The sequence below is a fragment of the Saccharicrinis sp. 156 genome (assembly GCF_050589685.1).
Taxonomy (GTDB): Bacteria; Bacteroidota; Bacteroidia; order Bacteroidales; family Marinilabiliaceae; genus Saccharicrinis.
On sequence record NZ_JBNGOS010000002.1, the window covers coordinates 173015 to 230557 of the forward strand.

Genomic DNA, 57543 nt, shown 5'->3' on the forward strand with positions numbered 1-57543 from the left:
TTATGATCGATACCATCCACTAACTTAACCTGAGGACAATCGCTATGGCAGGCATCGCCAATTTTTTTGGCATCCACAAAATCCATAGCCGTACCTTTAACTTCAGCGATTTCTCCGGTAACGGTACCGATTTCCGCCGAAATAGGAGTGTATTTGTCCGCATTTAGCTCCAGTATGTGATTTTCAACCGTTCCTGTTCCAGCTCCCTTTAAATTAAAATAAGCATGGCTTGTAAGGTTGATAATAGTAGGTTTTGTCGTATCGGCTGTGTAATCAATTACAAGCTCATTATCGTCGGTTAACCCGTAAATAACACTTACGGTAAGCTCTCCGGGGTATTTCTGGTCGCCGTCGGGGCTTACCAATGATAATTTATAGGCCTGGGCATATTTGCTGTCGGCATATGGTTCAACATCCCAAACACGACTATTAAAACCATCATTACCACCATGCAAATGGTTAGGTCCGTTGTTAACGTCTAATTGATATTGTGTTCCGTCTAGTTCGAACTTGCCACCCACAATACGGTTTGCATAACGTCCGCATAACGCACCGAAATATCCGTCTCCGGCCAAAGCGGCATCCACGTTTTCGTAACCGATAACCACATCAGCTATTTCGCCCTTAGCATCCGGTACTTTAATTCCGATTAATTGTCCGCCTCTACCAATAAAGGTAACCTCAATATTATTTCCGTTTTTTAGCGTAAAAACATCTGAAGCTTTTGTCATATCTTTATATTATTAATTTGAAAACCTAATCAAAGATAGGCCCTCTAAAAAAAATTAAGCTAATTTTTTTCTGATTTTCGCTCCCCTTAAAGCAAAAAAGATAATGTATGCGTAAAAGAAGAAGAAAAACAAATAAGCAGAACCATTGTCTCCTTTAGGATACTCTGCAGTTACTGATGATTCAACAAATTTACCCATAATCCACATCCAGAAACCAACAAATACTACACCTGTACAAATAATGCCAGATCCTAATTTTGCAGCGCTGGCAGGGATGTCTTTCATGGAAAGGTCAAATAATACCGACCACATGATTGAAAGGAATAAACCCTGTGCGATAAGCGGCCAAATGGAGAATGCCGAACCTTTAGTTAAAAAGAAGGCTGCCAAAAGTGTAACACAGATTAACGAGTTAACCAACAATACTTTTGATGCCTCATATTTCTTTAGGATCCCGGCTCCCAACAATCTTCCAATAAAGAAACCTGCCGGGTAAAAACCAAGAATCATTGAAGCATAAGCTACATCTTTACCAGCAACGTTAAACTCTACATATTTTAGAAAATAATTGCCGACACCTACTTCGAGCCCCATATACATACCTATGGCAACAAAGCCTAAAATCAGATGGGGGAAACTCCAGGCACTTCTGCCTGCTCCTTCTGTGCCTTCTTCTGCTTCGTCTTCGATAGTTGGTAGGTGCATAAATACCAGTATCACCGCAGTCGCAATAGAAATAACGGCTAAGGCAATAAACATTGTTTTTGCCATGTTTTCATGAACGATCATGGTGCCATCATTTGATTCGATAATGAATTGACCTACAATTGGTGCCAGCACGGCTGCACATGAATTAATTGCCATGGCTAAAGTTAAACGTGACGCAGAAGTTTCCGGCGTACCTAAAGCAATTACGTACGGATTGGCTGCTACCTGAAGAACAACAACGCCAATGGCAGTAACAAATAAACCCGCTAACACCATGTTATAACCGACACTCAAGGCTGGAATAAAAATGGCGCACCCAATACCGGTGATGATAGACCCGATGATTACACTCATTTTGTAACCGATTTTTTTAACTACCCCGCCCACAGGAATAGAGATGATATACGCACTGAAAAATGCAGCACTGACCAGTTGAGACTGACTTGGCGTGATACTGAACTTGGTTTCCATAAACGGAACCAGGATGTTATTGATCCATGTCACAAATCCTAATAGGAAAAGTAAAAAGGACATTATCGCAAAAGGTACCGTGTAGTTTTGTTTTGAACTCCCCATAAGTTTCAAATAATTTAAATAATTAGTTAATAAAAAATGGGTATGAAATTGATACCCATTCCGATGATTTTATGTTTAAAGTTCTACTGCAACAGCACCCTTGGAGCGAATAAACAACTTGTGACAGTTACCTTCTCCAAATACTGACTCCAGCGTAGATATGTACGAATCTAATAAATCGTTAGGAACAAATGCCTGGATAGTGCCGGCAAAACCGCCCCCGTGGACACGCCATGCACCTTTTCCTTTAAGAACAAGATCACTCAATGCTAAGGCAAGTGCGACATTTTGATATTTAGTTTCTCCACCTACAAAAATATTTTGGTTGTAGGTGTATGAGCTAAGTCCTGACTCAATGACCAGTTCAAGGAATTTGTCAAAATGATTGCCTTCAAGTGCTTCAACCTGATCTACTACGCGGGCATTATCTGCCTGGAAGTGGATTGAACGTAATAATGCACGGTCACCCACTTTTTCACGAATGGTAGGAATTCCCTTCACCACATCTTCCATCGAAAGTGGGCGCAGTACTTCTTGCCCAAGCTCTTTAGCCACAGATTTCATTTCACCCGGAAGTGCATTGTACTCTTCGTCAAGCCCGCCGTGACTGCCACCTGTGTTCGTAATCACCAAAGAATATCCTGTTTTGGCGAAATCGAAATCTATAGCTTTTACAATAGGGTTTGCTTTGTCCTCAAAGTCAATAGTGATGAAACCACCCACTGCACAAGCTGTTTGATCCATCAAACCACAGAACTTCTTGCAAGCGTGTTCTGCCTTTTGTCCAATTTTGGCGTTGTCAACCGGATCAAGTTTTCCGTCGTTAAATAAGTTACTGAAAATAGCACCTATTAATACCTCGATAGAAGCGGATGAGCTTAAGCCGGAACCCTCTGGCACGCAACCATGAATAACCGCATCAAAACCTCCGATTTTTAAACCTAACTCTTTTATTCCGGCCGCAATAGCCTTTACCAAGTTTCCCGGAGTAATTTGAAATTCAGTTATTTCCAGATTATCTAAATCAACTTCGAAAGGATCAAAACCAACAGAAGTTATACGCACCTTGTTCGTTCCGTTAGGTGCAACAATGGCAATGTTGTCCAAGTTTACTGCACCGGCTAACACACGGCCTAACTGGTGATCGGTGTGGTTACCGCCAACCTCAGTACGTCCAGGAGAACTTAATAAAGTTACATCATCCGTTCCATAAATGTTTTTAAACTCATTCATGTATTTGATGTAGCGATCTACTTGTTCTTTAAGTACAACTGAATCTGTTCCATATAATTCTTTAAAAAAAGGATTGTCTCCCCCGTTCATTTTCTCGATTAACGAACTTATTTGTGCCATAGCTATAATGTTATATTAGAAAAAATTAATAGTTTATTCGTGTCCATCTCTAACCTTATTAAAGGGTAAAGAAATTGTTAATTTTTATTTGTTTCGTTGCAATTATAATAAAAAAAACCAATAAAATACCTACCAGTCCCTACTAGTTTAGTTTTTTAACATTTCCTGCCTGCCATATGTCTGTATTAAGGTGCGGGGAAAATGGCTAATAGCGATTTAGAATTAATTCACAAAGAATGTAGATAGGTTAAGGGAAAAATGTTTCAAGGTCAATAAATTTGGTCTAAAGAAAACTCATATTGGCATAAGTAAGCACTGATTTAATCAACATCTGAAATCCTTTCTATAAATAAATCGTTAACTTCCCATATATCAAATTAAAATAATTATTAGAAATGAAGAAAGTTTTAATTGTTGATGATGCACAGGATAGCAGAGCAGTGCTAAAAGGAATGCTGAAGAATTATAATATACATATTCTAGAAGCCAACGATGGTTTGGAAGGATGGAAGAAAATCATAAAGGAAAGACCCGATTTGGTATTGCTTGATATACATATGCCGCTAAAGGATGGTTTCGAAATACTTAGAGATCTGGAAGAGGAGTGGATGGGTATACCTGTTGTTGTGGTGTCTGGTGATACCGGGCAAAGTACCATTGATTCATGTTTAACTAATGGGGCTAGTGCTTTTTTAAAGAAACCTGTAGAACTTAATGAATTTAAAGATGCTATTCGGGTTATTTGTGCATAACTCTTCCATATGCATAGATAAAATAAAAAATATTTTTCATAATTCAACCATGTGTCAATAGCTCACTTGAATTTAATTGTGATTTACATATGTGTTAGTTGACTTTATAGATAGTACAGTTCAACTTTCAAGGCACCGGCGGGCTGGTTTGTTGTGATAGGCAGAAAAAAAAGTGAATGAATTTCAAATATTCATGGTCATTCAGTAACTATTTTTGACCAATGGCGTTAAAAGGCCTATAAAATGTTTGAAATTATAAGTCAATGGGAAGAACGAAGGTGATAAAAACGCTAGTAGTACTTGTTTTAGTGTTTGTAGCCAACTCTATGAGTGCTCAGGTACAATTGCAAAAAATCGAGGCTTCTTTTATAGCCAATTTTATGAGGTATATTCAATGGCCCGAACAAGAATCGTTAAAAAGTTTTACAATTGGGGTGTACGGTAAAAATCATGCGATTTTTAGTGCGTTAAATAACACCGTTAATGGCAAAAACGTTGGATTGGCAAGAATATCGGTTGTGGAAGTTGAAACAGCAGATGATATGAAAGGGTGCCAAATAGTATTTATTCCAAGCGGAAGATCGTTAAGGGCTAAAAAGCTGGTTGGAGCATTGGATACTCATTCGGTTATGACAATAACAGAAGAACAGGATTATATGCCAAAGTATGCCATGGTTAATTTTAAAGTTAGAAATAACAAGTTAACGTTTCAGCTAAACCAGGAAATAGCTAGCCAAAAGCAAATACAAGTTAGCTCTAAACTGGCTCAGATGGCTTCCAATTAAAGGATATGGTTTGCGAAATTTAAGTGATAAGTGTTATGTAATTAGCGGTACAATTAAATGTATCGCTTTTTTTGTGGAAAAACGATAACTTCAACATCCCATATGTAAAATAAAATACAGCGTTATGAGAAAAGCAATAATGATATTAATCGTTGGGTTTCACTTTGTGATGATAGGCGCTCAGGGAACCAAAAACTTTATCGATCAACCTTTTGTTGAAGTTACCGGAACCGCGGAAATAGAGGTTGTGCCGGATGAAATTTATATTTCAATTGTTATTAAGGAAGATGATAGTAAAGGAAAACAACAGGTGGAGGAACAGGAAAAGAAAATGTTAAAAACGCTTACCGACATTGGAATTGATGTTAATAAGGATTTGAGTATTCTGGATTTTTCCTCTGATTTTAAGGAATATTGGTATAAAAAGTCGGGCATACGAACCGCGAAAAAATACCAGCTTATTGTTAACAGTGGGGCCACCCTGGGTAAAGTGTTTTTGGAAATGGAAGAAATTGGTATTTCTAATTTGTCCATCATTAAAACAGATCATTCTAAAATAGAGGAGTTGAAACAAGAAGTAAAGGTGGATGCTATTAAAGCGGCAAAAGACAAGGCAACAAAATTGGTGGAGGCAATCCATCAAAAGGTTGGTAAAGCCATTTATATTCAAGAACGTAATGTTAGGCCTTACGGTAACCAGGTTGTTAATTATGCCTTTAGAGCCGAGACGGGCGCTGCACAGATGGAAACTCCTAATTTAGATTTCGGGAAGATAATGCTTGAGTATGAGATATTTGTCAGGTTTATATTAGAATGACTCAATTTAAGGATGAAAAACGGGTTCTTAAAATGAAATAGCGGCCGCGTGGTTATTTGGTGGAGATTGTATTATCTTAAAAAGATTATCTTTGGCACAAAATTGTAGAATAAACTAAAAAGCGTATATGGCTCAAAAGATTATTAAAAGCTTTGAAGAATTAGAAGCGTTAAAAGGACAGGAAATAGGAAAGTCGGAGTATCACACTATTACACAGGAGCAGATAAACCTGTTTGCTGAGGCGACTATTGATCATCAATGGATACATACCGATCCGGAAAAGGCAAAAGCGGAGTCTCCTTTCGGAAATACAATTGCGCATGGATATTTAACGGTTTCGTTATTGGCATATTTATGGGAGCAAATTGTAGAAGTGCAAAATATTAAAATGCAGGTGAACTATGGTATAGAGAGTCTTAAGTTTAATCAGGCCGTACTGGTTAATTCAAAAGTAAGGTTGGTGGCCAAAGTGGTGGATGTTAAAAATCTGAGAGGAACTACAAAAGCCAATATTGGAGTTGTAATGGAAATTGAAGGAAGCAGAAAGCCTGCCTTCGAAGGGGAGATTGTTTTCTTGTACCACTTTAATTAAATAATAAAAAATAAAGCAATTCGAGGCTGTCCTTTTATAACGGACGGCCTTTTTTATGATGTTTTGCACGATAATTGCTGAATAGACTTTATAAGTACTCGGGCCTTATATTAAATATGATTATTGTAATAGAGATTTTTCCGTTTATTTTTTAAATTGCAACATAATTATTAATCATTAAAAATAACCCTATGCGAATTTCTGGATATTCAGTAAAAAATATTCTCCTATTATTGGCTTTTTTATTCGTGATTGTAGCTTGTGAGGATGATGAAAATGAAATAGAAATAGAAGAGGAGGAAACTATAGATCCTGGAGTTTTGAAGATAAACAGCTTTGTATATGAAAACATGTCATTGTATTATCTTTGGGAGGATAAAATGCCTACTTTAAACATTAGCGAGGAACCTGATACCTGGGAGTATTTTGACAAGCTATTGTACGATGAAATTGACAGATGGTCGTTTATTACCGACGATGTGGATGAATTGAACAATTATTTTGCAGGAGTACGTAAAGAAGTTGGATATTCATTGCGAGGATATTATTTTGAAGAGGGAAGTGATAGGGTAGTAGCCTTTATCGAATATGTAGAGCCCGGTGGCCCCGCAGACAAAGCCGGATTAAAACGCGGAGACTTAATTGTAGAAATGAATGGAGCCTGGATTACACCGGACAATTATTCAGATTTATTTTATTCTGACCAGTTGAATGTCGGGTTGGGAACGGTTTCGGATGGGGAAATTTATGATTTAACACCGTCTGTTGACGTTACCGCCGAAGAAATACAGATAGATCCGATTTTACGAAATGAGGTTTTTACAATAAGTGGTATAAAAATAGGGTATTTGGCTTATACCAGTTTTATTGATGAATATAATGATGATCTTGAGGCCGTATTTAGCAACTTTAAGGCTGAGGGTGTTTCGGAGTTAATATTAGACTTAAGATATAATGGAGGCGGTGCCGTATCTACAGCCAGGTTGATGGCAAGTATGATTTGTCCTGCCTCAAGTGCGGGTGAGCTTTTTTTAAGAAGTGCCTATAATGACGGTTTGGAAGAAGCAATCAGAAATGAAAACCCAGGTACATACACGGAATGGTTTGAAGATTATTTTGAAACAAATTCGAATAACCTCGATTTAAGTAATCTCTATGTATTAACTACCGGTGGCACAGCTTCTGCCAGTGAGATGGTTATTTATAGCCTCTCTCCGTATATGAATGTTTTTCAAATAGGTGAACAAACGCACGGTAAATATTATGGCTCTATAACAATTGAAGATGAAGATGGAACGCATAATTGGGCCATACAACCTATTATCATGAGGGCCGAAAATGTAGATAATTCTATAGATTATAGTATTGGGCTGATTCCCGATTATGAAATGTACGATGATTTTAGATATGAATTGGGAGATCCTGATGAAGTACTCACGGCTTTTGCGATTAGTAAAATTACAGGATCAAGCACGAAAGCTCAAGAATTATTGAAATCTGCGAAAACCATTGACTTTATACCTTCTAAGGAATTTTTAATGAAGGAAAATCCACTTCGATACGAAATGTATATTGATAAATAAAAAAAACAATAATATAATTAATTAATCCTATTATCGTGCTTTTTATGGTAATAGGATTTTTTTTTACGTTAAAATTATAGTAACCTTTATTATGTAGTGTCGTATATTAATTGTAGACATCCTGGATATTAAATTTTTAAGCTTGGTAACCTTACTTTTTATTGTTTAACTTAAAAAAAAAAGAGAATGAAAAATTATGGGTATTTATTTTTGATTGTGATACTATTCGTGAATTGTTGTACGGCAGAGAACGAGGTCGATGATTATGTAGAAGAGGAGTTGATTGCTCCCGGCACCACTGAAATTAAACTAGCAATTGACTTAACAGAGAAGGAAAATTTAGTGCTTAGTGATAACAATGGTTTGAAATCTGCAGCTATTTCTTTTATTTCTTCTGTTAATTCCGGAGATACCGTAAAGTGGTATGTGGATGAAGAAAGTAACATTAATACAATCGAGGAAATTATTATCGTTGATAAAGAGTGCGATGAGCTCTTTGAAAATGGAGTAGTGTTCAATCCAGATAAAACAGAATGTTTTGCTGTGTTAGCCCAAGAAGCAAACGGTGAAGTTAAGTATGATATCAGATATGTTTGTGCTGATGGCACAGAAGTAATCGTTGATCCTTATTTGAAGGTCAAGAAAGTAACTCCTCCACCTAGAGAATAAAAAAAATCCCCGTACAATAGTTTGAACGGGGATTTTTTTATGAAGAGTTTCTTACATTCTTCTTTCTTTGATTCTGGCTTTCTTACCAGTAAGACCGCGCAAGTAGTAAATACGCTTTCTGCGAACTTTACCGTAACGGTTAACCGCAATCGATTCGATGAAAGGTGAATTTAGCGGAAAAATTCTTTCAACCCCCTGGTTTCCTGAAATTTTTCTAATGGTTACCATTTTGGCAGAACCTGCACCTTTGATCTGAATTACTACACCTTTGAAAATCTGGATACGTTCCTTGTTTCCCTCTTTAATCTTATAAGATACAGAGATGGTGTCACCTGCTCCAAAAGAAGGCATTTCTTTTGAATCAGTTTTAAATGCGTCTTCGGCAATTTTAATTAAATCCATTTTTTAAGATATGATTGCATTTAACAAATACATGCAATATTACGTGAACCACCTGTTCAATAAGAGATTACATGCAGATTATTATAATCGGGCGCAAATATAGAGTTTTTATTTTACTTATAAAACAAATTTACCCTTCTTTTTTGTAACCTCAAATCGATTTTTGACGTATAAATACTAAAACGTTACTGCTATGGAGCAAAGTGCTGAAACACCTGTCGGCATCGAAGCTTCTCCATCGTTGTTGCGATGAAATAACTCCGAGACCGCAGGTTTAAAAAAAATATTTTTTAACCGTTTTAAAATTTGGAGTTATGTTACCTCGAAAAACAACACATGCTGATTTAGAGCATAAACGATCCATCTTTTTTGAAATTGGTTTTGTGATTAGCCTGGCCATCGTGTTACTGATGATGGAGTTAAACTTTACGTCGAACAATACAAAGGAATTTCAAGAAGGTTCAGTTTTGGACCAGGAACAAGAAATGGTGCCCATCACGCGGCAGGAACAGAAATTGCCGCCGCCACCACCAAAGATTATAAAAGCAACAGACATTATTAATATTGTTGACAATGATGTAATTATTGAAGAGGAATTGGAATTCTTTGATAGTGAAACAAATGAAGATCAAGTGGTAGAGCTAATGCAGATGCCTGTGTTGGAGCAAGAAGAAGAGGAGGGGGATGCGCCCATATTTATGGTTGTTGAAGAGATGCCTATATTTCGTCCTGATATTTGCAAAACCACTAAGGAAGGTAATGCGGAATTAATGCGATACATCTCAAAAGCAATTCGATACCCCGTAATCGCTGCCGAAAACGGAATTATGGGCAGGGTATATGTGACTTTTGTGGTTTCGCCAGCAGGTGAAGTTACCAATGTTCAAGTGAGTAGGGGAGTTCATCCCGAATTGGATAAAGAAGCCATAAGGGTTGTTCAGGATATGCCAGCCTTTTCACCAGGTAAACAAAGAGGAAAGCCGGTGCGGGTTCAGTATTCGGTGCCTATAAACTTTGTTCTACAGTAAAACGGTCAGCAATTAATGCTATGTAGTTGTTGGTTATTAGCTGTTTGCGGTTGTTAAATAATTCTGATATCAAAAAATAATAAACCAATGTCCGCTAAACTATTGACCAATGACTACTGTAGTAATACCTTTTTATCTAACCTATTGTATTTGGTGTGATTGTGATATTATAATTAGAACCTTCAGTAAGTTGAATATTTCATTGCTATTATGCAGTCTCTTATCTTTATATCTAATATCTATGCTACCACTGATCAATAACAGGTCTTTTTGTGACTGTTTATTTGCGAAAGTCTGTGCTTTCGAAAATTTTGTCGGCCGATCCTGTAATAAAACCTTGAAATAGTTTTCCGTCTGGCAGAGGGAATCGTTCGGCAAATTCGTAATAGCAAGCAGGTATTTCAAAGCTACCTTCAACAAAGTTAACCTGAACTTTATCAGCCAAAGTACTCGATTGTTTTAGGTATTGCTCTTTACTACCCTTAATTATCCCTCCCGCTCTGTTTAGCTCAAAGCCGTGGGATATCAGAAATTCGTTCAGTTTCTCTAATGTAGCAAAGTTCTTAAGTAAGTTCACAAATACAGTAAAGTGATTGGCCCTAAAACCGAATACATACATCCAGGCAGCATATTCCGATTCTTCCCTTAGTTTTTGAAAATTTCCGTAACTTAATTTTAACATTGGGTTTTTGGCAAATATTATATCCTCTTCACCGGGTAGGTTTTGTAATATGCACTGATAGTGTTCGTTAATTATTTTTTGACTTGAAAAACTAAGCTTCTCTACTTCCAGTTGACTGATAAAAATTTTAGGAGCATTTGGAATTTTATCATTTTCATAGTGTTTTGCTGTCAGTTTTTTTTCTTTAAATCGATAATTTCCCTTTTCTTTGTATCCTCTAACTTCAAAAGCTTTGGCAAGCACATCAATATTGATTTGTGGTAAATTGTATGTTCTAAATGCAATATGATCGTTTAGAATTTCTTCATCTTCATTTTTTAACAGCGAATGAATTTTACCAACAGAAGGGTTTAATGACGAATAGTCGGTAAACAACTTTGAAAATACGGCTTGCAGATCCATTTTTTTAAATTTTTATCATAAGTTACGGAATTTCTTTTTGGATTTCAAGCAAACATAACGAACACTTGTGTGATCACCTAGGTAAACAACGATTAAATATTTATCTTGCGTTGTGTGATAAAAAGCATAGTGATTCAGATGATTAATAGATAGTTTTGTATTAATAATTTATATATTATAACTTACCTGAAATGGAATTCATTAACAAACTTAAGGCTAAGGCCAAAGAAGACAAAAAGCGAATTGTGCTTCCTGAAGGGCTGGAAGAAAGAACCCTAAAAGCAGCCGACACTATTATTAGTGAAGGATTTGCGGATATTATTTTAATTGGTAATCCCGACGCTATTGCGAAGGAAGCTGCCAAATTTAATTTAAGTAATATTGAAAAGGCTAAAATAGTTGATCCTCAAAATCATGAAAAAAAGGAGGAGTACACCAATTTGTTGATAGAGTTACGCAAGAGCAAGGGGCTTACGCGCGAGCAAGCAGAGGAATTGGTGTTAAACCCACTTTATCTTTCAACGCTAATGATCAAAAGCGGTGATGCGGACGGTGAGGTTGCCGGAGCCGAAAACTCAACAGGAGATGTACTTCGCCCTGCATTTCAAATTGTAAAAACTTTACCGGGCATTAAAGTCGTTTCAGGTGCTTTTATTATGATTTTACCTGATGATGAATTCGGTGAAAAAGGCATGTTAGTGTTTGCTGATGGGGCTGTGCATCCGAATCCGACAGCCAGCGAATTGGCAGAGATTGCAGTAGTAACCGGAAAAACTACCAAGTCCATCGTTGGTATTGAGCCTCGCGTGGCCATGTTAAGTTTCTCTACAAAAGGCAGTGCTAAACACGAGATGGTTGATAAAGTTGTTGAGGCTACTCGTTTGGCCAAAGAGATGGATCCTGATTTAAAGATTGATGGCGAATTACAGGCGGATGCAGCTATTGTTGAAGCTATTGGCGCTAAGAAAGCCCCGGGCAGCGAAATTGCAGGTAAAGCGAACGTATTGGTATTTCCTAATTTGGAAACCGGTAATATTTGTTATAAACTGGTGCAAAGAATGGCACATGCCGAGGCTATTGGTCCGGTATTGCAAGGTATGGCTGCCCCTATTAACGATTTGTCCAGAGGCTGTTCAGTTAGCGACATCGTAAACCTGGTGGCAATAACCGCAAATCAAGCTGCAGGAAAAGTTTAATATAGGGAGTGATATGTTATCGGAATTAATATCCGACAGTATTTTAACTGTAAAAACTAAAACAATATAAATGGCTGAAATTTTAGTAGAACCTATTGAAGGTTATGCATTAAGCAAAGACAAGAAAAAAGGCACTACCCTTTTCTCTAAAATTGGTGTTATTGGTTGTGGTAAGGAAGGGCAGAGTATTGCCCGTATTGCAAGCTGGCACGGTATGGAAGTGGTCTTTTTGGAGCTAACCGAAGACAAAATTGACCAAGCAATCTACAATATTGGTAAAGAACTGGACAACAGAATAGAAAACTGGGGACTGACCTCCAGCGAAAAGAAAGCTATTATGAGTCGCATTAAGGGAACGATGGATTATAAAGATCTGGCGGACTGCGATTTCGTGATTGAAGCAATACGTTCCGATTCAAATACCGGTTTTAGAAGCATAGACGAACGCAAAGAGGTGTTCCGAAAGGTAGAAGAAATTGTTCGGGAAGACACCATCATCGCAACAAATTCGACCACGATTATTATTACCGAACTGGCTTCGGAAATGAAAAAGCCGGATAGATGTATCAGTCTTCATTTTTTTGTAGCATCGCCAGAGGCTAAAATTATTGAGGTAGTGAAAGGTTTATATACCTCCGAAGAGGTGTACAATAGGGTATATACTTTTGTAAAGTTAATTAATCGCGACGTTATACCGGTAGAAGAGTCGGCTGGTTTAGTAAGTGTTCGTTTGTACATTACCTTATTAAACGAAGCCTGTCAGGTGTTGATGGAAGGGATTGCAACCAAGTCTGATATCGACAAAACCATGAATGTAGGCCTGGGCATGAGATTCGGACCTTTTAGAACAGCTGATATCATTGGTTTAAATAAAATTTCAAAGTGGATGGATAACTTATATGAAGAGTTTGGAAACTCAAAGTATAAGCCTAGCCCGTTGATTAAAAGGTTGGTGCGAGCCAAACACTTGGGAAAACAAACCGGAGAAGGTTTTTATAAGTACAATGAAAATGGTGATATTATTTTGGAATAAGTAAGCCAGTTTATCAAATCAGTAAGAAAATAACCAATGAAGATATTAGTTTTAAATTGTGGAAGTTCCTCCATTAAATACCAGTTATTCAACATGGATGATGAAGGTCATAATGTGCTGGCCAAAGGTGTTGTTGAAAAAATTGGACTTAAAGGTTCTTTTTTAAAGCACGAAAAAGAAAATGGAGAAAAAGTTCTGTTGGAAGGTGAAATTTTAGATCACCAAACAGGAATCGATTATATTTTAGGTGTATTATCCAGCAAAAAACATGGCTGTATCAAAAACCTCGAAGAGATTGATGCAGTTGGTCATCGTGTGGTTCATGGCGGTGAAACATTTAACTCCAGTGTGTTTATCACCAATGAGGTAATTGATAAAATGAAAGAGTGCATCGATTTGGCACCACTGCATAATCCGCCCAACTTAAGCGGTATATCGGCCATTGAGCAATTATTGCCAAGTGTTCCTCAGGTTGGGGTATTTGATACTGCATTCCATCAAACTATGCCAAAGCATGCATACATGTACGCTATCCCGTATTCTTTATATCAAAAATATGGGATTCGTCGTTATGGATTTCATGGTACCAGCCATAAATATGTGGCGGCAAGGGCTTGTGAAATCCTTGGTGTAGACTATTCTAAAACCAAAGTAATTTCCTGCCACCTTGGTAATGGGGCTTCTGTCGCGGCTGTAAAAAACGGGCAGTCGGTAGATACTTCAATGGGATTTACACCTATCGAAGGGCTTATCATGGGAACACGTGCAGGTGATCTGGATATAGGAGCAGCTACCTATATCATGGACAAGGAAATGATTGGAACCAAGTCGGCCAGCGTACTTTTCAACAAGCAAAGCGGTATGTTGGGAGTTACTGGCGTTTCATCTGATATGCGCGAGATTAGATCGGCAGCTATGGAAGGAAACAAAATGGCTCAGTTAGGACTGGAAATGTACGCATATAGGATTAAAAAATACATTGGCTCATACGCAGCGGCGATGGGTGGCGTTGATGTTATATTGTTTACTGGCGGTATTGGAGAAAACGCAACTTATATCCGTCAAGAAATATGTTCAGAACTTGAGTATATGGGTATTGAAATGGACAATAAGAAAAACGAGGCAATTTTCGGAGAAGAGGCGGTTTTAAGCAAAGAAAACGGTAAAGTTAAGGTAATGGTTGTGCCAACAGATGAAGAGTTGGTTATAGCAAAGGACACAAAACAGATCGTAGAGGACTTGGCTAACAGATAATGCTTTGTTTTTAAGATGGTAAAAAGGTGCGTTATGGTTTCCGTATGAAATTGTAGTTGCACCTTTTTTGCTTATAAAAGTCATATTTATAATGATGTTTCAGCCGTATTTTTAAATCTGAAAAAACGAGAAATTAAAAGGTAACAAAACTAAAAAGTAGGATATGTTTAAAAAGTTGTCGGATCTGGAACGTCTTATTAATAAGAACCATATAATAAAAACATTGGTATTGGCTGTTTCGCAAGATGCCCAATCGTTAAACGCAATTCATAAAGCTTTTCAGGCAGGAATAATTAAACCTGTTTTGATTGGTGACAAAGCTTTAACGAAGGAAATTATAAAAGAAAAAGGCTATGATTTTGAGGGTGCACAATTTATCGATGAACCGGATCATGAAAAATGTGTGGAAATAGCGGTCAGGATGGTTCACGACAACAAGGCTGATATTCTAATGAAAGGAAAAGTGGCCACACCCTACCTTTTAAAAGGTGTACTGAATAAAGAATGGGGTTTGCGAACAGGCAGCTTACTATCACATTTTGCGTTGTTCGAAGTAGATACCTATCATAAATTAATTGCAATTACCGATGTGGCGATGAATATTGCACCTAACCTGAAAGATAAAATAGCTATTTTAAACAACTCGGTAGGGTATTTAAACAAGATGGGTATCGCCAAACCGAAAGTGGCTGTGCTTGGCGCCATAGAAATGGTTAACGAAAGCATGCAGGCAACTCTCGACGCTGCTCTATTGTCGAAGATGAACCAGCGCGACCAAATCAAAAACTGTATTATTGACGGTCCTTTGGCCTTTGACAACGCGGTAAGTTTTGAAAGCGCTAAGGAAAAGAATATAAAAAGTGCAGTGGCCGGAGATACCGATTTGCTTTTGATGCCCGATATTGAGGTGGGTAATGTGCTCTATAAAACGTTGGTTTTTTTCGCCAAAGCCAAGGTCGCTTCTGTTATTTTAGGGGCAAAAACGCCTATCGTATTAACCTCCAGAAGCGACTCCGAAGAATCGAAATATCACAGCATATTATTAGCTGCATTAGCATAGTGCGTCATGGAGAAGAATATCAGTAAACTGGAACAAATTCCCGAATATGTGATTGGCCTTAAACGAAAGTTTAGGGTGGCGGTCGTAGTTGCTGAAGACAGCAATACATTGGATGCGGTTCTGAAAGCTGCCGAAGAAAAATTCGTATTTCCGATATTAATGGGGAACAGTCGCAAAATATCGCAACTTTTGCCCTATGATTTTCTGGAGGAGAAAGAAAAATATGATATCATCGAATGCGTTAACGAAGAAAAAACTTCGGAGCTGGCCGTGGCTATGGTAAAAAGGGGTGAGGCAGATATTTTGATGAAAGGACTGATCAATACCGATTTGTTTTTAAAGGCCGTATTGAACAAGGAAAATGGATTGTTAATGCCGGAAAGTGTTCTTAGCTATGTTTGTGCAATTGAGTTACCTGCCTATAATAAGTTATTGTTTCTAACAGATCCGGCTGTTTTGCCCTTCCCAAATCTTCAACAGAAAGTAACTATGGCCAATTATGCCATAGAAATGGCCCACAATATGGGTATCAAAAAACCAAGGGTAGCTTTAATAGGGGCAACTGAAAAAGTTTCTCCCCATTTCCCGAACTCATTAGAATACCAAACCATGTGCGAGATGGCGGAAAAAGGCCAAATAAAAGGGTGTATCATGGATGGACCATTGGATGTGTTTTTGGCCTGCGATCCGGGAAGTGTCAAAATTAAAGGTATAGATACACCGGTGGAAGGGAATGCGGATATACTGTTGTTCCCTTCACTTGAGGCTTGCAATCCTTTTTACAAGGGATTAATGCTGTTTGGTGGGGGAGAGCTTGCCGGACTTATACGGGGTACAACTCATCCAGTCGTAGTTATGTCGCGAAGTGAGAGTTTTAAATCTAAATACTATTGTTTAGCTTTAGCCTGCTTAATGGCTGAAAATAATTGTTAATCATTGAAAATTATTTTATGGAAATCTTTAGAGTTTTAGTAATCAATCCAGGATCTACCTCAACCAAAATTGCGGTTTACGACAACGAAAAATCTATTTTCTTAAAAAACATCAAGCACTCAACCGATGATTTGGCGCCTTTTAAAACAATAGCCGACCAATATGAGTTTAGGAAAGAGGTCATTCTGAATGAGCTGATTCAGGCCGATATTGACATAGAACGTATCGATGGTGTTGTGGGACGTGGAGGGTTGGTAAAACCGATTCAATCGGGGGTTTATGAAGTTAATGAAGCCCTTAAGCGCGATTTGAAAATTGGGGTATTAGGTGAGCACGCCAGTAACCTGGGAGGTCTGATTGCCGATGATATTGCCAAATCGCTGCCTGATGCAAAAGCGTATATTGCCGACCCTGTAGTAGTTGATGAGCTGGAAGATGTAGCGCGTATAACGGGTTGTCCGAGTATGCCTCGCCGTTCTATTTTTCATGCGTTAAATCAAAAGGCAGTTGGGCGCTTGTTTGCGCGTACCCGTGGATTTGTGTACGAAGAGCTTAACCTAATCGTGGCTCATATGGGGGGAGGGATTTCTATCGGTGCCCATAAGCAAGGGAAAGTTATTGATGTTAATAATGCTATTGATGGATATGGCCCTTTTTCTCCGGAAAGAGCAGGGACGTTACCAACCGGAGCTCTTATAAAAGCATGTTATAGTGGGGAGTACACTTTTGAGGATATGAAAAAGATTGTTAATGGTAAAGGTGGATTAGTGGCTCATTTAGGGACGAATCAAGCCTTTGAGGTTGAAAAAAGAGTTAAAGCCGGTGATAAACATGCCGAACTGGTATTAAGCGCGATGTGCTATCAAATTGCCAAGGCCATAGGTGGATGTGCTACTGTATTAAAAGGTAAGGTTAATGGAATTATTTTAACAGGTGGTATCGCTCACGATAAATTTGTGGTGAAATATATTAGGGATATGGTTGACTTTATTGCCCCCGTGGCGGTTTATCCGGGCGAAGATGAAATGACTGCTTTGATGCAGAACGGTTTAATGGCTTTGAGGAAACAGGTGGAGTGTAAAGTATACGAATAGACAAGAACAATATAATCTTAATAACGTTTAACAAGAGTTGTCGATGTATTTATCATTGGCAACTTTTTTTTTAAATTAATTTTCTAATACACGCAACAAAAAAAATGGAGATATTCTCATTACATAACTTAATTACCGCAAATAACGTTGCCTATTTGTCAATTATTGGTGCAACATTAATAATTGTTTTTTCTTATTTATTTTCGTTGATATCTGATAAAACGGCAGTTCCCAGTGTTATAATGTTAATTCTGTTAGGTTTTTTTAGTAAGAGTTTCTTTAATATAGGGGTAGACGATGTGGATTGGATATTCCCCCTTGAAATATTAGGGATAGTTGGACTTATGCTCATCGTGCTGGAAGGTGCCTTGGATTTAAAACTATCAAGAGAGCGATGGCCCATGATATGGAAATCGGGTCTTATTGCATTGGTTTCACTATTTGTTAATGTATTTATTTTTGCCTATGGAATTCAGATTTTAATAGCTAACCTCGACTTCCTTACGGCTTTTATTTATGCAATCCCATTGTCAATTATTAGCAGTGCCATTGTTATACCCAGTGTAAATCAGTTAGAGGAAGAGAAAAAAGAGTTTTTGATTTACGAAAGTACCTTGTCCGATATTTTTGGGCTTATTTTGTTTTATATGGTTATTAACAACGTACATACAAACGAGTTTTCCAGTATAGGTCTGAATGTGATAACTAACATTGGAGGTACTCTTGTATTATCTGTGGTACTTTCTTATGCTATGATTATCTTTTTTCAAAGAATAAACACACAAATAAAACTATTTCTGTTTATCTCCGTATTACTTTTACTGTATGCGGTAGGCAAGGTGTTTCATCTATCGTCGTTACTTATTATTTTGGTTTTTGGCCTGATTCTCGAAAATAGACATATCTTTTTTACGGGTATCATGAAAAAATTCCTTAAGGAAAACGAAGTGAAACAGGTATTATTGGATTTTAAGTTGTTAACGGCCGAAAGTGCCTTTGTGGTGCGTACATTTTTCTTTTTTGTTTTTGGGTTGAGCATTACCATTGCCGGAATATTTAAAACAAAGGTGGTTCTGGGTTCTTTAATATTTATGGCCATCATGTTTTTGGTAAGATGGTTGCTTTTTAAACTCATTGTTAAGAAAAACTTTTTACCGCAAGTGTTTATTGCGCCGCGCGGATTAATATCGGTATTGTTGTATTTTGCTATACCCGATGATTTTTTAATAAACGATTTTGAAACAGGTATACTTTTATTTATAATTTTGGGTACAAGTATATTAATGGCTTGGGCATTGGTACATTATAAGTTAGGTAAGACCGGGCGTTTAAGACGCGTTGCAAAAGTTAAATCTACAATTAAACTAAAAGATAAAAGCCATGATATCGATACTGATTAATAAGAGAATGTAAGCCAAAGCCGGGAAATATAGGCGAAGACCATATTGAAGAATGATTATTATGAATGCGAAAAGAAGTGAAATATTGGGGATATTAATGCTCTTGGTGGCTAGCTTCGCTCTAAACGTTGACGCACAGGTTAGTTATGGGGGGAGTCCAATATTTATGTATACTATCAGTGAAGAAGTTGAGCAAAATTTAAAAGCGCATCGCTTTGTGCCGAGTCAATTACAACTTAAATCGGTTGACAATTATGGCAAAGGGCAACCTTTGACCTTTGCCCACCAGTATACCGTTAATTATACACCTGATAATTCAGGTATATGGTCGATACTGGAGGATGGTACAAAAGTTTGGCGTTTATCGGTTAGCTCACCGGGTGCTTTTTCAATCAATTTAATCTTCGACAGGTATAAACTTCCGGTAGGAGGAAAGCTGTTTATTTATAATACCGATTTTTCGCATATTATCGGATCATTCACCCATAAAAATAATAAACCCACCGGTATATTGGCAACTGCTCCCGTTAGAGGTGACCAGGTAATTGTTGAATACCAGGAACCTAAAAATGCTGAATTTAACGCGGATTTATTGATTGGTGCGGTAAATCATGATTTTTTAGGATTTTATGACCTTATTACATTGAAAACCGGGTATTTCGGTGATGCGGGTTATTGTAATGAAGATATTGCCTGTTACGATACCGATAATCAATTGGATATACGTCGTTCTGTTGTGAAAATGATTGTTGGGGGAAGCGAACTGTGCACGGGAACCATGATTAACAATACCAGTAATGATGGAACACCATATATGATAACCGCTGCACACTGCATGCGCTTGGATAACGAGGGAAGCACTACTCTATTGTTTTTTAACTACGAATCGCCTCATTGCGCAACGATTGAAGGCTCAAAGTCGCAAACCTTGGGTACGGATTCCTGGAGTATTACCGGAGGAGAAACAAAAGTACTTGTGAATAGCCTTGATATAGCCTTATTGGAAATGGTGGAAAACCCACCTGCATATTATAGGCCTTATTATTCAGGCTGGAGCCTGAGTTCGGACCCGGCTTCACCATTTAAATCCATTCACCACCCCCAAGGTGATGTAAAGAAAATTGCGACTTATGATGGAAATCTTCAACCGTGGACATTTAACGAATCCGGAAATGATCCCTATGCCCAGGTCGATAACTTTCACTGGAGGGTTACGGAATGGACTACAGGCACAACAGAAGTTGGTTCCTCGGGCTGTCCTATATTTGATGGTAGCAATTTGCTGGTAGGAACACTTTCGGGTGGAGAAGCTTATTGCGGTAATCCGGTAAACGATTATTTTACGCAGTTTTATAAAGCCTGGGACAGAAATACTGAATTAGACGAGCATTTTAAGCCCTGGCTCGACCCTGAGAATATCGGCGTTCAAAGTTTGGAGGGATTGGACCCTTATGCGGAAAATCCTTTTATAAGGCTAAGCAATGTTGAAACGGGCGATGATCCTTTGGCGACAAGGATTTCCGAAGGTGGTTATTTGGGCGGGCACAATGCCAAACAAACCACGGTATTTGCTGAAGAATTTGCAGGCATTAAGTCAGCCTCCATAAAAGGAGTATACATTATGCCTTGTGAATACAAATATGGTTCCGATCAAACCGTTGATATAATGGTTTGGGAAGGGAGTCAGATGCCTCAATCAATTATTCTTAAAAAAGAAGGTGTTGGCATTGATACTTTAAGGGAAAAAAGAGAAATATTTTTGGAATTTGATAGTCCGCTGGAGGTGAATGGTAGTTTTTTTGTTGGGTACGAAATTAATTATAACGGTTCGCCGGTGGACACCATGGCCGTTTATCACTCTGCAAACAGCACAAAAGTAAATAACACAATGTGGGTATACCATAGTTCCACAGGATGGGAAAAAGCTTCCGATGTATACGATTATGGTATTAACTATTCGCTTTGGTTGGATGTATTGGCCGAATCGGTTGTTTATGGAGATACACAGGTAGTTCCGGTTGATAATTCGGATGTGGTTTTATTTCCGATACCAAGTATTGGTGATTATGTTTATGTAAATAGTAACCAACAATTTGTTGATTACGTGGAGATAATAGATATGAGTGGCCGTATTGCTAATACCCAGCTTATAAATACTACCGGGGATAAAATTCCCGTGTCATTAAATAACCTACCAACAGGAGTTTATATATTAAAACTCTATCTTGGTAACAGGCAAATCAATAAGAAATTTATAGTGGAGTAGGGACGTACAGGACAGTTAAGTTTTTAGTCGATTCTTCTCCAAGGAAGCTGCGGATTGTTAAATAGAAACGATCATAAATTATCCAAAATCCGCAAAGGATTTTCCGGTATTTAGCTGTCTTGTTGGTGGATTCGATTCGATTGGGGAAAAGCGTCATGACAAAGATTCCATGGAACACAAGAGTTTTATTTACTCTATTATCTTTATTTCATCAAAGCACACAAAAGGCGGGGTGTTTAATTTGCCACTTTCGGTATCGGAAGAGGACAATACAAATTCCAGTCGCGATACTTTGCCTATATCTTCCAGATCGTAATCGGTCCATGTACTTAAAATAGTATTGTTGCGGTTGCTACCAGTGGTGTAATCGGCAAGCATAATCTCAACGTTTCCCCGAGTGGTTCCACTTTTGTTGATTCCTGTAATTGTTAATTTTAACCAGTCGATTTCGGTGCCGGTTTCACCACCAAACTTCTTCGAACCATTGTTGCCGTTACTAATGGCATCGTAAACGTAATACGAATTGTTGATGGAGATGCTTTTGAACAGATGATCTTCCCCATCCTTAGTGGTTAATGCAATAGGCTGTTGATAGGCGTCTAGTAACATTATCCCAAACACATCCGAATCAAATTCAGTTGGCGTTTTATAGCAGCTGTATTTTTCATAGTCATCAACCGAGTTGCTCCCGCTTAGGTTGGAGTACGTAAAACCGGTCCAAGTATCAGAAGCATAGTTTCCTGATGATTCAAACTGAATCTGGTCAGATAAAAATGAGATGTAATTTTCATTGTTGGTCCAAAAGGTATCTTCTTCAAATTCTATTTCTTCAAAGTCGGTTTTGTACATGGATTGAACGGGAATATCAATAAGGGCAATTCCCCGGCTGTTGTTAACCGAAAAAGTATATTCGTACTTATTTAATTCAGTTGGAATCAGGCGCAAGTCTTTTTCCTGGCTCACGAGTTGTCCGTCAAGCACCCAGGAATACGCAGAATTAATATCATAGGTGATCTTTGGCGATATATCGATGGTGTCGTTTACTTTTACCTCGTAACCATCATCGGGCATATCTATATATATTTCCGAGTTGGGTATTTCCTTGGTGTGGTCCTCACATGCCATCAATCCAATTATAGAAACTATTGATATGACGAAATAGGTAAAAAAACTATTCATATTTTACGTGTATGTTACATTTATATTTTAACCGCCCTTGATTTTAACATAATCTGTGGGTTACTTTCTTGTATATGTGGCGTTTGTGTTTTTACGCATGTGCTCGTGTTTCAGTTCATCGCTAAAGGCTTACCGTATTGTGCGCTTTGCCACCGGGCTACTGTTGACGGCTTATGTTTGAATGCCCACTGAGTCCCAGGTGGTGATCTATGAATCCTGGAACTTGTTCCGCCCCAATTCTTTTGCCAATAATCTTTTTGTTTTCGTCTAAAATATAAATGGCAGGCGTACTATAAATATCGTACAGGTTACGGAAATTACTTTGATGGTATGGATCGTAAACATTGATCCATTCCTCCAGTTGGTGTTCAGCAATAAACTCGCTCCACTTTTCTGTTTCGTGCTGGGTAAAAACCGCAAATATCTTAACGCCTATGTCCTGGTATTTATCCCATACTACCTCTTTAAGTTTGGGTATTTCCTTTTTACAATGTCCACAGTCCGGTTCCCAAAAAACCAATACGGTTAGCGGGGCGTATACCTCACTTAAGCGAAAATATTGATTGTTGAGCGACACCATTTTCAAATCAGGAGCTTGATTTCCAATTAAGTTTGGTTTTAGCTTAGTTATCCTGTCTTCCAGTTTTTCAATAAATTCCTCGTCTACCCAATCAGCAATGCCCGAGAGGTAATATTTTTCGCCCAGTTGTACCATGGCGGCATCCATTCCCATCAGTTTGCTATCGTTGGCATAGTTAAAGGTAAATTGGATAAGATATTTTTCCATTTCCTTGTTACCTTCAGCCATTTCAATAATCCTTACCGACTCTTTTACCAAACTGTCGGGTATTTGCAACACGGTTTTGGAGAAGAAGTTTTCTAACTTACCGGTGAAAAACGGGGTACGCATCAAGCGGTCGTCCTTCATATCAAAGTTGTCGAAATAATGATGCTTGTAATATTGATACCTTTTTACCTGTATAATCGAATCAGGTTCGTTTAGTTCTTTAAAATCGGGCACTTCAATTTCGCGCATGGCTTTAATAAACGAGGCCAAGAATGTACCTTTATGTTTGTCCAGAATCTTGTCCCAATACGAGTTTACTTCAGTTGACAGCACCCCCAATTTCTTCTTCCATGCGTCAACCTGTTCTTTTGAATATTGATCTTTGTTCTTAAGCTTTTCCTGTATTTCGTTTGCTTTTTCTTGTTTGTTGAAAATGAACTTTTGGTAATCGTTAAATGCCCTTTCCTGTTTATTTCCGTTTACTTCCAACGACTGAACCGGGTTTTCTTTATCCGCTATGATAGAAAAGTGTTGCTCATCATCTACAATTATATCAAAGTACTTTTGATCGGGCATATAAATAATATAAACACCACCGGGTAATCTATCTTTGCCCGAAAATGTTCCGGATCCCTTGCTGTCAATATATATCGTATCGTTGACCAACATTTTTTTATTGAAATAATGCCCCAATATCAATGTGGTATCTTGCCATCCTTTTACCGAAACATCGATTTTGTATCCCTGTGCCATGCTGTTGACGGTACAGCACAGTATAATAAAGGTGAAAAAAGTGTGTAATATTGATCTGGTATTCATGAATATGTTGTTTAATTTACTAATCTTAAATAAGCACTTTGTTTTAATAAACTGAAACCAAGTAACCTATCTTATAAAAATCAAATAGCTTTAAATTAGGCTTTGTACTTAATAAGTTTTTGATGATAAGTGGTCGAAATAGCTTAAAGATAAACTTAACAAATACATTCATTCTTGTTTTGCTGATCCAATTAAAATACTTTAAAAGTGTTATCCTTTTTGATAAAGCCATCCGATATTCGGATTCTTTCAATAGTTGTACCAAGTTTTCAATAGCATGTTCTGTTTTTTTTATGTAATCTTCACTTAAATCAATGCCAATGTGTACTGCTGGATTATCGATATGTTCTATTTTAATTTTCTTTTGCTCTAGTTCTATTCCAAACAAGGTATCCTCATGACCATATTTTCTAATCTTTTCATTAAAAGAAACTTTATTAAGAACATTCTTTTGAACAATGAAATTATTTGAAGTAAAACTTTTATATTGACTTTTTCTTCTAGTATCTACTGAATGATCTTCCCTGAATTTTCCGGATTTCCATCGAAGCGTCCGACTGGGGGCCGGGCACTCTTTGGGGTGTAATGTACCTCCGCAAATTACCTGAGTATTATTGTCAATCGCTTTCAGGTAAGTTTCAAGAAAATCAGGTTTTAAATTTGAGTCACAATCTAAAAAAAGAATATAGTTGTATTTCACTTTACTTGCCAATAAATTTCTAATTGATGATCTGCCAATATTTTTAGCTAATTTTATAAAAGTAACATTGTTATGTTTTTCAATTCTGTTATTAATATTAATATATTCTGTTTTGGAGGCATCATCTACAACAACAATCTCAATTGCTTTACTACATTTCCTCGATTGTTTTACCAAATTGTCAACTAACTCTGATACATCGTAATTATAAACAGGAATACAAACTGATAACATAAGTAATAGAAGCGTAAATTATTTAATTTCTTTTGTTTGTTCCTTTAACCAAACCTGCAACTCTTCGTCCAGGTACGGCGAAATCTTATCGTAAACATTTTTGTGATAACTGTTTATCCATAGTTTTTCTTCGTGTGTTAGGAGCGATGACGCAATCGATTTTAAATCGATGGGGCAGAGGGTCAAAGTTTCGAACTTTAAAAACTCACCAAACTCGGAATGGTCCGATTCTAGTGTTAACAACAGGTTTTCGATACGGATGCCATATTGGCCCGTACGGTACAAACCAGGTTCATTAGAAGTAATCATTCCCTTTTCGAATGCTACCCCATTGTCATTTGGACGAATGCTTTGCGGTCCCTCATGCACGTTTAAAAAGCAGCCAACACCATGCCCGGTTCCGTGACCGTAATTCAATCCTTTTGACCATAGTGGTTTGCGGGCAAGTATATCCAGATGGACACCTCTGGTTCCTGCCGGGAAACAAGTAGTACCTAGCGCAATATTGCCTTTTAAAACCATCGTGAAATCCGATTTTTGTTGTTCGTTAGGCGCACCAAGATGAACTGTTCTGGTGATATCCGTAGTTCCTTCCTGATACTGGCCACCGGAATCAATCAGGTAAAAATTGTCGGGGGTCAATTTAATATCCGTCTCCTCGGAAACACTATAATGAACAATGGCACCATGTGCGCCAAAACCTGAGATTGCCCCAAACGATTCACCCACGAAATTCTCGTTTTCCGCCCTGAACTTTTTTAGTTGTTTTGAGGCCGAAAGCTCAGTGACTGATCCGTTAGGTACATTTTTTTCGAGCCAGTATAAGAATTTAACCATGGCCACACCATCTTTTACCATTGCATTTCTAAATCCGTCCTGTTCCGTCTTGTTTTTAAGTCCTTTAAGATCTTTTACGATACTTGGTTTCTCAATTTTTATAACCTCCTTTGGAATCAGCGAGAATATCCTGGCATTTGTTGTTGCGGGGTCGAACAATAGGCCAGATTCCAACGGCATTTCTTTTACCCATTCAAAAATGTCGGAGTACAGTTGCACAGAAATGTCATCTTCCGCCAACTCCTTGCCAATGGGAGCCGTAATTTTATGTGTGTCAATAAACAAGTAAACTGCATCCAGCGAAATAATTAAGTAGGCATGAAACACAGGATTAAAAGGTACATCGTTTCCCCGAAGGTTTAAAGTCCAGGCTATCTCGTCCAAGGCCGTGATTAAATAATGGGATCCATCTTGTTGGCGCATCTTTTTACGTATGTTCTCGATTTTTTCCCTTCTACTCAGTCCGGCATACTTTGTTTCGTGCACAAAGATGGTGTTTTCCGGGATGGGAGGCCTACCCTCCCAAATATCATCCAGTAAGGTTTGGTGTGGATCCAGCGTTATTCCATAGTGCTTATATTTCTTCGAGAGCTTTCTGGCATCATCAATCGAGAATACCTCTCCTTCAAAAGCAATTTTGCTGCCCGGGTTAAGTCTTTCTGCAATCCAATCCACATAATCCGGTGTATCGGCTTCGCCTGCTTTAAATAAATCTATTCCACTATCTGTTAATTCCTTCTCAGCTTGTAAATAATACCTGCTGTCCGTCCATAATCCTGCTTCATCAATCAATACTACCACAGTACCTGCTGATCCCGTAAAACCAGATATAAACTCTCTTTTTTTCCAATGGGCAGCTGTGTATTCGCTCATATGCGGATCGCTACTCGGAACAATAAAGGCATCTATACCTAGGTTGAGCATTTTAGTGCGTAGAAGAAAAATTTTTTCAGCGGTAGTTGACATATAAACAGTTTTTGGGATTAATTAAACTTAACTTTTTGGTTTTTGTTAAAAATAATGATTTTGGTGTTCGGATTAGGATTATTGCCTACAACACCGTTAAATGAAATTTTGTCCTGATCTTTTATAATTTTTAGTTGGTCCCTATGTTTGTGTATAAATTTTCCATTGGACACATCTCCATTTATAATGTAGTTTGCATCACTATTTAAAACCACAGTTGTAGGTGTCCCATCGTTGTTAATGGTTAACTCCCGAAAGTTGAGTTCTGGATTGGATATATTCAATATACCTTTCGAACATTCAAACAATGCTTTGTGCTTAAATTTATTAATTTGAATAACACTGTTTTCGCTAAACATAGAAACATTATCGCAAGCTCCAATTTTTATATTATCTACGGTGGAATTCGCCTGGTAATTTTTTACATGATCAATGTTTAGCAAACAATATGATGTTGACGCATGAATTTCCGTTGCATCCTGGATATTGACGGTGGAATTTTTAAATTCTATATTGGCTGAACCCAGATGATTCATTTTGCCTTTGCAATGCAGTAAATTGATATGGTTAATTATGGCTCCCGTATCCTGTGAAAAATTTTTAAAGTTGATATCACAGTAAGAAATGTCTGCCAACACACCGCCTTCCACATGATCAATATCTACCCTGCCATGATTGTTTTCGATCCTAAGTTCCAGCTTTTTGGGATAAAAGATGGTGTACTCGATTTGATAGGGAATGGTGCGGTTGAAATCATCAACTAAGCTGGTTTTTATAAGCAGAACATTGCTGTATTCAACCGTTTCGATTTTTATTTCTTCCAGCATTTCCTTTGAAATATTTGGTTTGTTGGAAAGGATTTCGATGCTTGTTTCAACGCTAATGGAATCTTTATCCCAGTTAAGCAGGTTAACTTGCGCATGTTTTGCCCTTACATCCAGCTTTTTAATATCGTGTAATGGGAACACTTCCAAGGAGTATGATTTAAAATCGCTTTCCAGTTTGGTTTGCGATGATATTGATATCCATGAGGTAAGTATGGCTATTGATATGGTTTTTATTTTTAGCATTTTCTTCATGTTATAAGAGCTGTAAAAGTAGCTAAAAAGAAAGGTTTGGGAAAATATAATCTTTTATTAGCTCGTAAATTACATAATTACTCGTCGGACGTTTGCTTCACGGCTTTTTCTTCAACATTTATTGACTGACCTGCCGCATCCGAGCTTGTTTTAATCGGACTTAGACCAAATTTGCTGATAAAATGATTTAACCTGCTGGCAGGTGACTTGATAAAAGTAAAACCTCCCGATTTGGCTTTTCGTTCATCTGGTTTTAATGTGCTTACTATATTGTTAAACGCTTCGTTGGACGAAAGCGTATACATCATTTTAGCTTTGTATGCAAAATAAAACCAGGTGTCTTTATCGAAACTTAAGAAAAGGTCGATGGAATTTCCGCTTCGTTTCTTCACTATTTCCGCTTTAATGTCTACCTTTTTATTAATGATATTATTTTTTATCATTGCTAAATCAGCTTTGCCATCAGCGATGTAGGCATGTGTCTTGCCATCAAATTTAAAGTCGATGTTGCCCAAAAGAAACATGTTGTTAATTGACTCGTGCAACTCTTCAATTGGTTTTCCTGCCTTTTTGAGTCGTGTTATTTTGTCAGCCTCTTTTACACCAACCAGTTCGGCCAAGCGCTTTTTAAAACCTTGATCCGACTGTTTACTGTCGGGGGCAGTTGAACCCATGATTTCGGTCACCATTTGTTGTGTGGCTGTTTCATTAAAGAAGAAATCAATACCCAACATGGTTGATATTAGCACTTTGTCTTTATTAGGGTCATCGATAATGGTACCAGAACTGTTCAGCGTAATGTGACCCAGATCAATTCCCATGTCCATTTTACCCTCTGCCAGCAGTTGACAGTTCGAGTTTGAGTACCGAAACAAAACGCCTGTGGTATCAGGATTTTGAATTTTACTAAGGTTAGCAATTTCAAAAGCATTTTGATTATCGTTAAAATAAAGATAGTCCCCAGCCGTAATAATAGGAATATCGCTATAGTCATTCCTGCTGGCAAGGAAAGTAGAATAAATATGTGCGGAATCCTTTGTTAGATAAAAGTCGCGGTATATCTTCTTTCTATCAAAATTAACGGGTTGCTCTCCAATGGGAATCAGTATATTATGTGGGTCTATGGCAGCATCGAAGTAGATATAGGTTTGCGGCCCGCTTGAGCATTGGTGCAACATCTGAACCCCACCATCAAAACTAAGGTGCTGTGCGGTAGAAGTCAGTCTTGTCTTCCCTTTAAAAGTGAAATTTTTGTCGAAGGTAAATAATTCGTCTTCTTGTATTGTTCCTTCGGCGATAGTTTTTAAATCCTCGTTCAATTCAATAGTATTAAACTGAAAAGTGAATTTTTTACCTTCACCATTATAATAATCGTATTCTCCATAGCCAGAATAATCGAATTTACCATCTATTTTAAGATGTGAGTTGTAAATGGTGTGCGTAAAGGCTGAATCATTGGTTAAAATGATTGAAACACTGTCGATTGGGGCTATATCCGCATTTTCGCGAATGGTTATTAAACCATCGTTAAGTATAATATTCGCATCAGCTACGTTAATGTTTTTTACCTCCTCGGCATAAATAATTTTGTTCTCCACATCGTAACGTGCAAGTGGCACCCGGAAATCAAGTGAATCTTGTTTCTTGTGTGTGGAAACGAAGCGGTTTCCTTCAGAGCCACTCGCTCCCATATAAATATGGTTGTTTTGCATATCCCATGAAAATTCGCTGATATAGGATACATATCGGTTGTCGGTAAAATTAACCGGGTTAGCACCCGATCTAGACGTAAACTTACCTTGTCTTTCTTTAAAATCGATATTGGAAACAAGGTTGGTTGTGTTAAACGAAACACCTTCGTCAATTTCGGAGCTATTTGCCAGGTTAAAGTCGGATGAGTCAGCCATCATGGTATACCCGCCAAATGTCATGTCCCTGGATGCAATATTGGCTTTGTCCATATAAAATGTACCCTTACCACTTGCGCCTTCAGGGGCAACTACTATTTCACCATCAAGCGAAGCCTCATTGTTATACATAGTAAAGGCTTCTTCCTGCGATTTTGAAATTAATTGCTCCTGATAAGGTAGGTAATTGATATGGTTATATCTTCCTTGTGCATCCGGGTATTGTACACCTTCTTCACTTTTTTCCAGCGTAAATTCGTAGGCCTGGCCGGTGGCTCTGTCAGGAAGGAATATTAAGTTTTCAGATTTGGAGGTAGAGGTTAGGTATTTTAACGTACCTTTTCCTTTTAAACCTTTATTACTCAGGTCGATGTCAGCAATGTATTTGGCCCTGTCTCCATACACACTATATCCTTCTTTTGGTGTTTTTCTTGTAAACCCAAGGGAGTAATCTTCTCTAACGGTTAAACGTTCATCAAAAGTCGGAAAAATATTAGAAACGAAGGTTCCGGAAAAGTCAAAATTGATGGCACTCAATTTACTAATACTATCCATTGTAAACGTATCCAGCTTAAAGTAAAATTTATCCCGGGAATATTGTCCGTTCTGAATTTCAGGTTTGTCGTAATAAACGTAGGACTCTTTGTTGCTATTTAACATTGGGTATTCACTGTGAAAATCTTTGCCTGACTTATTGCTGGCTTCATCAATCTTCAAGCTTCCCGACAGATTTTCGATAGCGTTTTTTACGTAGGTCATTTGCGGTTGGCCAAAATAATCCAGCTCCCCGGTTTGAACTTTCATTCTTACGGAGTCTATGTTTTTCATGTCGATCTGAAAATTATCATAGTCAAATTTAAATCCATCTCCATACAAGTTTAACATCCCCGCGTTAATTGCTCCGTCAAAAACAAAGTTTCGGTTTCTTTTTAACAGGATATGTTCGTTTTTAGGGAAGAAAACCACGTTTTGATTGTCGGATATGGAAATGGATTTTACGCCGTTTACATTGATATCGTAGTTTAGCAGGTCAATTTGCGCGTTGGCTATTTTTCCTGGCGTAAGGGAGATAAACCTAATAACATCATAGTCCTTTTTGCCCAAACGAAACTGCAAATAATCGTGTAGCCGTTGACGCAGCTCTATCATATCGGTGTTTACATTGTATCCAATAAATCCGAAGAATGAAAGCTGTATTACCTGCTGACGGATCTGGCTCTCCGGTAAGTGTACCATTCGTGCATATTCCGAAGCCGTGAATGATTTTCCCTGATGCATTTCTGAGCAGTTTTTTAAGCCTTGCAGCGGGTGTATGGCATCCATGCCTTGCAAACTGTTATAAAAACTCTCCCTAAAATAACTTAGCGACTCAAACTCCCCATGGTTTTCGGCTGCTCCCGAAACCATTTTTAAATCCATCATATCGCTGTCCAGTTTCCAGGTTAGTAACTCGATGTCCATACTCACATTGTGGAAGGTGTTGAAGTAAGGGCTAAGTGCAAGTCCTTCTCCATTCCTGATCAGGTGCAACTCGTTTTCCTTTACCATCAGTTTAAAAATTAATCCCGGATGGTAGATGTAATTTGAATCTATTCTGAACTTAACTTCGGTATCGTTACTCAATATCTGATCTTTACGCAAAGCAAAGTAGAGTGACTTGGCGGTCAGGAAAACAGTATCATTGCGGAAAATAGTAATTGTGGCAGGATTGTCGTGAGTCCCGGATCCCAGAAACTTAGATCCGTTTTGAGAGAATCCGCCTTCGTAATTAATGTCGGGGTGAATATTGTCGAGTTTAAACCGTTGCTCAACCGATGTAAATTGCGGGTATGAAGAATTGGCTGCCGATTTAATATCCATTACTTTATGGCGCAACCTGCCGGTTAAAGGATGGTCGAAATAAATGGTGTTGTAAAATTGTGCCGAATCTATTTGGAAATAAGATTGTTTTAACGGGAAAGAATATGCTCCGAACGAAGCGTTCACCTGAGTGGCATCAAAACCGGAACGTTCCCAGGTAACCTTTCCTTTATCGCCTTTCCATATTTTAGTCGAAAAGTTAAACGTTCCTTTCGTGTCGAATATTTTTATACTGTCGTTTTTAGAATAACAGGTGAGATTCAGGCGGGGGAAAGTGGCAATCAACTCGTTGTTTTGATATGAAAATGTCCAGTTGTTATTGTTGGTTTTCCATTGGTTGGAAGGCGTAGAATAGATGATGCTGTCCGTTAATAACTGTGATGTGGTTTGTAAATAATTATTAACGGTTCGTAGATGTAAACGTGGTTTTTTTATTAAATCGGAAACCGCATTGTTCCATGCCCAAAATGTACTTTGCGGAATATCCGCTTGAAGATAAACCCGTACCGTCTTTAGGTAGTTTTCGTAGTCGGGGATGGGCTTTGCCCTCTTTTTTGCAAGGGCATTACAGTTGTCAATAATTAGTTTTTTTTGTTCCTCATCGGTTTCAGGGGAGAACCAGAAAACCGACAGTTCTTCGATGTATGCTTTTGCGTATTTTTTGTCGGCTATGGTTTTAAAGAGTTCTTCCATTTTGGGAACGAACTCTTCGGTGTTACTACTAAAAGTTTGTGGTTTGCTTTGAGAAAAAGCTAAGTTGCAGATTAAAAGGATAATAAATAAGGTAAATATAGTTCTCATTGCTTATGTCTTATATTTTGAAACATGGAAATTCCATGTTTCAAAATTTTTCTCAAAAAGATTAATCAGACAACGTATACGCAACGGCTACCCATTGGTTATCTTCCTTTACCGATTTTTTTATCAACTTATTAACATTACATTCTTTTTCTATAGTTTCCAGATCGCTCAAGTAAAATCCGCTTAACAATAAAGTACCACCATTTCTCAGAACTTTGGTGTACTTGTTGATGTCCTCCAACAATATGTTTCTGTTGATGTTAGCCAAAACAATATCGAAAGTTTCGCTTCCCAATATTGAAGCATCACCACATTGTACTTCCATATTGTGGATGTTGTTCATATTAATATTATCGTTGGCATTGTTAAAAGCCCATTCTTCAATGTCGATACCTAATACCTTTTCGGCACCTTTTTTAGCGGCTAGAATACCCAGAATCCCTGTACCGCAGCCCATGTCTAAAACCGATTTTCCCTCAAAATCCATTTCCAGGATATGTTTCATCATTAATCCTGTAGTTTCGTGATGTCCTGTGCCAAAAGCCATTTTCGGCTCAATTAATACCTCATATTCCGCTTTGGGTACATTCGTATGGAAAGGACTTTTAACCACGCATCTGTCATCAATAATAATGGGGTTAAAAAAGTGTTGCTCCCAAGTTTCGTTCCAATTTTGGTCGGGGATGTTCTCTGTTTCAAAGGTGATTTTATATTCATCGCTGCTTAATAACTGAATACCTTTAACGTCTTCTGTTTGGTATTCCTGAGTTGGGATATAGGCATTTAGGCCGTCTTCCGTTTCTTCAAAGCTATCAAAGGCAAACTGCGCCAATTCGGCCATTAGTATTTCTTGAGCAACCTCCGAGTTGGGCGATATTCTAAAACTTACTTTGGTATATTCCATGTTGGATATTTATTTTTTGCAAAAGTATGGAAAATTGATGGGGATGAAATGGAATGAAGGAAATTATAATTTAAATAAAAGCAAACGATACTTATTTAAAATGATATTATATTTGAGCGATTAAAATAATTGTAACAGATAATAATCAAGTCTTTTCACTTTTATTTGTCAGTCAAAAATCTAACTTAATTGTTTTGAAAATAACATTTCTCGGAACGGGAACTTCACAAGGCATACCTGTAATAGCCTGCCAATGCAAAGTCTGTCAATCAAATGACGTACATGACAAGCGGCTACGCTCTTCTGTTTTGGTTGAAGTTGACGGACATAACATTGTTATTGATTCGGGTCCCGATTTCCGTCAGCAAATGCTGACACATGATGTCCGTTCACTGGATGGTATACTTTTTACACACGAACATAAAGATCACATTGCAGGGTTAGATGATGTAAGGGCCTTTAACTGGGTCACAAAAAAACATGTTGACGTGTTTGCCGAGCATCGTGTTTTAAAGGCCATTAAAAACGAGTTTTCCTATGCCTTTGTCCCAGAACCTTATCCAGGTGTTCCAAAAATAAATTTAAATGTCATTAACGAACAACCGTTTAAAATAGGTGAGATAGATGTTGTTCCGATAAGGGGCATGCATATGCACCTGCCTGTGCTGGGATATCGGATCGGGGATTTTTCATACTTGACTGATTTTAATTATATCTCGGAAGAATCGATGGAGAAGGTGCGAGGTTCGAGAATCGTAGCCCTAAATGCGGTCAGGAAAGAACCCCATATTTCACATTATAGTTTGAGCGAAGCAGTAGAGGTGTTGCAACTTGCCAACCCCAATACGGGTTTTGTCACTCACATTTCGCATCAAATGGGATTGTATGAGGAAGTAAATCAGGAGTTACCTGCCAATATTCAACTTGCCTATGATAATTTGGTGATCAATCTTTAGGGGTGTTGTGTTCTATCGATCTTAGAAACAGGAAAATAGAGGAACCCACTAACAAGGTAAACACGATTCCTATCATCTTCAGGGAGAATGAGCGGGTGTAACTATCCGATAAAAAACCGATTAAAGGTGCTATCAGTGCAAAAAAGCCCCTGATAATTAAGCTGCGGATAGATAACACGGTGGCACGCATATCGTCGGAAGTAATTCGATTGATATAATCCTTAAGGACTGGTGTTGCAATTCCCCTGCTAAAATAAAATACCCCCAGTACAATCAAAATCCACGCCGATTCTATAAATCCGGAGATTATATAACTACCCGTAATGATAATCGAAGTGAGCCAAATGGTCATTTTAGGCTTAAGCCTGGCTTCGATTTTATAGGCAAAAAGGGTGGTGGTGCCCACAATCAGGTTTAAAACCGTATGTGTGCTTCCAATGGCGTATTCCGAAAAACCAATATCGTTTAAATATAACTGATAAATCCAGGCCATGGTCAACGTAGCAGTGCCCAGTATACTTGAGAAAAGCAGGTTATACCTTAATTTCGAATTTTTAACCGTGGCAAACCACACCACACTTAAAATATCCCTAAAACCAGGCTTTTTGCGTTTTCCAATTCTGGTGGGCTCCACCAACATAATGGAAGCTGGAACTGCCATAAATGCAATAGCGGTCTGAAAAATAAAGGGGTAACGCATATTGATAGCCGCCAAGGCACCACCGATGATTCCCGCTAAAGCTTCGGAATAATTACCCACAGTAAAATTTCGTCCTTCGAATTTCACGTACTCCCTTTCTCGCCCTGCGGATTTTAGGGAATCGTACATAATGGCCGAATCAGCTCCGGAAACGAAGCTTTGCCCGATACCCAGAATAATTTCGGCGATCAGGAACCAATAATAACCCGAAGTAGTGGCATAAACCAAAAAACCCAATGTTCCCAGAATGGAACCGAATATCAGCGTTTTTCTGCGGCCAATTACATCTGCCAAATATCCCGATGGAATCTCGAATATGACAATAGCAATAGAATAAAAGGCTTTAAGCTGAAAGGATTCCCGGTCGGAGAATCCCATGTCCTTATAAAAAAGCATTAAAATAGGCATGGTTAACATAAACCATTTAGCTATTTTAATAATGTAAAGTTTGCCGATGTTCGACTCAATCCCCGTTCTCACCAATCCTTATCGTATTGTATTTGAAGCTTTTTATATTTTAATAGTGACCCAACTCTTTGGCCATTTTATCAATATGTTTGTTTTTGTTAGGATCAATGACTTTATTACTTGATTTAGCCGAAAGCATTTCCTTTCTTAATTCAATCAAAGAGGTAGAAATCGTTTCCATCTTTTGCTTGTTTCTCACCAATTGCTGCTCAAAAGAAATTAGTTTCTGTTTGTTAACTTCCATTTCCTTGGTCAATTGTCGATTGGAATTGCTCACGCTGTTATACTTGTTTTTATGTGCGGTAAGATCACTTTCAAGTTTGGCAAATCTTTCTTTCGAGAGTTTTAAAGCATATCTAATACTTGCAGTATCTCTTTTGAGCTTCATGTTGTCTTTTCGCAGCTTTTTAAGCTCATCGGCAACAGACATGGAAGTTTGTTGTTGTGACTTGTATAATGTTACAGTTTGCGACAGTTTATTTTCCAGTTCGTTGTTGGCATCCGTAAGCTGGGTCACTTTAACCAATAAATCACTTATTTCGTCCGATTTGACCGCATTACTTAAGTGCATCTCGTTTTTCATCGATTCAAAATCTGAGATGTTGGTTTTAATCCGGGTTTGCAACGATTTGTTTTCTTTTTGGGTTGTGCTTAACTCTTTGCTCAATCTTGATTTTGCGGCCATGCAAGCTTCATATTTCTTTTTGGAAACTACACAACTATTTAATATTATGGCACTTAAAGTGAGTAACAAAACGATTCTCATAAGTATCTTGTTTTTATAATTAAATTCAAAAGTAACAAAGTTTTTATTCATTATGCGAATAATTAATTCTAAACATCTTTCAATATCAGTTTTGCTCATGTATGCAAAAAATTCAATATGTAAAAAAGCACTTCGGAATACTTTATTTATAAAAAAAACGGAACTTATACTACAATTTACTTCGGAATTAGCACTTGGGATCCTCGCAAAGCCAAATGTAAACAAATGCCTGCCAGAAGCTGTGGCGTCATGATTTATGTTGATTCTTGTTGTCCCGATCTTTACGCCGGCAGATTGATGATAGCGCTACATGATGGAATAAATTTAACGTTAACATCATGAACAAATCGGTATTATTCTTACTTTTAACCGATAAAACTGTTCGAAATGAAACGAAGTATAGCTATATCATTTATTTTATTTTTTGTATTGAATTCCTTATTAATGGCTCAAAACTTTACGGCTACCGGTACCGTTATAAACGCGGAAACGGGAGTTGCGGTTGAGTTTGCAAATATTGGGGTTGAGAGTACCTATTTGGGTACGGCATCGGATAGTGATGGAAATTTTGAAATAATACTATCGCAAGCATTAATTGACAAACAAATTAGCGTTTCTGCAGTGGGGTATAAGGCTAAAACTTACAAAGTGGGCGAATGGTCGGGAAAGGATGGGTTAATGATTCAATTAACTCCTGTAAAATATGGTATATCAGAGGTTAATGTATCTGCTAAATCTAAAATTGGGTATGGTATCATAAGAGCGGCATCTAATTTAATAGTAGAGAATTATCTGACAGAACCTTATTCGTACAATTGCTACTTGCGTACCGTGTCCATCAATGAAGGGAGAAAAACAGAGGACGAAGCCATATTTGTATTGACGGATAGCAAGGGCTACGGAACACGTTCGTTTACTGAAGCATTTCAAAATATTCATTACCGTATTACAGAAAGCAATCCGCACAAAGAAATAGGTTTGTTAAAAGAAGGGTTAACGTTTATCGATAATTTGATCAGTCAGGATATTGTGAGGAACCCGGGTAATATTTTGTCGGTAGAGTCTATCAACGACTTTGATGTGTATGTGGAAGGAGAGGAAGTGCTGGAAGAGGATTCCGTTTGGGTAATTTCGTATGAATGTAAAAATCCGACCATCCAAAACACAGGCGATCCTCAATTAGTGCAGTATAAAGGAAAAATCTGGATATCGCATCAAAATAATCAAGTGTTAAAAAATAGTTTTGAAGCAGTTAGAACAGCTAAGTTCCGACATGGAAACAGTTTTTATGCCAATAAAGAAAACAGCAAATTAAAATACAAGGTAGAAACGGCTTATAAAGCTCATGGAAATAAAATGGTCTTGAACTCCGTTAACTATATACAGAATGAAGCAAACGGAACAAAGACATCTGTTTACCTAAAAGTGGTTAAGGTGGACGAATATACCGATAAGATAACCAATCGCCAATATTTTAACGGAAGCGCTAAAGAAGAAAAATTCTGGGATAACTTTAAACTTCCTGAATAAAACTACATAAAAATATTTTTATGGATCTTACAACGATAATTGTTAGACATTCTCCGAATATTTTATTAAATTAAAACGCAGGGAACAGTCTAAACAATTTTTGGTCATGGAAGATAAAATAATCACCTTAGCAACATTGTCATTCGAGAAAGCACAAGTAGTAAAAACTTTGCTGGCAAATGAGGGAGTAGAGTGCTTTCTGGAGCATATAAACCTTATTCAGGGAGCTGTATCGGCTGGAGTTAAAGTAAATATAAAAGAAGTTGATTTTGAGCAAGCCCTTATCGTGTTTGATTCCATCCGGGAATCGGATTATGATTCATCTCCTTCTAAGGCGAAAAAGAAAGATAGAATAAAATTCCTGGTTCCGGTCGATTTTTCGCAATACTCTCAGAAAGCTGTTGATATTGCTTTTGACTGGGTTTCGCGAAGCAAGGGCGAACTGACTTTGTTCAATGCGTACTACTCACCAATGAATGCAGGCCTGCCGTTCAGTGATTCTTTCGTATACGATATTAATTCAGACGAGGTTAGTTTTGAGTTGAAAGAGGAGAGTGAAAAAAAATTGCAAGAATTAAAGGAAGGACTGGAAAAACGAGTTGTTGAAAATAGGATTGAAGGTGTAAAGATCCATACCGAACTAAGCCGAGGGATTGCAGAACATGAAATTCTTACCTACAGTGAGATTTACAAACCCTCTTTGATAGTAATGGGAACACGGGGCGCCGATAAGAAAGCAGTGGATTTGATCGGAAGTGTTACCGCGGAGATAATCGAAGGTGCCAAAGTGCCTGTTTTGGCTGTGCCAGAGGGTTTTAAATACGAAGGGATGGATAAAATAATTAACATTGGCTATTTGTCCGTGTTTGGGGACAGTGACTTTGTATCTATCGAAAAATTGTCTGGAATTATCAAAGCCCTTGATGTGAGTGTTAAATGTGCGCATATTACCGCCGGTAATAATATCGAAAAAGATAGAGTTAGAATGGACGGGCTGATAGAACATTTTAGACGCAACGACATTGGTAAGGAGCTTGATTTTAAATTATTAGAAAACGAGGATTTTTGGGTGGGGGTGGAGCGTTTTGTCCTGTCTGATAACATCAATATTCTGGCATTTACCACCTTTAAGCGCAGCCTTATTTCCAGGTTATTGAATCCATCTATAGCGAAGAAAATGTTATTCCATTCAACAACCCCGTTATTGGTATTTCATTCTTAATTGTCTATTTTAGCCCCATATAAAGTCATTACCTATATGGGGAAAATACTCTTATTTGGTTTTATCATTCTCGAACTTGGATGCCTCACTATCCAGGCACAGGGATTGTACCCTGTAAGGGGGACAGTTTATATCAGGGATGGTAAAGCGTCAAAAGTTAGCTTGTCGGTGATTAATGGATACCATGAAAAAAGGGTGCCCGTGGATGTTAACGGGGATTTTATTACGTATCTTTCATGGAACACTAATTTTCACTTCTGTTTTTCTAAACCTGGCTACATAGGTAAAAAAGTCAGTTTCTCAACACAAGTACCAGGTTTTGTGGATAAAAAAAATATCTACCCGTATGAGATTTTGGTGGAACTTTTTCCCACGTTTCCAAATGTGGATACTGCTTTTTTTAAAAAACCTGTGGCTAAAATCCAATATTCTAATGTTAAACATGATTTTGATTACGATTTAGATTATCAGTTGGTGGTTAACAAAAGACTGGAAAAAATTAAAAGAGATTATCAATCATGGCAAAGGAGTGTCGCTACAAAAGCTGAGCCCCCAAAAAATGTCTTGCTAAAAGAACAGGAAAAAACGGCTATACAATATCAAAAGCATGTTGAGATTAAGCAACAAGAAACTGTATCGACTGGATCCTCCCCTGTACCGTCAAAATCCAAAAAAACGATAGTGAAAGAAAAAAGCCCTTTCGGGTTACCACCATTAAGGGAATCTTATCCCGAAGGAAAATCGATTGAAATACATGATCTCAAGGGGAAGGTGATAACCCGCGTAATCATTAAGAATGGGGAGTATCAAAAAGTATTTTATCAAGTGAAGCACAATTGGGGAGGGTTGTATTATTTTGTGCAAGAATCCCCATCGAATTATAGAAGTATATCAAAATATAATTTCAAAAAAGCGACAAATATTTAAGTAAAATATATACAACGCCTGGTTAAGTAAATGATTAAGTCCCGAATCATAAAAGATTGCATGGTTGAAATTTATGAATGGACTTGCACAAGCCAAGGAGAATCATAATGCGTTTAATGATTGATTGAGGTGTTCTGGTTTGGGTTCGAACAAGTTGGATAATTTCTCCCAATGTTATCAAACCTTAAAATCATGGCAAAAGTCATGTTTTAATTTTGGGGATTGAATTAAATGTCTATTTTTGCAGTATAATAGAAAAGCAAAACGCATTTACAGCTATGGTTTATAATTTTTCCCATATTATCACCACTATTTCTACGTCAACCATTACCCCTTGGGGGGTCTAGCTGTTATTCTCCTGCCGTCAGGTAGTTTATTTAATATAAACATCCACCTGAGATTGTTTTCAAAAGCATTATTTTTAGTATTTTACTTTTGATTAACATTGAAATAGTTCATTGAGCAATTGCAATATTCTCTTAATAGCTTGTGTTAAACATAATACCATATATTATTTTCTATATGGCTCATCATTAATAAATTTGTATGAAGGTCTTAAAATTTGGAGGAACGTCCGTAGGTTCTTCGGATAGCATATTAAAAGTTAAAAACATTGTTGAATCCCAACAGGAGCAAATTATTGTGGTGGTTTCCGCGGTAGGTGGGGTCACCGATCAGTTGATTAAAGCTGCCCACCTGGCGGAAGAAGGAAACCAGGAATGTTTTGACGTATCCAGTGAAGTTAAAGAAAAGCATTATAAAATAATTAGTGAGCTATTTCCTCTGGATAAGGCTCAAACTATTAAATTTAGAGTAGATCAGCTTTTTGAAGAGGTCAGTACCATTATCAAAGGAGTGTTCCTGTTAAAAGAGGTTACTTCAAAAAGTAAGGCTATTATTTCAAGTTTCGGAGAAAGAATTTCTTCTTTTATAATTTCCGAACTGATAGAAGGGGCTGCTTTATTTGAATCCCACAAATATATCATTACAGACAATGTGTTCGGTAAAGATTCTGTAGATTTTAAATCGACAGAATCTCAGTTGATGAAGGTGAAAGATGAGATTGGTAAGGTGGCTGTTTTTCCTGGCTTTATTGCAACCAATAAAAAAAACGAAATAACCACTTTAGGCAGGGGAGGATCCGATTATACTGCCGCTATTTTGGCAGCGACATTTGATGCTTCCATCCTGGAAATTTGGACAGATGTAAACGGCTTTATGACTGCCGATCCAAGAATTATTAGCCGCGCCTATTGTATCGACAAATTAAGTTATTCCGAAGCGATGGAGCTATCGCATTTTGGTGCCAAAGTGATTTTTCCGCCTACTATTTTGCCTGTATACAAAAAGAACATACCTATACTGATTAAAAACACCTTTAATCCTGAAGCTAAAGGGACTTTGATCAACGATCAAAAAGAACCTATGCAGGGGAAAAAGATCAAGGGAATTTCTTCTATCAAAAATGTTTCATTACTTACGGTGCAAGGCCTAGGGATGATTGGCGTTACAGGTATTGCCATGCGCCTATTTAAATCATTGGCACTAAAAAACATCAACGTAATACTTATTTCCCAGGCTTCCTCGGAGAATTCTATTAGTGTAGTTATTGACTCCCAAACTGCCGATACCGCGGTAAAATTGGTGCAGGAGGAATTTAATGTGGAAATTGCGTTAAATCAAATCAACAATATCTCCGTTGAGATGAACATGGCAATTATTGCAATTGTAGGGGAGAATATGAAACATACTACCGGGGTATCCGGCACTTTGTTTGAAAGCATGGGTAAAAACGGAATAAATATTTTTGCTATTGCACAGGGGGCTTCGGAGTTAAATATTTCTTTTGTGGTAAAAGAGAAAGATCTGAAGAAAGGGTTAAATACTGCACACGAAGCTTTCTTCCTTTCCCAGTTTTCCAGGATTAACTTGTTTTTGGTGGGTACCGGTACGGTTGGTAAAATGTTAATCGAAAAAATTAACGCTCAAACAGAAAAGCTGTTTGCTGATAACAAGCTTAAAATCAGGATAGCAGGAATTACCAATAGCCGAAAAATGTTGTTGAACCCGCAAGGACTTGATAGCAGGAATATTTTGGGCGACCTGATGGAGCAGGGAGAAATTGCCAACCTACAGGTATTTAAAGAGCGCATTGTTGAGTATAACCTGGGCAACAGTGTTTTGGTGGATTGTACCGCCAACGAAACGATTGCCTCCATATATCAAGAAGTTTTAGATTCCAACGTTTCGGTGGTAACAGCTAATAAAATTGCGAGTTCGTCGAAATATGAACTGTATCAAAAATTAAAATCAACAGCCTTAAACAAAGGAGTTAAATTCTTGTTTGAAACCAATGTGGGAGCCGGGTTGCCAATTATTGGACCTTTGAATGATTTGGTGATGAGCGGCGATAAAATCCTTAAATTGGAGGCGGTTTTATCGGGAACATTAAATTATATTGTGAATACGGTAGATGAAAACAAGCCCTTGTCGGAAGTAATTCAAGATGCCAAGGATTTGGGATATAGCGAACCGGATCCAAGGATCGACCTGAGTGGAACCGATGTGGTGCGTAAGATTCTTATCTTAGCCAGGGAAGCAGGTTACCCATTGGAGCAGTCTGATATTGATGTTGTTCCGTTTGTGCCGCAGAAATACATGGACTGCGAATCGCTGGATGCATTTATGGAGGAAATTAAAAACCATGATTCCATATTTGAAGATCAAAGAAAGCAGCTCGTGGCACAAGGAAAAAAGCTGAGATATGGTGCCAAACTTGAAAATGGAAAAGCTGTGGTTGGCTTTATCGAAATAGACAACAAACATCCTTTTTATGAGTTGGAAGGAAGTAACAACATTATTTTGATTAACTCGGAACATTATAAAGAACATCCAATGCAAATTAAAGGCTATGGTGCAGGGGCAGAAGTCACCGCAGCCGGAGTGTTTGCTGATATTATAAAAGTTGCGAATAAATAAATGTCTTGGTAACTGATTAAAAAAGATTAAAATGAAATATTTAGTAATATTAGCAGATGGGGCTTCTGATGAACCGTTAAAGGAATTGGGAAATAAAACGCCTTTGATGGCGGCAAAAACGCCTCATATCGATAACTTATGTGCCAAAGGTGTTTCTGGTCTTTTGGATACGGTGCCACCGTCATTGCACCCGGGTAGCGAAGTGGCCAATATGATGGTGATGGGGTATGATGCAGCCAAGTATTACAGGGGAAGAGGTGTACTCGAAGCGGCTTCTATGGGAGTGAAAACTTCTTTGGATGATTTGGTTTTCCGCTGCAACCTGATTTCAATTGAGGATGAAAAAATTTTAAATCATTCCGCAGGACATATTTCTACAGAGGAGGCCAAGGAAATAATGGAATTCCTTCAGGAAAAATTAGGATCGGATATCGTAAGTTTTTACCCGGGCGTGAGTTATCGTCATTTGATGGTGGTGAAAGGCGGAAGTGATAAAATTAACTGTGTGCCTCCTCACGACGTGACAGGCACTCCATTTAAGGAAGTATTGCCAACTGCAAAGGGAGATGGCGCTCAGGCTACCATAGATATCGTGGTTGATTTAATGTTAAAGTCAAAAGAACTGTTGAAAGATCATCCTGTGAATATGAAGAGGAGAGATGCTGGCAAACCGGCGGCTGATATGATCTGGCCATGGTCCGCAGGTAACACTCCCGACATGCCAACTATGAAAGAACTATATGGAATAGAATCAGGTGTAGTTATTTCGGCGGTGGATTTAATATACGGATTGGGAGCTTATGCCGGACTAAAAGGTGTTCATGTGGAAGGTTCTACAGGTTTGTACGATACAAATTACGAAGGCAAGGCCGAAGCCGCCATAAAAGCTTTAAAAGAAAACCAATATGTGTTTTTACATATTGAGGCCAGTGACGAAGCAGGACACGAAGGCGACCACGTATTAAAAACAAAGACCATAGAATATCTCGACGAAAGAGTGGTGAAATATGTAATAGAGGAAGTTGAAAAGATGGACGAACCGGTAACGATTGCTCTATTGCCCGATCATCCAACACCATGTGCGATAAAAACACATACCAGAGATGCGGTACCGTTTTTTATAGTAAAACCCGGACAGGCACCAGATTCCGTTAAGGAATATAATGAGGATGCAGCTAAAGAGGGAGCTTACGGCACTCTCTACGGCCCCGAGTTTATGCAAGAGCTTTTAAAATAAAATGAACGATTGAGAGTAAACTTATAAAGGTGGCCTGTAACCTTTACAGCCCACCTTAACCTAGATAGTATAAAGATGCGATTTTATAGTACTAATTCACCAGGTGTTAAAGTAAGCCTGAAAGAAGCTGTTCTAAGGGGATTGGCTGCCGACAAAGGACTTTTTATGCCCGAAGTTATTCCTCAGTTGGAAGCTTCGTTTTTTGATAATATTCAGAATAAAACTTTACAGGAAATTGGTTTTGAAGTGTTGAAACCATTCTTCTGTCCTGATATACCGGAAGAAAAGTTTAAAACCATTGTAATCGATGCGTTAAATTTTGATATTCCGGTGGTAGCTGTGGATGAAGATATTTATTCACTGGAATTGTTTCATGGGCCAACCTTGGCTTTTAAAGATGTTGGGGCCCGTTTTATGGCTCGTATACTTTCTTACTTTGTAGGGGATCAGGAAAAGGAAGTAAATATTTTGGTGGCCACATCCGGGGATACAGGAAGTGCCGTAGCCAATGGTTTTTATAAAGTTCCCGGAATAAATGTATTTGTGCTATATCCCAAAGGTTTGGTCAGTGAGGTGCAAGAAAAGCAGTTCACCACTCTTGGTGAGAACATAACATCTATTGAAGTGGATGGTACGTTTGATGATTGTCAGCGCATGGTAAAGGAGGCTTTTATGGATAAAGAGCTGAACGAGAAACTGGTCCTTACCTCGGCCAATTCAATCAATCTAGCTCGTCTTTTACCGCAATCGGTGTACTACCATCATGGATATGCCCAATTAAGAAAAGCAGGAATTAAGGATGACATCGTATTTTGTGTTCCCAGTGGTAACTTTGGAAACATTACAGCCGGATTGGTTGCTCAGGTGATGGGACTCCCGGTAAAAAACTTTATAGCCGCAACAAATATAAACGATATTGTTCCTAAATATTTAGAGACCGGTGAATATGTGCCGGCACCATCTAAATCGACTGTAGCCAATGCCATGGATGTTGGTGATCCAAGTAACTTTGTACGCATAATGGATTTGTTTGACTCTAGTCATGAGGTGGTTAGGGCAAAGGTTGAAGGTCTTTCGTATACCGATGATGAAATTAGGGCCGGGATAAAAAGGGTAGATGAAACGTGCAACTATATATTAGATCCTCATGGAGCCACCGGGTTTATGGCCCTGGAAAGTAAATTAAAAAAAGGTGAAAAAGGAATTTTTCTGGAAACAGCCCATCCCGCCAAGTTTCCGGAAGTGGTGGAGAATGTAATTGGAAGAAAAGTGGAGGTTCCGGAACGCTTGCAAGCTTTTATGGCCGGAGAGCCCAGAAATATTCAACTGAAAGCTACTTTGAATGAGTTGAAAGATTTTCTTTTGAAATAGGCACAGTTATTGTAATTTTTTTAACGAAATGTTTCACAATTGTTAAGATTTTTAAAAAAAAAGTTATTTTTACGAATCTAAAATTGTAAACTCATAACATAAAATAATAAAAGACAAAGATTATGAAGAACATTCTATCGGTAACATTATTGTTATTCACAATGTTAGGGGCTGCTTATGCGCAAGAGGAGAAAAGTGCAGCCGAATTCAAAAACGAAGGAAATGCCGCTTTAAAAGCGAAGGATTACAAAACAGCATTGGCTTCTTTTGAGGCTGCCATAGAAGCTTGGGACGAATCTGAGGATATGGATGCTGCGATGGTTTATAATACGGCTACATGTGCAAGGAAACTTAAAAACAATGAAAAGGCACTTAAGTATTATGCACAGTCGAAGGAGTTAGGTTACAAAGAAGATGTAGCTACTTTCTACTCGGGTATGGCGTACAAATCTATGGATAAAATGGACGATATGGAAAAAGTACTCTTGGCCGGTGTTGAAGAGTTCCCAAATAGCAAGTATATTGGTTATATGAAAAAAGAGCTTGGAAAACACTATGTTAAACAAGCCAATGAATTCTTTACCAATGGAATATCTATTTTAAATACCAGAACGGATGCCAACCGCGATCAATGGGATGCTATCAAAGGAAAAGCCAAAGCTGAATTTGATCAGGCAGACAGCCTAGCAGATAAAGCTTTAGGTTTTGATGCTAAAAATAAAGCAGCTAAAACCATTAAAATTAAAATAGTTGAGCTTTTGAAAAGCTAACCGAAATTTATTAGGAAATAAAAAAAGGATTGTTCTGTAGAGCAATCCTTTTTTCTTGGAAAAAATTATCGTGAGTTAAGGTATTTTATAACTCGTAAAAATACGATGCCTTAAACTAAAAAAAACAAAAGTATCCGGATACTTGTAATTACCAGTGCTGATATATGATAGAGCTATTTCTTTTAGGGGAATCATATTCAATACTAAGGGATTAATAAAACAAAGGTTGCACGATAGTACAACCTTTTACATTATTCTATTGTTTAGTTTTGAAGATATCACCTGGGGCATTTTCAAGTTCAATTTTGATCCCTAAAGCATTTTTTAGGTTGGTACCCCGTGGTAATTCAATTACCAATTCATCGTTTTGTTGAATCCATTTGATGTCTTTTTCATATCCCAGGATAGTAACCGCTTTAATCGCATCATTAACAATCCGGTTATTTGCACCAAATGCATTTATACTAATGGATTTTCTTTGGTCGGGCTTTAGCCAAAAGGCATATATGGTTTGACCCTTTTGGGTGAACCTAATATCTTCCGAAGAAAACCCTTTATCCTTCATATTGCCATGTAAAACCATTTTGGCATTGGTAGGCCCTTCTCCGAATATAGTAAATGGTGTGGTTTCGTAAATACCTTCACCATTCACTTTTAACCAGGCACCAATCTCTAATAAAATAGATTTTTGGTCATTGGGTATAACTCCATGTTTGTTAGGTGCTACATTTAATAGTAAAACACCATTTTTGCTTACAATATCAATTAAGTCGTTGATATATCCTGAAGCTGGTCGCATGGTATAACCGTTGGAGTATCCCCATCGCCAACCACCTAGCGACATATCTGTTTGCCAGGTTTCTTCTCTGATCCTGTCTAATTTACCACTTTCTATATCCAAAACAGCAGCTCCGTCGGGGATTGGTTTCCATTTGATGTTTTTGTAGTTAAGAACCACCTCCTGATTGTTCTTTAAACCTTGGTTATAATAATTGGCAAGCAGTTTTTTCCTGGCTTCTTCGTATTCCGGTTCGCAAAGCCCAAGGTCGAACCATAATAAATCTGGTTTGTACTGCGTCATCATATCCAAGGTTCTGTTGTACCAATGTTTTACAAAAGCTTCGGAAGCAGGAGCCCATCTTTCGTGTGGTTCCCAGTAAAAATCCTGTAATTCAGGATTGGTGGTTTCAAATTTATCTTTATAAGTCCACCAATGCCAACCATAGGCATAATGCGAAGAAACACCGACTTTTAAATCTTGCTTACGCGCTTCTTTAAACAAGCTACCCACAATATCTTTTTTCGGACCCATTTTTACCGAGTTCCAACGAGTAATTTTAGAATTGTACATAGCAAAACCATCACAGTGTTCTCCAACAGGAACCACATACTTTGCACCGGCTGCTTTAAATAAATCAACCCATTCTTTGGCATTAAAATCTTCAGCTTTGAATTCCGGAATAAATTTGGTGTAGCCGTAATCTTCCGGTTTCCCATAGTTCTCGGTATGGTATTTATAAGCCCTGGACGCTTTCTGAGATGGATTCCCTAAGGCATCTACAGTTTCTTCTTTCCACATGTGATACCCATACCATTCCGAATCGTAGGCAGGTACCGTTGTTGGACCCCAATGAATAAATATTCCAAATTTGGCGTCTTTATACCATTGCGGAATCTCGTATTGTTTTAGCGATTCCCATTCGGCTTTATATTTTTTTTGGGCAATAAGCCCTGAAACTACTACCGTTAATAGTAGAAATAATATTTTCTTTTTCATTTTTTAATTTTAAATCTTACTTCTCATCGTTGTTGTCTGCTCTTTCTATCCTGCTAAAGTGTCCGCATAGCCAAATAATACCAGCGAAACAATCAGCACAAAAACACCTAACAGCATTTGCCAGAACGGTTTCATAGCGCCCTTCCACTCACCTGTGAAATAGGCTAAAATATTTGATGCTATTACGGCAAGTGCGCAATATATTGGCCACCCTATTACTTTTCCTAAGTCGCCAAGTACAGCTGTTGACATACCAAACAAAGCCAATGGTGCAAACCAAAGTACAGCGGTAATAGATGCAGTAAGATATGCTTTCCATACCCCGGGTGTGGTGAACGAATTAAATGTTTTATTTTTCAACATCATAACAAATGCATAACCAGCCTGTATTGCCAGTCCACCGATAAATACATACACCCAATTTAACAACGACGCATTATAAGGTTCCGCTCCCTGTAAGATTGCAGTATCTGCGGCAACTTGAACTCGGTCAAACCCCAATGGTAGGCCTGAGCTGAATATTCCATTTGCAAAGGCAAAAACAAACATAAGCACTAGCATCCCTTTCGATAACGATGATACATCGGGCAGGTCGCCTTTTATTTTCTCTCGTTTAGCACCGGCCAATGTAATAATAAGAATCCCCAATATTAACACGGCAATACCGGTCAGAATCCAGTATGTCGACGTTTTAACCCAGATGTTTTCACCACGAAAAAGTACCCCAAGAGAACCTATCATCGCACTCATGCTCATACCAATGCCATAAGTAATCGACAAGCCAAGGAATACCAGCGCTTTTGCCCACATTAAAGCACCAATTCCCCATAATGCGCCCATTGTTGCGGCGATAAGCATATTTTTAGTAGCAACCGCTTGTAGTGCTGCAACGGGATCGGGAATAACTATGTTTATCCAAATTAAAGGTACAGCTATCATCGAAAGAATACAGAAAAGAAACCAGTACGCTTCCCAGCTCATGGGTTGAAATCTTTTTTGACCATACCCCATTGTACCCTGGCTGATACTAGCCGAAAATAGAAGGATAAAACCTGTGAGTAATGCACTCATATTATTTTTATTTAGAAATTGTTAATGTTTTGTTTTTAACGGTTTATGAACCTGAGTTAGATTGAAATTGTAGGTCTAAAAGAGGTTGCTAAAAACAAATTTCAACTTTGTTATTGTTAATTGGTGTTGACTAATATTGTTTCTGTAAATATCTAATTAATTGAAGATATTATCACCCCTCAACCAGCAAAAAAGACACAAATAATTATGATTTAACCGCGTCAAAAATAGCTTGGATATTCTCCGGGGCAATATCAGGTAAAATGGCCTCGTGACTAGGGGAAATAATTAAACCGGTCGGAAACAATTTTTTAAGTTGAGTAACACGTTTTTTTATTTCCTCAGGAGTACCATTCACCAATAACTCTTGCGCATCCACACCTCCACAGAAAACTCCATTCTCAATTTTCTCACTAAGATTTTCAGCGCTCATATCAGCAGCCAGAGCTTGTATAGGGTGTACAATATCTACCCCCATATCATATAGGTCGTTGATGATTGGGAAGATGGAACCACAAGAGTGGTGGAGGACTTTTAGGCCATAACTCTTAGCTTGATCTACTAGTTTTTTAGTTCCCGGGAAAACATAAGTGCGTAACATATCCGGATCAACCATTAAAGCAGTTTGACTTCCGAAATCATTACCAATTAATACACCATCCAATTTTCCTTTGGTAGCTTCATAAAACATTTTGTTTAATTCAAGGTAAAAACCTGTAATTTTATCAATTACCGCCTGAAACATATCCGGGTACATCATCATGGTAATCAGTGCATCTTCCATTCCAAAAGCGGCACAAGTATCCTGAAAATGAGCGCTCCACATGATACCCATCTTAAAATAATCATCGGATACTTCAGTCACTAGTTTTTTAGATTCTTCAATATCCAGGTAATCTGCTGGGTTGGGCCAGTCAAAGGAGTCAATCTCGGCAGGGTCTGTTTTTCCCTGGAAAAAGCCCGGTGCAGTCAAAGTACGTTCGTCCTGGGTTCCTATACTTGTGGGCTTCGCAAATTGCAGGGCACAGCCAACATCATTAAAAGGAGCGTTGTGGTAGGGCACTTCTATGGGCCATACATCATCCTTTATAGATTTTTTTAATCCTTCAATACTGCTTACATTGAAGTGTTTATATAAATTCGGTAGGGCCGGGGGAACCGGTAGCCCTAACCAGGAGGCAGGGTAGTCAACTTTTTCCCGGTTTATGGTTGCATATACTCTTTCTTTTGATGTCATAATATAGATTTTTAAGTTCTTTGATCAGCTTACAAAGCTAGTCCGTTTATTATCGGGAACGGTTCAAATATCCGATGGTGTTTTGTACAAATCCGATATAATGAGTTATATTTGAAGACTTGACGTAAATAATTTTATTATGCTTGCACCGGGTTTAATTGATGACATAAAGGTTCATATTTATAACGCTTCCAAAATTAAGGTAGGTACGGAATGGAATTATTCCAATATTGTTAGTCCTTTTTCTCGCATATATTTGATTACCGGGGGTGAGGGAGTTATTATGCCTAAAAATAAGATGCATCAGTTAAAAGCAGGATACCTCTATCTGATTCCCAGCTATACATTGTGTAGTTATCACTGTGTGGAACCAATTTCGCAGTATTATTTGCATTTTTCACATAAGTTGTCGGATGGCGTAAAGATTTTTGATCGTATTTCTATAAAAAATGAGGTGAGAGCTACCGATTTAGACTATGCTTTATTTCAAAGATTACTCGAAATTAATCCGAATATCGCTTTGAAATATTCAGATCCTAATATCTATGAACATCGAAACTGGTCGGTCAATGATTTTACCTCTACTTCCAATAGTGCGCAGTTAGAGACCATTGGTATTTTAAAACAGTTGTTTTCGCGTTTTATTGAAACCGATCTTAAAAAAGAAGTAAGCTTAAAAACGCAGTATAAGCTTACCAATGTATTCAGACACATATCGACCAACTTGCACAGGGATATCAAATTGGAAGAATTAGCAGAAATAGCATGTTGCTCAAAAGATCACTTTTCACGCCAGTTTAAAAAGATCACACATATGTTGCCTAATGATTATATCAACATTAAAAGGATTGAAAAGGCACAGGAACTTTTAATAACAACAGCAAAAAACCAAAAACAAATCAGCGAAGAGGCCGGCTTTAATAGTCAACAGTATTATACTCGAATTTTTAAGAGAATTGTAGGAACCACGCCTGTTGAATATAGGAAAATGGGTGGGCTTATATAATGGTGTCTGGCTATATGAGGTATTAAGATTATCTATTTAAATCATAAACGATATGCCGTGTATACTTCGGTATTTGGTTTTTTATGCAAAATCTATTTTGCCATCAATAAGTCCCCTAGCTTATCTTCTGCTAAGCATAAACTATTATATCCGAAAGAGATCGAGTTTAAATAAGTGTTAAATTGTAAATATAAGCCTGTATTTTTTTTTAAATTGAAAAAATATAAACATTTTTGCAGCATCTGAAAAAGTGAGTTTGATCATGTTTCTAACTTGGTGCTTTTCAGAAGAATTGAAAAAGATTATTTTCTAAAAACTATATTTAATTTGGATAAGATGATTAAAAGTCCACTTCAAATCGCACGTGAGAGCTACGCTCCAAAATTGCCTGCGGCACTTAAAGGATCTGTAAAAATTGTAGAAGGAAAAAATACTGAGTCTGTTGCAGACCAGGATGATATCAAAAAACTTTTCCCTAATACGTATGGAATGCCTGTATTAAGCTTCGAAGCAGGAGAATCTTCTGCAGTAACAAAAGCAATTAGCGTTGGTTTAATTTTATCGGGAGGTCAGGCTCCTGGTGGCCATAACGTAATTTCAGGTATTTACGACGGGTTGAAAAAACTGAACCCAGCTAATAAAGTATATGGTTTCCTGGGCGGTCCTGGTGGATTGGTGAACAATGATTACGCTGAATTAACAGACGACATCATTGACCATTACAGAAACACGGGTGGTTTTGATATCATTGGTTCCGGACGTACCAAGTTAGAAGAAGAAGCTCAATTCGATAAAGGTCTTGAAAACTGTAAGGCATTAGGCATTAATGCGCTCGTGATTATAGGTGGAGATGATTCAAACACCAATGCATGTGTGCTTGCCGAATATTACAAACAAAAAAATGCGGGAGTACAAGTAATTGGTTGCCCTAAAACGATCGATGGTGACCTTAAAAACGAAATGATTGAAACCTCGTTTGGTTTCGATACCGCATGTAAGGTATATAGCGAGTTGATTGGTAACATACAACGCGATGCGAACTCAGCTAAAAAATACTGGCACTTCATTAAATTAATGGGACGTTCTGCTTCTCATATTGGTTTAGAGTGTGCGCTTCAAACTCAGCCTAACGTAACAATTATCTCTGAAGAGGTAGAGGCTAAAAATATGAGTCTTGATCAGGTAGTTGAGTATATTGCCAATATTGTTGCAAAACGTGCTGCAAAAGGTGAGAATTTCGGTACTGTTTTAATTCCTGAAGGATTAGTTGAGTTTATTCCTGCTATGAAAAAACTAATTGCCGAGCTTAACGACTTATTAGCACATAACGAGGAAGAAGTAAATGTTCTTGAAACGAACAGTGAGAAGAGAGGTTACTTATCGGCAAAATTATCTGCAGATATGGCTGAGGTATTCAGAAGCCTGCCAAACAGTATCGCTAACCAGTTAATGTTAGACCGTGACCCACATGGAAACGTTCAAGTATCGTTAATTGAAACCGAGAAGTTATTAATTGATATGGTTAAGGCTAAGTTGAAGAAAATGAAGAAAGCTGGCCAATATACGGGTAAATTCTCTGCTCAAGGGCACTTCTTTGGTTACGAAGGACGATGTGCCGCACCATCTAACTTCGATGCTGATTATTGTTATTCATTGGGTTATACTGCTTCTATTCTTATTGCAGAAGGAAAAACGGGTTATATGGCATCTGTTCGTAACTTAACGGCTCCTGCAGATAAGTGGATAGCAGGTGGTGTACCTGTAACTATGATGATGAACATGGAGCGTCGTCATGGTCAAATGAAGCCTGTTATTCAAAAAGCGCTTGTAAAACTAGATGGTGCCCCATTTAAAGCGTTAACAGCTAATCGTGACGATTGGGCGGAAAATACCAAGTATGTATATCCTGGTCCTATCCAATATTTCGGCCCCAGTGAAGTTTGTGATTTACCAACTAAAACATTGGTTGAAGAAAGCAAATAAGTTGCTTGTCAATCATATAACACAGACCCGCACCTGTTGGTGCGGGTTTTTTTATGTTCTATTTTAGTATTTAAGACTTTTATTTACCGATTCAAATCGTTTTATTTGTAGGAACAAATAGCTATTAGGTATTTTAGTATTAAATAAAGCAATCGCAAATGTCCAAAATTATAACTCTATCCGAAGCTGCTTCCATAGCACTGCATGGTATGGTCTTAATCGCAAAAACAGATCATAAACTAAACGTGAATCAGATTTCAGAAATGATTGATAGTTCCAGACATCATGTGGCAAAAGTATTTCAACGTTTAGCAAAAGAAAATTTTGTGTCCTCCAATAGGGGACCAAGTGGTGGATTTGTCATAAAAAAAGATCCCAAGGATATAACCTTGTTGGAACTGTACGAGGTAATTGAAGGGCCTGTTGAAGTCCAGGGTTGTCCGGGAAACAAAGAGCGATGCCCATTCAATAAATGTATCATGGGCGATTTGGCTTCTGCCTTGGCTTGCGAGTTTAAGGATTTTTTGGGCCGTCAAACTTTGGCCGATTACGTTTAGTCTTTTTGATTGATTAAATTAATTGTTGCACACCCCATTATGGCAGCTGTCTCAGTTCTTAAACGTTCTTTGCCCAAACTAATGGCCTTAAATTGATGATCCGTTGCCATTTGAATCTCACCTGGCGAAAAATCACCTTCCGGACCAATTAATATAACGGCGTCTGAATTTGGCTCGTAAACAGTTCTCAACAATTGCTTGGGCATGTTTTCGCAATGTGCAATAAAACAGTTGGCAGTTGATTTGTTGTTGACGAATTCCTTAAACGTAACAAGCCGATTCAACTTTGGTATATAGGCTTTAAGCGATTGTTTGGAAGCTGAAACAATTACTTTCTCCAATCTTTCCGGTTTAATTACTTTTCTTTCGGAATGATCACATATAATAGGTGTTATTTCTTCAATACCCATTTCCGTTGCTTTTTCTAAAAACCATTCAAAACGGTCAATGTTTTTTGTGGGGGCCACAGCCATATGGAGCGAAAATGGTCTTCGTTCTTCAGTATTTGTTTCAACAATTTTTAATGTACATTTTTTCGGATTAGCATCAATAATTTCCGCTGAATACCTGCAACCTATGCCATCCATCACTGAAATTATATCTCCGACTTGATGACGTAGGACACGAATACAATGTTTTGATTCGTCCTGAGATAGAATATTTCCATTATTCGAAAAATCCGGCTCGTAAAAAAGGTACATATAATGCTGCTTAGTGTGCTATTTCTGGAACGTCAAATATAATTGTTTTGAATAAGAAGAGTATATTTTTCTTAAGAATTGTAGAGAAATTTTATATTCATTATTATTATTAAGTATCAGATCGTTCTTATTTATCTTATAATCAGATATAATATTAACTACATCGGTCTTATATTGGTTATTGATAGTCTATTATATATTTTAACTATTCTAAATAATATTTTTACATGTCTGAATAATAAATAAACAATTCTAATTTTGTAAATGATATTACATTAATAAAAAAGATACCTACATATCAAAATAAGATATAAATAATTTGTATATTCAATAAATTTAATTTTAGTTTGTTAAATGATTCCAATAATGATTAAACTATTAATAATAAATAGTTAAATTAAGAATTATATTTTATGCATTATACTAAACATACTAAAAAAGAATATCTATATAAACTTAAGGATATTACATCAAAGAGTGCTGATGTGGATGATATTCGTAAGGTGGTAGGCGGATATGGGTATGACAGCAGGAAACTTGCAGAGGGAAAAAGACTGGCTGAAGGTCTTGAACGCTTAAATATTGAGGTGGCTAAACAAAGTTTGATAAAAAAACGAATGTTTGCGAAGAAAAAGAAAGTTCAAACTGAAGTGCATAAAAAATATATGAAGTTTTTGAAGTTATCCAGAATAGCTTTTTTAGACGATGTTGAAGCACAGGAAGCCCTACTATTAACGGGAGCGAGAGCAAGAACCTACGAAAAATGGATGTCGCAAGTAGTGGTGTTTATTGATAATTTATTGGTTAATAAAAACTATATCGCCACTCTGGAAGGCTTTGGGGTGACCTTAAAAGAAATAGAAGACGTCAAAACCAGGTTGAAGGAGTTAAACGCACTTTCTTCGGAATGTGTTAAAATTACCGGGGTGGTTCGTATGCTAAATCATAAAACAAAGAAAGAAACTGTAGTGATGCAACACTGGTTAAGCAGTTACATCAAGGTAGCGCGTATAGCCATGGAAGAAAATCCCAAGTACGGAAAGCTTATTAAACGGGCCATTGGGGAATAGTTGTGTTTATTTGAGTGTTTTGTTGTATTACCTGTTGGCATGGCCTTGAGTTCGTATTTGCCCAATTGTGGTTTCTGATAAATAGGAGAAAGGCATAATATATAGTTAAGATTTATCAAATGGTTTTAAACATGGACTTTTATGCGTTCATAATATAAATGATGTGTTTGACAAAAAAATATTACAGAATACTCAGCTATTGAAACTAATACGCAGATTACTCGTAGAAAATGGTTAAACCGCCAGTAGGTAAGTCTAATTGGCTGTTTTGATGTTGTTTTGAACGAGTTGAACTGTGACCCTAATTTGTGATAATTGAGCTATTAGGGTTTTGAAATAGCAATTATCTATATAGGATAGATAAGTTTATAACAAATAGAAATAATAAAAGAACACACCCAACTAATTTAACAGAATCTGGTTGGAACCGTTGCCATTTTGGGACCTTGGCGGCGATTGTTTTTTTTAAGGTTTTTCTATTTGCGCTGAATTTTATTATTGGAACTAGGAGACATTAATCATTATAGGATGAGAAAAATATACCTTACACTATTCATTTTATTCGTATGGAATTTGCTTGGCGTTTCGTCTGTTTTGTTTGCGCAAACGGATGAAGATCTGAAGACTTATTCCAAAGCGCAAAGTGAATTTTATAAAGATGCTTTGGAAAAAGGTTTCCCTTCCTTAAAAGGGGGAAATGGAAGTAATCCGAATATTGCTTCAAGTTATTGTTCTGAGGAAGGACAGGTTAATATTACTCCAACCAGTTGGCACGATGATGCTGCAAGTATTGTATGGCAAATACGAACTGTTTTAGGCTCAGTTGAATATCATGCTGATTGGGCAGATGTTTCGGGTAGCGGTACTTCTACTGTGTTGGAGTTTCATACAGATAGGGTAGACCCTAAATACTATGGGGCACGAATTTATTTCGATTATTATCAATATGATGCTGGATATACTCCTCTAAGTATTGGTTCCGATTATACCATTCTCAACCAAACACCAACAGTATTTGAATTAACATCAGAAGATCCTTTTGTTTGTCCCGGTGATCCGGTGATTTTGACTTTGGGGAATTCCGAACTAGGAATAGATTATCAACTTAAAGATTCGGATGGTAATGATGTTGGGTTTCTGATAAACGGAAGTGGAAGTTCGATTGATTTTACCGTTAACCCAGGTACAAATACTACTTATTATGTGGACGCCGTTAATGCTGCAGATAATTCATGTAATAAGAACATGAATGGCAATATACTGGTTACCGTTCATGATAACCCGGTAATAAACTCAATCAGCCCTAATTCAGAGATTTGTTATGGCGAAAAGACTACTTTGAGTGCTACAACGGATATGGATCCAAATGTAGATTATTTATGGGATGATGGTGCTGGAAATACAAGTAGTGCTGCTTCTTGGGATGTGTCGCCTGTAGTTACAACTACATATAATCTAACGATAACAAATAGTATAACTTCTTGTAGTGTTACAACAAGTGTCACTGTCACAGTAAATTCTAACCCAAGCATAACCGCCAACAGCAACAGTCCTGTTTGCCAGGGGTCGGATATCAATGTGGGCTCAACACCTAGCGGAGGCTCGGGCACATACACCACATTTAGTTGGAGCGGGCCCAACGGTTACAGTGTCGACTCTCAAAATGCGGTGATTGCAAATGCAGTAGAGGTTAACGAGGGGGATTACTATATTACGGTTACCGACAACAAAGGCTGTTCAAGTGACGGAACAACATTTGAAACCGTTGTTGTAAATGAAAGGCCAACCGTAACGGTAAACTACAACGCCCCGGTCTGTGAAGGGAC

General features: G+C 37.7%; 46 protein-coding genes (1 of these 46 running past the window's edge). 28 read left to right on the forward strand and 18 right to left on the reverse strand.

Annotated elements, in window-relative coordinates:
- From ACRD64_RS01420 to ACRD64_RS01430, 3 genes are all read right to left on the reverse strand, one after another.
- Positions 1 to 731 carry the 5' portion of an aldose epimerase family protein gene (locus tag ACRD64_RS01420; RefSeq protein ID WP_430931364.1) on the reverse strand. The gene continues 292 nt to the left of window position 1, outside the view, so only the first 731 of its 1023 coding nucleotides appear in the window; the start codon lies at positions 729 to 731; its stop codon lies off the left edge, out of view.
- A gap of 54 nt (positions 732 to 785) precedes the next feature.
- A complete protein-coding gene (locus ACRD64_RS01425) occupies positions 786 to 2015 on the reverse strand; it encodes an MFS transporter (protein ID WP_430931365.1) in 1230 nt (409 codons plus the stop codon).
- A 75-nt stretch (positions 2016 to 2090) separates the two neighbouring features.
- A complete protein-coding gene (locus ACRD64_RS01430) occupies positions 2091 to 3368 on the reverse strand; it encodes a galactokinase (protein ID WP_430931366.1) in 1278 nt (425 codons plus the stop codon).
- Positions 3369 to 3763: 395 nt separating this feature from the next.
- On the opposite strand from ACRD64_RS01430, the gene ACRD64_RS01435 reads away from it, so the two are divergent.
- The 6 genes from ACRD64_RS01435 (at position 3764) to ACRD64_RS01460 (ending at position 8566) form a co-directional block, all read left to right on the forward strand.
- Positions 3764 to 4120 carry a response regulator gene (locus ACRD64_RS01435; RefSeq protein WP_430931367.1) on the forward strand — a complete coding sequence of 119 codons (357 nt, stop codon included), beginning with the start codon at positions 3764 to 3766 and terminating at the stop codon, positions 4118 to 4120.
- A gap of 263 nt (positions 4121 to 4383) precedes the next feature.
- A complete protein-coding gene (locus ACRD64_RS01440; protein WP_430931368.1) occupies positions 4384 to 4905 on the forward strand; it encodes a YfiR family protein in 522 nt (173 codons plus the stop codon).
- Between the two features lie 124 nt (positions 4906 to 5029).
- Positions 5030 to 5722, forward strand: a complete 693-nt coding sequence (locus ACRD64_RS01445; RefSeq protein WP_430931369.1) for an SIMPL domain-containing protein — start codon at positions 5030 to 5032, stop codon at positions 5720 to 5722.
- A 127-nt stretch (positions 5723 to 5849) separates the two neighbouring features.
- The gene (locus tag ACRD64_RS01450) at positions 5850 to 6314 is read left to right on the forward strand and encodes a MaoC family dehydratase (RefSeq protein WP_430931370.1); all 465 of its coding nucleotides are present in this window, start codon (positions 5850 to 5852) and stop codon (positions 6312 to 6314) included.
- 191 nt (positions 6315 to 6505) lie between these two features.
- Positions 6506 to 7897 carry a S41 family peptidase gene (locus ACRD64_RS01455; protein ID WP_430931371.1) on the forward strand — a complete coding sequence of 464 codons (1392 nt, stop codon included), beginning with the start codon at positions 6506 to 6508 and terminating at the stop codon, positions 7895 to 7897.
- Positions 7898 to 8083: 186 nt separating this feature from the next.
- A complete protein-coding gene (locus ACRD64_RS01460; protein WP_430931372.1) occupies positions 8084 to 8566 on the forward strand; it encodes a hypothetical protein in 483 nt (160 codons plus the stop codon).
- 51 nt (positions 8567 to 8617) lie between these two features.
- On the opposite strand, the gene rplS is transcribed toward ACRD64_RS01460, so the two are convergent.
- Complete coding sequence (rplS, locus tag ACRD64_RS01465) at positions 8618 to 8968, reverse strand: 50S ribosomal protein L19 (RefSeq protein ID WP_430931373.1); 351 nt, start codon at positions 8966 to 8968, stop codon at positions 8618 to 8620.
- A 314-nt stretch (positions 8969 to 9282) separates the two neighbouring features.
- Here rplS and ACRD64_RS01470 point away from each other — a divergent pair, with 314 nt between their 5' ends.
- Positions 9283 to 9996, forward strand: coding sequence for an energy transducer TonB (locus ACRD64_RS01470; protein ID WP_430931374.1), 714 nt, complete (start codon positions 9283 to 9285; stop codon positions 9994 to 9996).
- A 280-nt stretch (positions 9997 to 10276) separates the two neighbouring features.
- Here ACRD64_RS01470 and ACRD64_RS01475 read toward each other — a convergent pair whose 3' ends face one another.
- Positions 10277 to 11080, reverse strand: a complete 804-nt coding sequence (locus ACRD64_RS01475; protein ID WP_430931375.1) for a DUF1338 domain-containing protein — start codon at positions 11078 to 11080, stop codon at positions 10277 to 10279.
- A 191-nt stretch (positions 11081 to 11271) separates the two neighbouring features.
- Between ACRD64_RS01475 and pta the strand changes: the two genes are divergently transcribed.
- The 8 genes from pta (at position 11272) to ACRD64_RS01515 (ending at position 21316) form a co-directional block, all read left to right on the forward strand.
- Positions 11272 to 12276, forward strand: coding sequence for a phosphate acetyltransferase (gene pta, locus ACRD64_RS01480; protein WP_430931376.1), 1005 nt, complete (start codon positions 11272 to 11274; stop codon positions 12274 to 12276).
- Between the two features lie 70 nt (positions 12277 to 12346).
- Positions 12347 to 13309, forward strand: coding sequence for a 3-hydroxyacyl-CoA dehydrogenase family protein (locus ACRD64_RS01485; RefSeq protein ID WP_430931377.1), 963 nt, complete (start codon positions 12347 to 12349; stop codon positions 13307 to 13309).
- 36 nt (positions 13310 to 13345) lie between these two features.
- Positions 13346 to 14563 (forward strand): acetate/propionate family kinase, encoded by a 1218-nt coding sequence (locus ACRD64_RS01490; protein WP_430931378.1) that lies wholly within the window; start codon positions 13346 to 13348, stop codon positions 14561 to 14563.
- A 163-nt stretch (positions 14564 to 14726) separates the two neighbouring features.
- Positions 14727 to 15623 (forward strand): bifunctional enoyl-CoA hydratase/phosphate acetyltransferase, encoded by an 897-nt coding sequence (locus tag ACRD64_RS01495; protein WP_430931379.1) that lies wholly within the window; start codon positions 14727 to 14729, stop codon positions 15621 to 15623.
- A 6-nt stretch (positions 15624 to 15629) separates the two neighbouring features.
- A complete protein-coding gene (locus ACRD64_RS01500; protein WP_430931380.1) occupies positions 15630 to 16556 on the forward strand; it encodes a phosphate acyltransferase in 927 nt (308 codons plus the stop codon).
- 17 nt (positions 16557 to 16573) lie between these two features.
- Positions 16574 to 17650: a butyrate kinase gene (buk, locus tag ACRD64_RS01505; protein ID WP_430931381.1), complete on the forward strand. Its 1077-nt coding sequence runs from the start codon at positions 16574 to 16576 to the stop codon at positions 17648 to 17650.
- Between the two features lie 104 nt (positions 17651 to 17754).
- Positions 17755 to 19050 (forward strand): cation:proton antiporter, encoded by a 1296-nt coding sequence (locus ACRD64_RS01510; protein WP_430931382.1) that lies wholly within the window; start codon positions 17755 to 17757, stop codon positions 19048 to 19050.
- Between the two features lie 61 nt (positions 19051 to 19111).
- Positions 19112 to 21316 carry a T9SS type A sorting domain-containing protein gene (locus tag ACRD64_RS01515; RefSeq protein WP_430931383.1) on the forward strand — a complete coding sequence of 735 codons (2205 nt, stop codon included), beginning with the start codon at positions 19112 to 19114 and terminating at the stop codon, positions 21314 to 21316.
- A gap of 189 nt (positions 21317 to 21505) precedes the next feature.
- Here ACRD64_RS01515 and ACRD64_RS01520 read toward each other — a convergent pair whose 3' ends face one another.
- From ACRD64_RS01520 to prmA, 7 genes are all read right to left on the reverse strand, one after another.
- On the reverse strand, positions 21506 to 22495 hold the full coding sequence (locus ACRD64_RS01520; protein WP_430931384.1) for a DUF4465 domain-containing protein: 990 nt from the start codon (positions 22493 to 22495) through the stop codon (positions 21506 to 21508).
- Between the two features lie 157 nt (positions 22496 to 22652).
- Positions 22653 to 24101 (reverse strand): redoxin domain-containing protein, encoded by a 1449-nt coding sequence (locus ACRD64_RS01525; RefSeq protein WP_430931385.1) that lies wholly within the window; start codon positions 24099 to 24101, stop codon positions 22653 to 22655.
- Positions 24102 to 24144: 43 nt separating this feature from the next.
- Positions 24145 to 25035, reverse strand: coding sequence for a glycosyltransferase family 2 protein (locus ACRD64_RS01530; protein WP_430931386.1), 891 nt, complete (start codon positions 25033 to 25035; stop codon positions 24145 to 24147).
- Between the two features lie 18 nt (positions 25036 to 25053).
- Positions 25054 to 26838, reverse strand: coding sequence for an aminopeptidase P family protein (locus ACRD64_RS01535; RefSeq protein ID WP_430931387.1), 1785 nt, complete (start codon positions 26836 to 26838; stop codon positions 25054 to 25056).
- A gap of 17 nt (positions 26839 to 26855) precedes the next feature.
- Positions 26856 to 27908 (reverse strand): hypothetical protein, encoded by a 1053-nt coding sequence (locus ACRD64_RS01540; RefSeq protein WP_430931388.1) that lies wholly within the window; start codon positions 27906 to 27908, stop codon positions 26856 to 26858.
- Between the two features lie 86 nt (positions 27909 to 27994).
- Complete coding sequence (locus tag ACRD64_RS01545; protein ID WP_430931389.1) at positions 27995 to 32485, reverse strand: hypothetical protein; 4491 nt, start codon at positions 32483 to 32485, stop codon at positions 27995 to 27997.
- Between the two features lie 61 nt (positions 32486 to 32546).
- Positions 32547 to 33389, reverse strand: coding sequence for a 50S ribosomal protein L11 methyltransferase (gene prmA / locus ACRD64_RS01550; protein WP_430931390.1), 843 nt, complete (start codon positions 33387 to 33389; stop codon positions 32547 to 32549).
- 194 nt (positions 33390 to 33583) lie between these two features.
- Here prmA and ACRD64_RS01555 point away from each other — a divergent pair, with 194 nt between their 5' ends.
- The gene (locus tag ACRD64_RS01555) at positions 33584 to 34345 is read left to right on the forward strand and encodes an MBL fold metallo-hydrolase (RefSeq protein ID WP_430931391.1); all 762 of its coding nucleotides are present in this window, start codon (positions 33584 to 33586) and stop codon (positions 34343 to 34345) included.
- On the opposite strand, the gene ACRD64_RS01560 is transcribed toward ACRD64_RS01555, so the two are convergent.
- Both ACRD64_RS01560 and ACRD64_RS01565 read right to left on the reverse strand, forming a co-directional pair.
- A complete protein-coding gene (locus tag ACRD64_RS01560) occupies positions 34335 to 35525 on the reverse strand; it encodes an MFS transporter (RefSeq protein ID WP_430931444.1) in 1191 nt (396 codons plus the stop codon). The genes ACRD64_RS01555 and ACRD64_RS01560 overlap by 11 nt on opposite strands.
- Before the next feature lie 37 nt (positions 35526 to 35562).
- Positions 35563 to 36330: a hypothetical protein gene (locus ACRD64_RS01565; RefSeq protein ID WP_430931392.1), complete on the reverse strand. Its 768-nt coding sequence runs from the start codon at positions 36328 to 36330 to the stop codon at positions 35563 to 35565.
- Between the two features lie 336 nt (positions 36331 to 36666).
- Between ACRD64_RS01565 and ACRD64_RS01570 the strand changes: the two genes are divergently transcribed.
- The 7 genes from ACRD64_RS01570 to ACRD64_RS01600 all read left to right on the forward strand — a co-directional run bounded on the left by ACRD64_RS01570 (position 36667) and on the right by ACRD64_RS01600 (position 46315).
- Positions 36667 to 37809: a carboxypeptidase-like regulatory domain-containing protein gene (locus ACRD64_RS01570; protein WP_430931393.1), complete on the forward strand. Its 1143-nt coding sequence runs from the start codon at positions 36667 to 36669 to the stop codon at positions 37807 to 37809.
- A 106-nt stretch (positions 37810 to 37915) separates the two neighbouring features.
- Positions 37916 to 39031, forward strand: coding sequence for a universal stress protein (locus ACRD64_RS01575; RefSeq protein ID WP_430931394.1), 1116 nt, complete (start codon positions 37916 to 37918; stop codon positions 39029 to 39031).
- A gap of 36 nt (positions 39032 to 39067) precedes the next feature.
- On the forward strand, positions 39068 to 39958 hold the full coding sequence (locus ACRD64_RS01580; protein WP_430931395.1) for a hypothetical protein: 891 nt from the start codon (positions 39068 to 39070) through the stop codon (positions 39956 to 39958).
- 546 nt (positions 39959 to 40504) lie between these two features.
- The gene (gene thrA / locus ACRD64_RS01585) at positions 40505 to 42937 is read left to right on the forward strand and encodes a bifunctional aspartate kinase/homoserine dehydrogenase I (protein ID WP_430931396.1); all 2433 of its coding nucleotides are present in this window, start codon (positions 40505 to 40507) and stop codon (positions 42935 to 42937) included.
- A 31-nt stretch (positions 42938 to 42968) separates the two neighbouring features.
- Positions 42969 to 44174 (forward strand): cofactor-independent phosphoglycerate mutase, encoded by a 1206-nt coding sequence (locus ACRD64_RS01590; RefSeq protein WP_430931397.1) that lies wholly within the window; start codon positions 42969 to 42971, stop codon positions 44172 to 44174.
- Positions 44175 to 44249: 75 nt separating this feature from the next.
- Positions 44250 to 45545, forward strand: a complete 1296-nt coding sequence (gene thrC / locus ACRD64_RS01595; protein WP_430931398.1) for a threonine synthase — start codon at positions 44250 to 44252, stop codon at positions 45543 to 45545.
- Between the two features lie 122 nt (positions 45546 to 45667).
- Positions 45668 to 46315 (forward strand): tetratricopeptide repeat protein, encoded by a 648-nt coding sequence (locus ACRD64_RS01600; RefSeq protein ID WP_430931399.1) that lies wholly within the window; start codon positions 45668 to 45670, stop codon positions 46313 to 46315.
- Positions 46316 to 46571: 256 nt separating this feature from the next.
- Here ACRD64_RS01600 and ACRD64_RS01605 read toward each other — a convergent pair whose 3' ends face one another.
- The 3 genes from ACRD64_RS01605 to ACRD64_RS01615 form a co-directional block, all read right to left on the reverse strand.
- Positions 46572 to 48092: an alpha-L-fucosidase gene (locus tag ACRD64_RS01605; RefSeq protein ID WP_430931400.1), complete on the reverse strand. Its 1521-nt coding sequence runs from the start codon at positions 48090 to 48092 to the stop codon at positions 46572 to 46574.
- A gap of 45 nt (positions 48093 to 48137) precedes the next feature.
- Positions 48138 to 49163 (reverse strand): L-rhamnose/proton symporter RhaT, encoded by a 1026-nt coding sequence (locus tag ACRD64_RS01610; RefSeq protein WP_430931401.1) that lies wholly within the window; start codon positions 49161 to 49163, stop codon positions 48138 to 48140.
- 205 nt (positions 49164 to 49368) lie between these two features.
- Positions 49369 to 50400, reverse strand: a complete 1032-nt coding sequence (locus tag ACRD64_RS01615; RefSeq protein ID WP_430931402.1) for a uroporphyrinogen decarboxylase family protein — start codon at positions 50398 to 50400, stop codon at positions 49369 to 49371.
- 139 nt (positions 50401 to 50539) lie between these two features.
- On the opposite strand from ACRD64_RS01615, the gene ACRD64_RS01620 reads away from it, so the two are divergent.
- From ACRD64_RS01620 to ACRD64_RS01630, 3 genes are all read left to right on the forward strand, one after another.
- A complete protein-coding gene (locus ACRD64_RS01620; RefSeq protein ID WP_430931403.1) occupies positions 50540 to 51406 on the forward strand; it encodes an AraC family transcriptional regulator in 867 nt (288 codons plus the stop codon).
- 336 nt (positions 51407 to 51742) lie between these two features.
- Positions 51743 to 53389: a diphosphate--fructose-6-phosphate 1-phosphotransferase gene (locus tag ACRD64_RS01625; protein WP_430931404.1), complete on the forward strand. Its 1647-nt coding sequence runs from the start codon at positions 51743 to 51745 to the stop codon at positions 53387 to 53389.
- Between the two features lie 158 nt (positions 53390 to 53547).
- Complete coding sequence (locus ACRD64_RS01630; protein ID WP_430931405.1) at positions 53548 to 53946, forward strand: RrF2 family transcriptional regulator; 399 nt, start codon at positions 53548 to 53550, stop codon at positions 53944 to 53946.
- Here ACRD64_RS01630 and ACRD64_RS01635 read toward each other — a convergent pair.
- Complete coding sequence (locus tag ACRD64_RS01635) at positions 53943 to 54647, reverse strand: 16S rRNA (uracil(1498)-N(3))-methyltransferase (protein WP_430931406.1); 705 nt, start codon at positions 54645 to 54647, stop codon at positions 53943 to 53945. The two genes, ACRD64_RS01630 and ACRD64_RS01635, sit on opposite strands and share 4 nt — an antisense overlap.
- Positions 54648 to 55060: 413 nt before the next feature.
- Here ACRD64_RS01635 and ACRD64_RS01640 point away from each other — a divergent pair, with 413 nt between their 5' ends.
- The gene (locus ACRD64_RS01640; RefSeq protein ID WP_430931407.1) at positions 55061 to 55717 is read left to right on the forward strand and encodes a hypothetical protein; all 657 of its coding nucleotides are present in this window, start codon (positions 55061 to 55063) and stop codon (positions 55715 to 55717) included.
- Between the two features lie 528 nt (positions 55718 to 56245).
- Positions 56246 to 57543: hypothetical protein (locus ACRD64_RS01645; protein WP_430931408.1), on the forward strand; the 1298-nt coding region annotated here is incomplete at its 3' end.

Coding starts and splice junctions, on each gene's coding strand:
- ACRD64_RS01425 (WP_430931365.1), bottom strand. CDS start 2,015: ATGGGGAGTTCAAAACAAAACTACACGGTACCTTTTGCGATAATGTCC.
- ACRD64_RS01430 (WP_430931366.1), bottom strand. CDS start 3,368: ATGGCACAAATAAGTTCGTTAATCGAGAAAATGAACGGGGGAGACAAT.
- ACRD64_RS01435 (WP_430931367.1), top strand. CDS start 3,764: ATGAAGAAAGTTTTAATTGTTGATGATGCACAGGATAGCAGAGCAGTG.
- ACRD64_RS01440 (WP_430931368.1), top strand. CDS start 4,384: ATGGGAAGAACGAAGGTGATAAAAACGCTAGTAGTACTTGTTTTAGTG.
- ACRD64_RS01445 (WP_430931369.1), top strand. CDS start 5,030: ATGAGAAAAGCAATAATGATATTAATCGTTGGGTTTCACTTTGTGATG.
- ACRD64_RS01450 (WP_430931370.1), top strand. CDS start 5,850: ATGGCTCAAAAGATTATTAAAAGCTTTGAAGAATTAGAAGCGTTAAAA.
- ACRD64_RS01455 (WP_430931371.1), top strand. CDS start 6,506: ATGCGAATTTCTGGATATTCAGTAAAAAATATTCTCCTATTATTGGCT.
- ACRD64_RS01460 (WP_430931372.1), top strand. CDS start 8,084: ATGAAAAATTATGGGTATTTATTTTTGATTGTGATACTATTCGTGAAT.
- rplS (WP_430931373.1), bottom strand. CDS start 8,968: ATGGATTTAATTAAAATTGCCGAAGACGCATTTAAAACTGATTCAAAA.
- ACRD64_RS01470 (WP_430931374.1), top strand. CDS start 9,283: ATGTTACCTCGAAAAACAACACATGCTGATTTAGAGCATAAACGATCC.
- ACRD64_RS01475 (WP_430931375.1), bottom strand. CDS start 11,080: ATGGATCTGCAAGCCGTATTTTCAAAGTTGTTTACCGACTATTCGTCA.
- pta (WP_430931376.1), top strand. CDS start 11,272: ATGGAATTCATTAACAAACTTAAGGCTAAGGCCAAAGAAGACAAAAAG.
- ACRD64_RS01485 (WP_430931377.1), top strand. CDS start 12,347: ATGGCTGAAATTTTAGTAGAACCTATTGAAGGTTATGCATTAAGCAAA.
- ACRD64_RS01490 (WP_430931378.1), top strand. CDS start 13,346: ATGAAGATATTAGTTTTAAATTGTGGAAGTTCCTCCATTAAATACCAG.
- ACRD64_RS01495 (WP_430931379.1), top strand. CDS start 14,727: ATGTTTAAAAAGTTGTCGGATCTGGAACGTCTTATTAATAAGAACCAT.
- ACRD64_RS01500 (WP_430931380.1), top strand. CDS start 15,630: ATGGAGAAGAATATCAGTAAACTGGAACAAATTCCCGAATATGTGATT.
- buk (WP_430931381.1), top strand. CDS start 16,574: ATGGAAATCTTTAGAGTTTTAGTAATCAATCCAGGATCTACCTCAACC.
- ACRD64_RS01510 (WP_430931382.1), top strand. CDS start 17,755: ATGGAGATATTCTCATTACATAACTTAATTACCGCAAATAACGTTGCC.
- ACRD64_RS01515 (WP_430931383.1), top strand. CDS start 19,112: ATGAATGCGAAAAGAAGTGAAATATTGGGGATATTAATGCTCTTGGTG.
- ACRD64_RS01520 (WP_430931384.1), bottom strand. CDS start 22,495: ATGAATAGTTTTTTTACCTATTTCGTCATATCAATAGTTTCTATAATT.
- ACRD64_RS01525 (WP_430931385.1), bottom strand. CDS start 24,101: ATGAATACCAGATCAATATTACACACTTTTTTCACCTTTATTATACTG.
- ACRD64_RS01530 (WP_430931386.1), bottom strand. CDS start 25,035: ATGTTATCAGTTTGTATTCCTGTTTATAATTACGATGTATCAGAGTTA.
- ACRD64_RS01535 (WP_430931387.1), bottom strand. CDS start 26,838: ATGTCAACTACCGCTGAAAAAATTTTTCTTCTACGCACTAAAATGCTC.
- ACRD64_RS01540 (WP_430931388.1), bottom strand. CDS start 27,908: ATGCTAAAAATAAAAACCATATCAATAGCCATACTTACCTCATGGATA.
- ACRD64_RS01545 (WP_430931389.1), bottom strand. CDS start 32,485: ATGAGAACTATATTTACCTTATTTATTATCCTTTTAATCTGCAACTTA.
- prmA (WP_430931390.1), bottom strand. CDS start 33,389: ATGGAATATACCAAAGTAAGTTTTAGAATATCGCCCAACTCGGAGGTT.
- ACRD64_RS01565 (WP_430931392.1), bottom strand. CDS start 36,330: ATGAATAAAAACTTTGTTACTTTTGAATTTAATTATAAAAACAAGATA.
- ACRD64_RS01570 (WP_430931393.1), top strand. CDS start 36,667: ATGAAACGAAGTATAGCTATATCATTTATTTTATTTTTTGTATTGAAT.
- ACRD64_RS01575 (WP_430931394.1), top strand. CDS start 37,916: ATGGAAGATAAAATAATCACCTTAGCAACATTGTCATTCGAGAAAGCA.
- ACRD64_RS01580 (WP_430931395.1), top strand. CDS start 39,068: ATGGGGAAAATACTCTTATTTGGTTTTATCATTCTCGAACTTGGATGC.
- thrA (WP_430931396.1), top strand. CDS start 40,505: ATGAAGGTCTTAAAATTTGGAGGAACGTCCGTAGGTTCTTCGGATAGC.
- ACRD64_RS01590 (WP_430931397.1), top strand. CDS start 42,969: ATGAAATATTTAGTAATATTAGCAGATGGGGCTTCTGATGAACCGTTA.
- thrC (WP_430931398.1), top strand. CDS start 44,250: ATGCGATTTTATAGTACTAATTCACCAGGTGTTAAAGTAAGCCTGAAA.
- ACRD64_RS01600 (WP_430931399.1), top strand. CDS start 45,668: ATGAAGAACATTCTATCGGTAACATTATTGTTATTCACAATGTTAGGG.
- ACRD64_RS01605 (WP_430931400.1), bottom strand. CDS start 48,092: ATGAAAAAGAAAATATTATTTCTACTATTAACGGTAGTAGTTTCAGGG.
- ACRD64_RS01610 (WP_430931401.1), bottom strand. CDS start 49,163: ATGAGTGCATTACTCACAGGTTTTATCCTTCTATTTTCGGCTAGTATC.
- ACRD64_RS01615 (WP_430931402.1), bottom strand. CDS start 50,400: ATGACATCAAAAGAAAGAGTATATGCAACCATAAACCGGGAAAAAGTT.
- ACRD64_RS01620 (WP_430931403.1), top strand. CDS start 50,540: ATGCTTGCACCGGGTTTAATTGATGACATAAAGGTTCATATTTATAAC.
- ACRD64_RS01625 (WP_430931404.1), top strand. CDS start 51,743: ATGATTAAAAGTCCACTTCAAATCGCACGTGAGAGCTACGCTCCAAAA.
- ACRD64_RS01630 (WP_430931405.1), top strand. CDS start 53,548: ATGTCCAAAATTATAACTCTATCCGAAGCTGCTTCCATAGCACTGCAT.
- ACRD64_RS01635 (WP_430931406.1), bottom strand. CDS start 54,647: ATGTACCTTTTTTACGAGCCGGATTTTTCGAATAATGGAAATATTCTA.
- ACRD64_RS01640 (WP_430931407.1), top strand. CDS start 55,061: ATGCATTATACTAAACATACTAAAAAAGAATATCTATATAAACTTAAG.